Annotated in this window: 59 protein-coding genes (1 of these 59 cut by a window edge); 34 read left to right on the top strand and 25 right to left on the bottom strand. The window is 45.6% G+C overall.

Annotation, left to right across the window (positions count from 1 at the left end):
- Positions 1-36 precede the first annotated feature (36 nt).
- Positions 37-561: an adenylyl-sulfate kinase gene (cysC, locus tag QUA25_RS01010; protein ID WP_333034878.1), complete on the bottom strand. Its 525-nt coding sequence runs from the start codon at positions 559-561 to the stop codon at positions 37-39.
- Between the two features lie 320 nt (positions 562-881).
- Here cysC and QUA25_RS01015 point away from each other — a divergent pair, with 320 nt between their 5' ends.
- From QUA25_RS01015 to hetR, 4 genes are all read left to right on the top strand, one after another.
- A complete protein-coding gene (locus QUA25_RS01015; protein ID WP_333034879.1) occupies positions 882-2,684 on the top strand; it encodes an FAD-dependent oxidoreductase in 1,803 nt (600 codons plus the stop codon).
- Positions 2,685-2,782: 98 nt separating this feature from the next.
- A complete protein-coding gene (patX, locus tag QUA25_RS01020) occupies positions 2,783-3,010 on the top strand; it encodes a heterocyst-inhibiting protein PatX (protein WP_333034880.1) in 228 nt (75 codons plus the stop codon).
- Positions 3,011-3,606: 596 nt separating this feature from the next.
- Positions 3,607-3,834, top strand: a complete 228-nt coding sequence (gene patX / locus QUA25_RS01025) for a heterocyst-inhibiting protein PatX (protein ID WP_333034881.1) — start codon at positions 3,607-3,609, stop codon at positions 3,832-3,834.
- Between the two features lie 852 nt (positions 3,835-4,686).
- Positions 4,687-5,592, top strand: coding sequence for a heterocyst differentiation master regulator HetR (gene hetR, locus QUA25_RS01030; protein ID WP_333034952.1), 906 nt, complete (start codon positions 4,687-4,689; stop codon positions 5,590-5,592).
- Positions 5,593-5,767: 175 nt separating this feature from the next.
- Here the strand turns inward: hetR and QUA25_RS01035 are convergent, their stop codons facing one another.
- A complete protein-coding gene (locus QUA25_RS01035) occupies positions 5,768-6,580 on the bottom strand; it encodes a TIGR00297 family protein (protein ID WP_333034883.1) in 813 nt (270 codons plus the stop codon).
- Between the two features lie 11 nt (positions 6,581-6,591).
- Between QUA25_RS01035 and QUA25_RS01040 the strand changes: the two genes are divergently transcribed.
- The gene (locus tag QUA25_RS01040; protein WP_333034884.1) at positions 6,592-7,023 is read left to right on the top strand and encodes a VOC family protein; all 432 of its coding nucleotides are present in this window, start codon (positions 6,592-6,594) and stop codon (positions 7,021-7,023) included.
- Positions 7,024-7,148: 125 nt separating this feature from the next.
- Here the strand turns inward: QUA25_RS01040 and QUA25_RS01045 are convergent, their stop codons facing one another.
- Positions 7,149-7,760 carry an alpha/beta fold hydrolase gene (locus QUA25_RS01045; protein ID WP_333034885.1) on the bottom strand — a complete coding sequence of 204 codons (612 nt, stop codon included), beginning with the start codon at positions 7,758-7,760 and terminating at the stop codon, positions 7,149-7,151.
- Between the two features lie 2 nt (positions 7,761-7,762).
- On the bottom strand, positions 7,763-8,380 hold the full coding sequence (locus QUA25_RS01050; RefSeq protein ID WP_333034887.1) for an alpha/beta fold hydrolase: 618 nt from the start codon (positions 8,378-8,380) through the stop codon (positions 7,763-7,765).
- A 316-nt stretch (positions 8,381-8,696) separates the two neighbouring features.
- Between QUA25_RS01050 and QUA25_RS01055 the strand changes: the two genes are divergently transcribed.
- Entirely contained in the window at positions 8,697-9,158 is a 462-nt protein-coding gene (locus QUA25_RS01055) for a hypothetical protein (RefSeq protein ID WP_333034888.1), read from the top strand.
- Positions 9,159-9,262: 104 nt separating this feature from the next.
- Here QUA25_RS01055 and QUA25_RS01060 read toward each other — a convergent pair whose 3' ends face one another.
- Positions 9,263-10,420 (bottom strand): tetratricopeptide repeat protein, encoded by a 1,158-nt coding sequence (locus QUA25_RS01060; RefSeq protein WP_333034889.1) that lies wholly within the window; start codon positions 10,418-10,420, stop codon positions 9,263-9,265.
- 108 nt (positions 10,421-10,528) lie between these two features.
- Between QUA25_RS01060 and QUA25_RS01065 the strand changes: the two genes are divergently transcribed.
- Together QUA25_RS01065 and QUA25_RS01070 are read left to right on the top strand one after the other, a co-directional pair.
- Positions 10,529-10,852 (top strand): DUF4258 domain-containing protein, encoded by a 324-nt coding sequence (locus QUA25_RS01065; RefSeq protein ID WP_333034890.1) that lies wholly within the window; start codon positions 10,529-10,531, stop codon positions 10,850-10,852.
- Positions 10,842-11,066 carry a YgiT-type zinc finger protein gene (locus tag QUA25_RS01070; protein ID WP_190735510.1) on the top strand — a complete coding sequence of 75 codons (225 nt, stop codon included), beginning with the start codon at positions 10,842-10,844 and terminating at the stop codon, positions 11,064-11,066. Before QUA25_RS01065 ends, QUA25_RS01070 begins: the two co-directional genes overlap by 11 nt.
- 18 nt (positions 11,067-11,084) lie before the next feature.
- Here QUA25_RS01070 and QUA25_RS01075 read toward each other — a convergent pair whose 3' ends face one another.
- From QUA25_RS01075 to sir, 6 genes are all read right to left on the bottom strand, one after another.
- Positions 11,085-11,837, bottom strand: coding sequence for a PPC domain-containing protein (locus QUA25_RS01075; RefSeq protein WP_333034891.1), 753 nt, complete (start codon positions 11,835-11,837; stop codon positions 11,085-11,087).
- Between the two features lie 53 nt (positions 11,838-11,890).
- Entirely contained in the window at positions 11,891-12,331 is a 441-nt protein-coding gene (locus tag QUA25_RS01080) for a lysozyme inhibitor LprI family protein (RefSeq protein ID WP_333034893.1), read from the bottom strand.
- A gap of 231 nt (positions 12,332-12,562) precedes the next feature.
- A complete protein-coding gene (locus tag QUA25_RS01085; RefSeq protein ID WP_333034895.1) occupies positions 12,563-12,784 on the bottom strand; it encodes a type II toxin-antitoxin system PemK/MazF family toxin in 222 nt (73 codons plus the stop codon).
- Positions 12,774-13,004, bottom strand: a complete 231-nt coding sequence (locus QUA25_RS01090; RefSeq protein WP_333034897.1) for a hypothetical protein — start codon at positions 13,002-13,004, stop codon at positions 12,774-12,776. The genes QUA25_RS01085 and QUA25_RS01090 overlap by 11 nt, the downstream gene beginning before the upstream one ends.
- Positions 13,005-13,084: 80 nt before the next feature.
- The gene (locus QUA25_RS01095; RefSeq protein WP_333034899.1) at positions 13,085-13,858 is read right to left on the bottom strand and encodes a 16S rRNA (uracil(1498)-N(3))-methyltransferase; all 774 of its coding nucleotides are present in this window, start codon (positions 13,856-13,858) and stop codon (positions 13,085-13,087) included.
- 253 nt (positions 13,859-14,111) lie between these two features.
- Complete coding sequence (gene sir, locus QUA25_RS01100; protein WP_333034901.1) at positions 14,112-16,100, bottom strand: sulfite reductase, ferredoxin dependent; 1,989 nt, start codon at positions 16,098-16,100, stop codon at positions 14,112-14,114.
- A gap of 286 nt (positions 16,101-16,386) precedes the next feature.
- Here sir and QUA25_RS01105 point away from each other — a divergent pair, with 286 nt between their 5' ends.
- Positions 16,387-16,635 carry a chlororespiratory reduction protein 7 gene (locus tag QUA25_RS01105; protein ID WP_333034902.1) on the top strand — a complete coding sequence of 83 codons (249 nt, stop codon included), beginning with the start codon at positions 16,387-16,389 and terminating at the stop codon, positions 16,633-16,635.
- A 138-nt stretch (positions 16,636-16,773) separates the two neighbouring features.
- Here QUA25_RS01105 and QUA25_RS01110 read toward each other — a convergent pair whose 3' ends face one another.
- Both QUA25_RS01110 and QUA25_RS01115 read right to left on the bottom strand, forming a co-directional pair.
- Entirely contained in the window at positions 16,774-17,154 is a 381-nt protein-coding gene (locus QUA25_RS01110) for a hypothetical protein (protein ID WP_190737398.1), read from the bottom strand.
- Between the two features lie 106 nt (positions 17,155-17,260).
- Positions 17,261-18,427 carry a glycosyltransferase family 4 protein gene (locus QUA25_RS01115; protein ID WP_333034904.1) on the bottom strand — a complete coding sequence of 389 codons (1,167 nt, stop codon included), beginning with the start codon at positions 18,425-18,427 and terminating at the stop codon, positions 17,261-17,263.
- Between the two features lie 829 nt (positions 18,428-19,256).
- On the opposite strand from QUA25_RS01115, the gene QUA25_RS01120 reads away from it, so the two are divergent.
- From QUA25_RS01120 to serS, 5 genes are all read left to right on the top strand, one after another.
- On the top strand, positions 19,257-20,237 hold the full coding sequence (locus QUA25_RS01120) for an ABC transporter substrate-binding protein (protein WP_333034905.1): 981 nt from the start codon (positions 19,257-19,259) through the stop codon (positions 20,235-20,237).
- Between the two features lie 181 nt (positions 20,238-20,418).
- Positions 20,419-21,963, top strand: a complete 1,545-nt coding sequence (locus QUA25_RS01125; RefSeq protein ID WP_333034907.1) for a sugar ABC transporter ATP-binding protein — start codon at positions 20,419-20,421, stop codon at positions 21,961-21,963.
- Positions 21,960-22,964, top strand: a complete 1,005-nt coding sequence (locus QUA25_RS01130; RefSeq protein ID WP_333034908.1) for an ABC transporter permease subunit — start codon at positions 21,960-21,962, stop codon at positions 22,962-22,964. The genes QUA25_RS01125 and QUA25_RS01130 overlap by 4 nt, the downstream gene beginning before the upstream one ends.
- 48 nt (positions 22,965-23,012) lie before the next feature.
- Positions 23,013-24,644 (top strand): iron uptake porin, encoded by a 1,632-nt coding sequence (locus QUA25_RS01135; RefSeq protein ID WP_333034910.1) that lies wholly within the window; start codon positions 23,013-23,015, stop codon positions 24,642-24,644.
- 368 nt (positions 24,645-25,012) lie between these two features.
- On the top strand, positions 25,013-26,293 hold the full coding sequence (serS, locus tag QUA25_RS01140; protein WP_333034911.1) for a serine--tRNA ligase: 1,281 nt from the start codon (positions 25,013-25,015) through the stop codon (positions 26,291-26,293).
- A gap of 485 nt (positions 26,294-26,778) precedes the next feature.
- On the opposite strand, the gene QUA25_RS01145 is transcribed toward serS, so the two are convergent.
- The gene (locus QUA25_RS01145; protein WP_333034912.1) at positions 26,779-27,795 is read right to left on the bottom strand and encodes a hypothetical protein; all 1,017 of its coding nucleotides are present in this window, start codon (positions 27,793-27,795) and stop codon (positions 26,779-26,781) included.
- Positions 27,796-28,041: 246 nt separating this feature from the next.
- Here QUA25_RS01145 and QUA25_RS01150 point away from each other — a divergent pair, with 246 nt between their 5' ends.
- Entirely contained in the window at positions 28,042-29,907 is a 1,866-nt protein-coding gene (locus QUA25_RS01150) for a 3-oxoacyl-[acyl-carrier-protein] synthase III C-terminal domain-containing protein (protein WP_333034914.1), read from the top strand.
- The gene (locus QUA25_RS01155) at positions 29,907-30,833 is read left to right on the top strand and encodes a DUF6999 family protein (RefSeq protein WP_333034915.1); all 927 of its coding nucleotides are present in this window, start codon (positions 29,907-29,909) and stop codon (positions 30,831-30,833) included. The genes QUA25_RS01150 and QUA25_RS01155 overlap by 1 nt, the downstream gene beginning before the upstream one ends.
- A gap of 123 nt (positions 30,834-30,956) precedes the next feature.
- Here the strand turns inward: QUA25_RS01155 and QUA25_RS01160 are convergent, their stop codons facing one another.
- Positions 30,957-31,094: a hypothetical protein gene (locus QUA25_RS01160; RefSeq protein WP_265236679.1), complete on the bottom strand. Its 138-nt coding sequence runs from the start codon at positions 31,092-31,094 to the stop codon at positions 30,957-30,959.
- Between the two features lie 317 nt (positions 31,095-31,411).
- Between QUA25_RS01160 and msrA the strand changes: the two genes are divergently transcribed.
- From msrA to QUA25_RS01180, 4 genes are all read left to right on the top strand, one after another.
- Positions 31,412-32,065, top strand: coding sequence for a peptide-methionine (S)-S-oxide reductase MsrA (gene msrA, locus QUA25_RS01165; protein WP_333034916.1), 654 nt, complete (start codon positions 31,412-31,414; stop codon positions 32,063-32,065).
- Between the two features lie 173 nt (positions 32,066-32,238).
- On the top strand, positions 32,239-32,544 hold the full coding sequence (locus QUA25_RS01170) for a hypothetical protein (RefSeq protein ID WP_333034917.1): 306 nt from the start codon (positions 32,239-32,241) through the stop codon (positions 32,542-32,544).
- A 121-nt stretch (positions 32,545-32,665) separates the two neighbouring features.
- Positions 32,666-33,007 carry a YtxH domain-containing protein gene (locus QUA25_RS01175; RefSeq protein WP_006632275.1) on the top strand — a complete coding sequence of 114 codons (342 nt, stop codon included), beginning with the start codon at positions 32,666-32,668 and terminating at the stop codon, positions 33,005-33,007.
- A 37-nt stretch (positions 33,008-33,044) separates the two neighbouring features.
- Positions 33,045-33,623 carry a DUF948 domain-containing protein gene (locus tag QUA25_RS01180; RefSeq protein ID WP_333034919.1) on the top strand — a complete coding sequence of 193 codons (579 nt, stop codon included), beginning with the start codon at positions 33,045-33,047 and terminating at the stop codon, positions 33,621-33,623.
- Positions 33,624-33,640: 17 nt separating this feature from the next.
- On the opposite strand, the gene QUA25_RS01185 is transcribed toward QUA25_RS01180, so the two are convergent.
- The 3 genes from QUA25_RS01185 to argB form a co-directional block, all read right to left on the bottom strand.
- Positions 33,641-35,428, bottom strand: coding sequence for a cellulose-binding protein (locus QUA25_RS01185; protein WP_333034921.1), 1,788 nt, complete (start codon positions 35,426-35,428; stop codon positions 33,641-33,643).
- Positions 35,429-35,626: 198 nt separating this feature from the next.
- Positions 35,627-35,890, bottom strand: a complete 264-nt coding sequence (locus QUA25_RS01190; RefSeq protein ID WP_333034923.1) for a DUF4926 domain-containing protein — start codon at positions 35,888-35,890, stop codon at positions 35,627-35,629.
- A 163-nt stretch (positions 35,891-36,053) separates the two neighbouring features.
- Positions 36,054-36,965 carry an acetylglutamate kinase gene (argB, locus tag QUA25_RS01195; protein WP_333034924.1) on the bottom strand — a complete coding sequence of 304 codons (912 nt, stop codon included), beginning with the start codon at positions 36,963-36,965 and terminating at the stop codon, positions 36,054-36,056.
- A 246-nt stretch (positions 36,966-37,211) separates the two neighbouring features.
- Here argB and QUA25_RS01200 point away from each other — a divergent pair, with 246 nt between their 5' ends.
- Positions 37,212-38,003 carry an HAD family hydrolase gene (locus tag QUA25_RS01200; protein ID WP_333034925.1) on the top strand — a complete coding sequence of 264 codons (792 nt, stop codon included), beginning with the start codon at positions 37,212-37,214 and terminating at the stop codon, positions 38,001-38,003.
- A 70-nt stretch (positions 38,004-38,073) separates the two neighbouring features.
- Here QUA25_RS01200 and mreD read toward each other — a convergent pair whose 3' ends face one another.
- The 3 genes from mreD to QUA25_RS01215 form a co-directional block, all read right to left on the bottom strand.
- Positions 38,074-38,643 (bottom strand): rod shape-determining protein MreD, encoded by a 570-nt coding sequence (mreD, locus tag QUA25_RS01205; protein ID WP_333034926.1) that lies wholly within the window; start codon positions 38,641-38,643, stop codon positions 38,074-38,076.
- Positions 38,640-39,446 (bottom strand): rod shape-determining protein MreC, encoded by an 807-nt coding sequence (gene mreC, locus QUA25_RS01210; RefSeq protein WP_333034928.1) that lies wholly within the window; start codon positions 39,444-39,446, stop codon positions 38,640-38,642. Before mreC ends, mreD begins: the two co-directional genes overlap by 4 nt.
- An 87-nt stretch (positions 39,447-39,533) precedes the next feature.
- Positions 39,534-40,541 (bottom strand): rod shape-determining protein, encoded by a 1,008-nt coding sequence (locus tag QUA25_RS01215; RefSeq protein WP_006632285.1) that lies wholly within the window; start codon positions 40,539-40,541, stop codon positions 39,534-39,536.
- Between the two features lie 330 nt (positions 40,542-40,871).
- On the opposite strand from QUA25_RS01215, the gene QUA25_RS01220 reads away from it, so the two are divergent.
- The 8 genes from QUA25_RS01220 to QUA25_RS01255 all read left to right on the top strand — a co-directional run bounded on the left by QUA25_RS01220 (position 40,872) and on the right by QUA25_RS01255 (position 47,969).
- The gene (locus tag QUA25_RS01220; RefSeq protein ID WP_190663675.1) at positions 40,872-41,231 is read left to right on the top strand and encodes a single-stranded DNA-binding protein; all 360 of its coding nucleotides are present in this window, start codon (positions 40,872-40,874) and stop codon (positions 41,229-41,231) included.
- A gap of 47 nt (positions 41,232-41,278) precedes the next feature.
- On the top strand, positions 41,279-41,800 hold the full coding sequence (locus tag QUA25_RS01225) for a tetratricopeptide repeat protein (protein ID WP_333034929.1): 522 nt from the start codon (positions 41,279-41,281) through the stop codon (positions 41,798-41,800).
- 83 nt (positions 41,801-41,883) lie between these two features.
- Entirely contained in the window at positions 41,884-42,555 is a 672-nt protein-coding gene (locus QUA25_RS01230; protein WP_333034930.1) for a hypothetical protein, read from the top strand.
- 71 nt (positions 42,556-42,626) lie between these two features.
- On the top strand, positions 42,627-43,931 hold the full coding sequence (locus tag QUA25_RS01235; protein ID WP_333034932.1) for a metallopeptidase TldD-related protein: 1,305 nt from the start codon (positions 42,627-42,629) through the stop codon (positions 43,929-43,931).
- A 242-nt stretch (positions 43,932-44,173) separates the two neighbouring features.
- Complete coding sequence (locus tag QUA25_RS01240; protein ID WP_333034934.1) at positions 44,174-44,998, top strand: DUF3153 domain-containing protein; 825 nt, start codon at positions 44,174-44,176, stop codon at positions 44,996-44,998.
- Positions 44,999-45,199: 201 nt separating this feature from the next.
- Positions 45,200-45,589 carry a LapA family protein gene (locus tag QUA25_RS01245; protein ID WP_333034937.1) on the top strand — a complete coding sequence of 130 codons (390 nt, stop codon included), beginning with the start codon at positions 45,200-45,202 and terminating at the stop codon, positions 45,587-45,589.
- 80 nt (positions 45,590-45,669) lie between these two features.
- Entirely contained in the window at positions 45,670-46,488 is an 819-nt protein-coding gene (locus QUA25_RS01250) for a ScpA family protein (protein WP_333034938.1), read from the top strand.
- A 317-nt stretch (positions 46,489-46,805) separates the two neighbouring features.
- The gene (locus tag QUA25_RS01255) at positions 46,806-47,969 is read left to right on the top strand and encodes an NDP-sugar synthase (RefSeq protein WP_333034939.1); all 1,164 of its coding nucleotides are present in this window, start codon (positions 46,806-46,808) and stop codon (positions 47,967-47,969) included.
- Between the two features lie 122 nt (positions 47,970-48,091).
- On the opposite strand, the gene speA is transcribed toward QUA25_RS01255, so the two are convergent.
- The 3 genes from speA to QUA25_RS01270 all read right to left on the bottom strand — a co-directional run bounded on the left by speA (position 48,092) and on the right by QUA25_RS01270 (position 52,316).
- Positions 48,092-50,101: a biosynthetic arginine decarboxylase gene (gene speA / locus QUA25_RS01260; RefSeq protein ID WP_333034940.1), complete on the bottom strand. Its 2,010-nt coding sequence runs from the start codon at positions 50,099-50,101 to the stop codon at positions 48,092-48,094.
- A 317-nt stretch (positions 50,102-50,418) separates the two neighbouring features.
- Positions 50,419-51,567, bottom strand: coding sequence for a helix-turn-helix domain-containing protein (locus QUA25_RS01265; protein ID WP_333034941.1), 1,149 nt, complete (start codon positions 51,565-51,567; stop codon positions 50,419-50,421).
- A 158-nt stretch (positions 51,568-51,725) separates the two neighbouring features.
- A complete protein-coding gene (locus QUA25_RS01270; RefSeq protein WP_333034942.1) occupies positions 51,726-52,316 on the bottom strand; it encodes a DUF3611 family protein in 591 nt (196 codons plus the stop codon).
- Positions 52,317-52,483: 167 nt separating this feature from the next.
- Here QUA25_RS01270 and QUA25_RS01275 point away from each other — a divergent pair, with 167 nt between their 5' ends.
- The 3 genes from QUA25_RS01275 (at position 52,484) to QUA25_RS01285 (ending at position 53,834) form a co-directional block, all read left to right on the top strand.
- Complete coding sequence (locus tag QUA25_RS01275; RefSeq protein WP_172186391.1) at positions 52,484-52,654, top strand: hypothetical protein; 171 nt, start codon at positions 52,484-52,486, stop codon at positions 52,652-52,654.
- 354 nt (positions 52,655-53,008) lie between these two features.
- Positions 53,009-53,302 carry a hypothetical protein gene (locus QUA25_RS01280; protein WP_333034943.1) on the top strand — a complete coding sequence of 98 codons (294 nt, stop codon included), beginning with the start codon at positions 53,009-53,011 and terminating at the stop codon, positions 53,300-53,302.
- A gap of 103 nt (positions 53,303-53,405) precedes the next feature.
- Positions 53,406-53,834: a heavy metal-responsive transcriptional regulator gene (locus tag QUA25_RS01285; protein WP_006632299.1), complete on the top strand. Its 429-nt coding sequence runs from the start codon at positions 53,406-53,408 to the stop codon at positions 53,832-53,834.
- Positions 53,835-54,267: 433 nt separating this feature from the next.
- On the opposite strand, the gene QUA25_RS01290 is transcribed toward QUA25_RS01285, so the two are convergent.
- Entirely contained in the window at positions 54,268-55,191 is a 924-nt protein-coding gene (locus QUA25_RS01290) for a fused MFS/spermidine synthase (protein ID WP_333034944.1), read from the bottom strand.
- 192 nt (positions 55,192-55,383) lie between these two features.
- Between QUA25_RS01290 and QUA25_RS01295 the strand changes: the two genes are divergently transcribed.
- A complete protein-coding gene (locus QUA25_RS01295) occupies positions 55,384-55,578 on the top strand; it encodes a transposase family protein (protein ID WP_333034945.1) in 195 nt (64 codons plus the stop codon).
- Positions 55,579-55,600: 22 nt separating this feature from the next.
- Positions 55,601-55,771 carry the 5' portion of an ISAs1 family transposase gene (locus QUA25_RS01300; protein WP_333034946.1) on the top strand. 75 nt of this gene lie beyond the right edge of the window, so the window shows 171 of its 246 coding nt (coding positions 1-171); its start codon is at positions 55,601-55,603; its stop codon lies beyond the right edge, outside the window.

The raw sequence follows: 55,771 nt of genomic DNA on the forward strand, positions 1-55,771 counted from the left end.
GCTTTTTGCCCCTATCCTCATCCAACCCCGCCAACATCAAATGTAACCCAACTCTTCTAACTTGCTGAGAACTTTTTTAGCACTCTCTTCCACACTTTCTCGCTCTGTGTAACAAATAATCTCAGGATTGAGCGGTTCTTCATAAGGATCGTCAATTCCCGTAAAACCCTTAATTTCTCCTGCTCTCGCCTTAGCGTATAGCCCCTTGACATCGCGACCTTCGCACACTTCTAACGGCGCTGTGATATATACTTCAACAAAATTGGGCTCCATTGCTCTAATTTCGTCGCGAATTGCTCTGTAGGGGCTAATAGCTGCGGTCATTACGGCTACTCCATTGCGGCTCAGCAGGTGAGCTACAAATCCAATCCGCCGAATATTAGTATCTCTGTCTTCTTGGCTAAATCCCAAACCTTTTGACAAGTTGGTGCGAACGACATCTCCATCCAATATTTCAACTTTGCAACCTCTGGCCTTCAATTCGGGTTCGAGAGCTTTGGTGATAGTTGTCTTGCCGGAACCGCTCAGCCCGGTAAACCACAAAATAAAACCTTTTTCCATTTTCAGCCGTTAATTAGTAACTGGGAAATTATTAAGACGTAAAACTTTATAGATGCTGTTCCCTTTTTTCTATTATCGTTATTCGCGGTGTCATCTTGCCAATATTGGCGCGCCAAAAATGAGAAATCAAAAGTTGCGATCGCTCCTGCGGTCATTTAGTAACAAAATTGTGCGAGCGCTGCATAATTCCCGATTTATTATTTGTCAAGTCTTTAGACAGTAAAATTCAATTCGCAGTCGCCAACGCCGAATATCTATCCGTAGCGCACTCATCACCTTACTGAGCCTTTCGCCATCTAAAATCTAAAATGGTATTGCCTATGTCTTCGGTCTTAAAAGCAGATGTTTTGGTAGTCGGTGGCGGCACCGGCGGCACTGCCGCAGCCGTGCAAGCAGCCCGCCGAGGTGCCAAAACTATTTTAGTAAGCGAATTCCCCTGGCTGGGAGGAATGCTAACTGCTGCAGGCGTTTCGGCCCCTGATGGCAATGAATTAGCAGCTTTTCAAACCGGTTTGTGGGGCGCGTTTTTGCGGGAACTTCAGCAGCGACAGCCGGGAGGTTTGGATTGGGGCTGGGTAAGTTTTTTTACTTACGATCCCCGCACCGGTGCTGAAATTTTCGCTGATTGGGTTAAATGTTTGCCGAACTTACAGTGGATTTGTGGACAAACAGCTCAAGATGTGCTAACAGAAGGCTCTCGCATTTCTGGCGTCCGGTTTGCAGATTTTACGGTTTCGGCCAAAATCACTTTGGATGCCACGGAATTGGGAGATTTGCTGGCTTTAGCCGAAGTTGGGCACCGCTGGGGTTGGGAATTCCAAGCCGAGTGGGGAGAACCCAGCGCGCCGATCGCCTCTAATGATCTCACAGAGAGCTATTCGGTGCAAGCTCCGACTTGGGTGGCAATCATGCAGGATTTTGGTAAAGGTGCGGCCGGGCCAGAAATTCCCGCGCCGCCTGTTGAAAATCCCGATCGATTTATCGGTGCTTGGGACGGTTACACTCCCGAACAATTTCTCAATTACGGCAGGCTGCCAGGGGGATTGTTGATGATTAATTGGCCGATTCGAGGTAATGATTATGGTGAAGGAGTCGATCGACTCATTAAATCTGAAGCATCTCGACAAGAATTCCTGCAAGAAAGTCTCTGGCATACTCAAAGTTTCGCCCGCTTCATTCAAACGCAACTCGGCCACCGCTACGGCTTAGCACAGAATATTTTCCCGATTTCAACGATCGACAATCAACAAAATTCTTCCCTTCTTTCTTCCTTTGCCTTACATCCTTACTACCGAGAAAGTCGGCGCTTGCGAGGGATAAGTACAGTCAGAGAACAAGATATTTTGCCTATTGTCGGTGGAAGAGTCGCGAAGTTGCCGATAAATTCTGAGGGCATTTGTGAAACAATTGCGATCGGCAACTATGCCAACGACCACCACTACACCAGTGGCGACATTCGCTTGCAGCCCAAATCGATCCGGTGGGGCGGCCGCTGGACGGGAACTCCGTTTACCATTCCTTACAGCGCGCTAATTCCTGCGATTACAGACGGTTTGCTAGTGTGCGAAAAAAATATTTCCGTCTCTCACATCGCCAACGGTGCAACTCGCTTGCAACCGACGGTAATGAATATTGGACAGGCTGCGGGGATGGCGGCGGCTTTGTGCGCGCAATCTGGATGTCAGCCGCGGGAGTTGCCGGTGAGAGTTTTGCAGGAAGCTTTGCTGCAAGATTCCGAGGCTAGTGCGGCGGTTATTCCTTTATTTAATTTGACACGGGGGCGATCGGACTGGCTGGATTGGCAACGCTATTATCTCGATCGACCTGAAGCATATCCCGCCAGCGGCGAATGTCAGGAGTCAGGAGAGAAACAAAGCAGTCAAACAGCAAATACCCACAGCCCATTTTCTGGCATTTTCCGTCGCCTCGGCGAACAAGACTGGACACTAACGCTGACAAGCCCCGCATCCTTAACCGGTCAAACTTGGCAACTCGTGACTTTGGACTCGGAAACCGACCGATTTTTACAGAATTGCGAAACCGAAAAGCCTCTGACAGTATGGGGTAGGCTGAATTCGGCAGGTGCTTGGCTGCTGGCGGAATCAGTAGAATTGAAGAGGTAAGGTTTTTTGCAGAGATCCGAAAATTTCACAGAAATTTATCCTGATCGATCGGGGAGAGTCCGTATCAGTTAATAGACAATGACACGGATACTAACCCCATGCAAACTTACACACCAATTGCTTTACACAGTCTTTTGGGCGTTACTTTGAGCGCCACTGTCGTTCGAGCCTTTGAATCCCTCGTCGGACTGCTCGAAGTTGCCACCGCTTCATACATTTTATCCGCCCAAACCGAACAAAGGGGCGATCGTTCTCCAGAAAGAGGCAGCGGACGCCGAGAGTTCATGGAGTCTAATCTTTACACTCATCAACTACAAGCATTTTAATGACATTGGACGAAAGCGATTTCCGTTATTGAGTTAGTTTCAGCAGCCCGTGTCGAGCGCTCAATCTGATTTCCGGGGATGCTAGTTTTTCAGGTTTCCAAGGCAACTGCATTTCTTGTTTACAGTCATTAGGCTCTTCTTTTATGTGAGTGATGATAGCATATAAACCTTAAACCGCCATCTATCGAGAGATTGAATCTCGTATGTGGCGGTTTTGTATATTATTGCAACCGTCTGGGTAGTGCAATTAGGAATTTTTTTATTAGTGAATCCAGAGATTTTATTTATTCTCTTTTACATCGACTTCTGACTGCTCTCATAGATCAGATGCTACGCATAGTGTCTGTTGCTTCGGGAGGGGAAGAGGGTGAGAAAGGGAGAGGGAAAGATAATTATCCGCTTTTTATACAAGGATTTTAGGATACAATTTAAAGGCGCGATAGCTTAACTAAAGCCTGATTCCTTCTTCTTTTTTCCTTCTGATTCGTGATTCCTGATTGCTGATTCTAGAGTTTGATAATTTCAGGGAAATTCATCCTGATCAGCCTGGGTAATGTCGTATCTCTAAATAGATACTGACAGGACGAATACTACCCATGAAAACCTACACTGCAATTGCTTTACTGAGCCTGTTGGGCATTACCTTGAGTGCCAGCGCCGCTCAAGCTTTTGAATCTTCACTCCCCATGCTCGAAACTGCCACCGCCCAATATATGTTGTCAGCCCAAACTCAACAAAAGGGCAATCGCCCTCCTCAGAGGGGCGGCGGACGCAGGCATTTTACTGAGCCTAATGTTTACACTCATCCGCTACAAGATTTCTAATCGCACTGGACGCAAGTGATAACCACAACTGAGTTGCTTCGGGCAGTTCATTCGATCGCTCGATCGGATTTTCTGGGATTCTAGTTTTTCAGCTTAAGCGACAACTTCACTTTTTGTGGACAGTTCTGAAGAGATTATTTTTTTGTGATAAATGATAGCATATAAACGGGGAACCGCCATCTACCTAGAGATAGATTCTAGTATGTGGCGGTTTTGTTTTGAAAACGCTTCAATTAAACAGGAATTACCCACAGACCTGGGATAATCTGGGTTTTTCAACCGATATCCCCCGTCTTCCACGCCTTATTTTGGCGTTACACAATTTGAGGAGGATGCTTGTAGGGTGTCCCGCCTGCTGTGAAAATACAGCGGACGGGCTACGAGATCCCATCCCACAAAACCATCAAAATCTTCCCGCAATTATGCAACACCCTTATTTTATTTGATCGAACCGGGTTTCGGCATCCATGACTCTTCAAGAATTAGGGGCTCGGAGTCGCCTCAAATTCCTGGGAGCGCAACAGTTATTTACCTTCTCCCCCCCACAGGTAGGGTTTAATTTTCAACCGCTGCACTATAATTAACTTGCGATAACTAACTTATATATAGGTAAACTGTCAGCGCAGAGGGTGCAGCAATCTACTTAAATTGGCCACCAATAAGAACCACTTATGCGGTGTGGATAGCCTTTAAGCCCATGCCCCTGTTACCTCAGGGAAATTAACTAACCTGAATATTAGGGTAGCTGGCAAGCTTTCCGGCGACAGTCGGCTATGCTTGATTCGGCGCTCTCGCAATAATTTAATGGAGGATGACAAAATGCCTCCTAATTTGGCTATTTCGGGGATAGTGATGAAAAATGACTCTTTGGATCTGGTCAAAAGCCTCAGCCCTAGTGCAATGGATCAGATCATGCTATATCTGGCGTTTAGCGCCATGAGAACCAGTGGGCACAGGCACGGGGCGTTTCTAGACGCGGCCGCAACGGCGGCTAAGTGTGCCATTTATATGACTTATATGGAGCAGGACAACAACCTGCGGATGACCGGACACTTGCATCACATTGAGCCTAAACGAGTGAAGGTGATTGTTGAAGAAGTCCGGGAAGCTCTGACTCAGGGAAAACTGCTGAAAATGTTGGGTTCGCAAGAACCTAGGTATTTGATTCAGTTTCCTTATGTCTGGCTGGAACAGTATGGTTGGATGCCGGGACGCCCTCGCATTCCGGGAAACAATTTGACTGTAGATGAAAAAAAATATCTCGAAGGCAAGATTCCTCCGAATCCGCCAGACGCTCAACTGATCAATTCTTTTCAGTTTATGGAGTTGATCGAGTTTCTGCACAGGCGATCGCAAGAAGATATGTCTCCAGAAAGGCGAATGCCTTTGAGCGAAGCTCTAGCAGAACACATTAAGCGGCGCTTGATCTATTCTGGGACAGTGACTCGCATTGATTCTCCTTGGGGAATGCCGTTTTATGCCCTCACCCGCGCTACTTACTCTCCCGCAGAGCAGGAAGAGCGGACATTTACTATGGTTGAGGATACGGCTAGATATTTCCGGCTGATGAAGGATTGGGCGGAAAAACAACCGAAGGTGATGCGAATTATGGAGACTTTGGATATTCCGCCGGAACGGCTCGACCAAGCCCTTGAGGAATTAGATGAAATTATTCGCAATTGGGCCGATCGCTATCACAAGCGGGGCGAACCGACGATGATTTTACAAATGGTTTTTGGGCCGCAAGACGACGCTTAGTTTGATTAACTATTAATCATTAGTCATGAGTTGATTGCTTGAGACTAATGACTAATGATTAATAGCTAATAGCCCTAGACGGCGCAACAGGCTTTTTTTGCAAAAATACTGCGTTAATCGTTTGAATTATCGTAAAAAACCAGGTTGATTGGGTCGAGAATGCGTCCAAGATTAACTAAGCTAAAAAAGCTCTCCAGGTCGCCGCTAAAATAATCGCTGCGATCGCTCCTATGAGCGTATTAAAAAAATTTACCACCTCGTTCGTCAGCCACTCAAACTTTGATTGCACCGTCGCCCCAATCACGCTCTCAATGTTCGTGGCAATAAAAGCTGCAATAACACAAAAAACAATTCCTGTCAAATCAATTAAACCGACGGCCCAACTCAACAGCGCAATCAGAATTGAACCGACAATACCCGCGATCGTTCCTTCCAAACTTACGGCCCCTTCCGTACCTCTAGGCACAGGCTGCAAGCTGGTAATCAAAAAAGTCCGCTTCCCGTAAGCTTTGCCGATTTCGCTGGCGCTGGTATCGGAAAGTTTGGTGCAAAAACTCGCCGCGTAACCCAGCAATAACAGGGAAATAGCATCTTGCGGCACAGGCATCTTGTCTGTATTGCCTAAAATAGATAATGCCAAAACTCCCACAGCACAAAGAGTAGCGGTTAAAGCAGAACCCCAGACATTTTCAGGGCCTCGTGCGCCTGAACGCTTTTCGGCTATGCCTTCTGCTTCTTTTTGCGCTTTGCCGATGCGGGTAACTCCCGATCCGACAAGAAAGTAAAACATCACCACAGCATAGCCTTGCCATCCCAAACAGCCCCAGATGAGGACGCCCAATACCCAGCCGTGAAATTGGCCAGCGGGAGTGAGCAATTTTTTAGGAGCAATGGTGGCGATCGCGAGTAAAACTGTATTTAGGGCGATCGCCACCAACCAAGGATTAGACCAAGATAAATAATTAAAGAACAATTCTGAATTCTGCATTTAGTACCTCCATGAACCAAGTTTTATTTCATCTTGCCTTCCCCGTGACCGATATTGCCCAAACAAAAGCGTTCTATGTAGACGGGCTCGGCTGCGAACTAGGTCGCGAATCGCCTAATTCTGCGATTATGGGTCTGTGTGGTCATCAAATAGTCGCCCACGTCAGCCGCGAACCTTTGACGCCTCAGCTAGGCATTTATCCCCGGCATTTTGGGTTAATTTTTACTTCCGAAGCTGACTGGGAAGCGTTGCTAGAAAAAGCCCAGCAAAATAACTTAAATTTCTATCAAGAACCGAGACGGCGATTTGTTGGTTTGCCTACAGAACACCGTACTTTCTTCTTAGAAGACCCTTTCCACAATATACTTGAGTTCAAGTATTATTGTGAAGCTGAAGCAATTTTTGGTCGCAGCGAATACGCTGAAGTTGGCGATGCTGTTTGATATTTAGTCCGGTAGCGATTTGCCGCCTGTGGGGGCGGGTTTAGGAAATTGTTGGTTTTAGGCAATTACTGTAGGTGAAACCTGCCCCTACAAAATTTGACATTATACAAGAATGAATAAAACGGTTAATCATGAACTTTCAATGGTTCGGAAAGTGCTTCAGCCACCGCTTTTAAACTGCTTGAATGCCTCGCCATCATGGCATGGGCGAAAACAGACAATTTTACTTCTTTGGCAGCAGATATTTGGGAACTAGAAGCGGGTACGATGATGAAATCCCAATCTGTCCAAATCGAAGTAAAATTGAGCTTTTCCAACAAGGCAGCATCTCGATTTAAATCTTCCAGAAAAGCACTGCCAGGACGCATTTGGATGCAGCCTTTTCCCCAGAGAGTGTAAGCCATCCAAGTACCGCTGTGAGGAGAAGATATGGCAATAAAGCGCTGCACTCGGTTAATGCCGCCTAACCTTTGCAGGTAGTAGCGAGTTACTAAACCGCCCATGCTCAATCCTACTATATCTAGATGCTGTTCTGGCGCAAAGGTTTTGTCTATATAATCTGCTATTTGTTGGGCTAATTCGTCTATGCTGGCGTTGCCCCAATGGGGCGAGAGATTGAGGGTGTAGACTGACCATCCCTGTTGGGTCAGGTAGGCAGACATTTTGTGAAAAATTCCCGATTTTCTGAAGATTCCGTGAATCAGCAAGACTGGGTTGCGGCTGAAATTGCTATTCATTTTTAAGTGGGAATTGTATTTTCAATAGGTGCTTTGAGTTCTTCAACTATTGCGTTAATACTTAGGGGCTCGGTCACCATTTGGCGGTGCAGCAAAACGTTGACTTTAACTTCTTTACCTACTGGCATTTGGGAGCTGTTTGCCGGTACAATCATTATGTCAAATGGCGTCCACATTGATGTAAAGTTTATGCGTTTGAGCATTGTCACATCTTGATTTAAATCGCGCAGCAAGCCACTATCGGGGCGCATATCCAGGTATCCTGGTAGGCGTAGGGAATAGGCGGTGAGGGTGCCGTGGTGGGGGGAAGATAGGGTGATGAAACGCTGTACTCGGTTGATTCCTCCGAGTCGCTGGACGTAGTAGCGGCTGACGATGCCGCCCATGCTGTAGCCTACTATGTCTAAAGATTGTTCTGGCTCGAAGGTTTCAGAGATGTAGTCTGCGAGTTGCTTTGCCAGTAAGTCGAGCCCGAGGCTGCCGTCGTTGGGGGTGAGGTTGAGGCTGTGGACTGACCATCCGAGTTCGGTGAGGCGGGCGGACATTTTGCTGAAAATCATCTTTGTGTCCCAGATGCCGTGTATGAGGATGACGGGATTGCGATCGAGCGAACTGTTCATTTGAAAAGAAAATTGCTTGCTAATTACAGCATAAATCACTCCCCTAGGGAGTTTTACCCCTACTAGGACAGCTAGGGAATCGGATCGAGGTACGATCGGCAATTAGTGGGAATCGGTAAAAAATTCTGAGATACTTGTAAATAAGTGCAAAGCAGCCTGGTATTTATACCTAAAAGTTGCTTTGATGAGCTAGCTTAGATACAGCAAAATGTAAATTTTGATTAAGAAATGTAGACTAAAGTTGCCTTACCTCGTAATCTAACTTTGTTGACAAGCTTGTACAAATTTCTCTAAAAGAACAAAAGGAGTAAGTCTAATGTTTGGTTTTATCAAAAATTTCTTCGGCGGTATTTTCGGCTTTTTCGGCAGACTGTTGGGCTTGAAAAAGTCTGAATATTTCCTAGATTTGGGCGAATCGGGAGCAAAGGAACCAGCAAAAGTTGCCCCTGCGAAGGCTGAGCCTGTTGCGATCGCACCGGCAAAAGTTGAGTCTGAAAAGTCTGTTAAGTCTGAGAAGTCTGAACCAGCTAAAAAGGCTAAGGTAGAGAAAAAGTCTCAGAAAGAAAAGGAACCAGTTGCTAGCGTTCCTGCTAATACTGCGGAACCCGCAAAAGTACCTGCAGTTGCAGCAACTAACGGCAAAGTGCCGAGTCAAGCTGAACCGAATCGGACTTTTGCTCCTAATAATTTAATGCCGACATCAAATGCAACTCGTCGTGGCCCTGGCCCCAGCATGAACAATTTCCGGGAAATGGCTCGTCAGGTGAAAACGAAGTAGGAAATTGGGAATTGATAATAGGGAATTGGGCATTGGATAATTCCCAATGCTGACGTTAACAAATTAAAAATGGGATTCCTCATTTTTAATTTTAACTATTTGTTCTATTCCCTATTTTCTTGGTTTCTGAGGAAAGCTAATCCGCTGTATAGCTGAAAAGCTGAGTCCCAAGGAGTTTCGGATTTGCGCTCGACTTCTATATGAGATTCGATCTTGCTCAACATATTAGTGTAATCGAGCACTGTCTCGGCAAAGGGCGTAAATTCTGACCAAACTGTAACGTCAATCTGGCGATCGAATATTTCCAATAAGTGATTCCAGTTAATTCGGGTGGTACTTTGAGGAATTTGTTGAGAGTTTTTGACTCTCGATGTTTTGTTTTTATGATTGGGTGAAGTGGGGAGTTCGGCTGAAGCTTTGGTGAAGTCAACTCCTTGTTGAAATTCGTAACTTTGGTCGCAAATTCGCAGAATGCAGTTTCTGCTGGGAATGTGCAAGTCACAGATTTGAGCGTAATCTTGCCTGATTTCTCTGTGGCGAAATTGCTCCTTTCTTCGGTTGGGGGAGTAGTCCATGACTTCGATGAACATCGGCAACAGGCCTTCTACTCTTTGGGTAACTTCTGACCAGCTAAATTCGATCGCACCGAGTCGATCGAGTTTATCTTTACAAACAACGGCTGGGGAAGAAAGAGACTGGAAGTGTTGCACTCGGAAGATTTGGATTTTTTGAATATCGCTTAGGCTTGCCCAAAATACGGGAATGCCGACTTTGAGGAGTTCTTGACCGTAAATTCGGAGTTCGGCGATGGGGCCAGTTTTGTAGAGTCTCCAGCCGCGGCTTTGGATTTGCATCCGGGTTGTGTAGGCGTCGATTTTAAAGATTCTGCTGATATTTTGTACGGCTGCGGCTTTGTTTTCGGGACTCACGGGTTCGAGGATGAGGAGTCCGGGTTCGAGGTTGCTAGGGTCGTTTTTGGCGGTTTCTATGGCTTGTTGGCGGAGGTTTTGTTGGGCGGTTTCAATCCGTTGAATAGCTTGGCGGGTCTGGGAGAGGATTTTGGGGTTGGTGATGTCGCGGAGTATTTGTTTGTAGCTTGTTTGGGCTTTTTCGAGATTGTTGGTGAGTTCGTAGTAGCGGGCAATATAGTATTGTACCCACGGATTTTCGGGAGATTCTTTTTGTAGTTGTTTGATGAGTTGGGCAGCTTGTTTGTAGTCTTTACCCTCAAGGGCTGCGGCTATTTGGTTGATGTCTGTCATGGCGGTTGCGGAAATGGCGTTGTTTCTATCTTGGCTGATGTTTGGTTGGTTCCGCCACTGGTTAACAATTTTTGCTGTTGTGTTAACTTATAGATACGATATGAAACTATGACAATCATTGAAAAAATACGTGTCAAAATTGTCAAAAATGATTTTGAGCTTTCACAACACGCAGTAAACCAAAGCATAGTTCGCCGTATCAGAGTACAAGAACTCCGGGAAGCAATAATGGCTGGTGAAGTTATCGAAGAGTATCCCGATGACAAATATGGCCCAAGCTGTTTGATTTTCGGCTTCACCCTTGCCAATAGACCTCTGCACGTTCAGTGCAGTTATCCATCTAGTCCTTTGGTAAAAATCATTACTTTATACGAACCAGATCCGAAAATTTGGATTGATTTTAAGTTAAGGATAAATCAAAATGAACAATGATATTTGGCAAGAAACAATGGTGGAACAAAAAGTAAATTATACCCTTGAAATCAATGGTAAGTTTATTATTATTGAAAATGTTCCTGCTAGAGTGTGTTTGGAAACGGGAGAGCGATTTTTTTCACCTGAAACTGTGGAACAGTTGCAGAAGATGATTTGGGAAGATAGAAAGCCTATTAGGGTGATTGAAACACCTGTTTTCGAGTTTGCCTAGCGGTTGGTTTAGATTTAGTTATAAGTGGTTGGAATTAATGCTTAAGCTGTAGGAACCTTTGCTTGTGCGATCGCCTCCTTTAACAACTATTTTATAAGTGCCGTTACTAGGTAATTTTACGATGATTTGAGACTCTCGGAGATTCTGGGAGTTGCCTGGTGTTTGGGCAATATTTTTGCCGCTGGTGTCCAACAGTGCTATGTTGTGGTCGAATGCTCTGCTTTTGAGGTCGATCGTAATAGATTGACCGGCCCGTCCTTGAAATGTGTGTTCGCTGGGGTCGCCGTCTTTTAGGGTTCCCCGCTGCTGTAGGATGGAAAGGGAGGTGAGTTTTGGGCGATCGACATTGCTCAATTCTAAGCCGTAATTGGTCACGGGTGCTTCGGAGCCATTTCCTTCTCGGACTGCGATGATAAAGGCTGTTTTGTTGTTGGGGTCTGGGACTATTTTGTCAATAAATTGGGATTGTATTTGTTTTGCAGTTAGAGGTTTAGGTTGGTTGAAGTTGGGTTTTGAGGTACAGAAAAGCACGGCTCCGTCTAGATAGCGGGCGGCGTAGAACCAGTAGTTTTGACCGTTAGTTGTAAATTCGTTTCTGCTAAAAATAGTGAATCTTTCAAGTTGCGGTAGTTGCTGATTGCGCTGGCAATTTTTATCGATGTATATTTCGTTGGCTGATGGCTGTCGCTGGGCGAAAACTGCTGGGACGATGGTGGTTACAATTGCTGAGATGATGGTGAGGGTGAGGGTGAAGGGCGATCGGCTTTTCATAAATACTTGTTTATCTTTATTATTGTCAGGTGTTGTACGGTGTACTTACTATTTTATCTTTGTTTTAAATAGTTTTCTAATTCCGCAGTGCGCTGTTTAGTCATGCGAGCCAAACATTCACTGAGGAAACCTCCATAACCCGTACCGCCCCGATTTTTATAAACTTCAAATTCACAGGTTTTATCTCTTAACTTAATCCACCCTAATTGTGCTTCGGAAAGTAGCGATCGCTCTTCGCCACTCAATTGGGAAATTAGTTGTTTGTAAACCTCGTTTAGTCGTTTATCCGAGGCTTCGTAATTCAACCGAATACAAGTTCTGACTTGTGCATCTCCTTGCGGGCGATCGCAATTAATCTGTTGAGCAATGGGAAAAATCGGAGATTGTGCAGAAACTGATTGTGTACCGAAAATTGCCAAAAGCGTGTGAAGCGAAGCTATCCCGTAGGGAATCGACCAAAAGGGCGATCGACCTTTTCTCAACTCTATTTTCATGACTCGTCAACTCATTTATCTGATAATTCCTCTTAACACCAGACAGAGTTGATTTGATTAATTTAAGTATTTTTTTATATTTACTGAATTAAAACGCCTTTTTTTATCAGATTCCCAAAGTGTGCTTGAGTGCTGCGTCCACTGCTGCCATATCTGACCAAGTACCAATTTTGCGATCGATTTCAACTTCTAGAAGCGTCACAAGATTGTCTGTCATAATTACCGAGTCAGCTAGCAATCCCGTTTGCTGCCCTTCCGGTGTTGCAGGGAAACAAAAACCCGGCTTTGGTGTCCTGAACGGGCTAAGTTGCTAGTAATCATTGCCGTAATTGTTTGCCCTAAACCAGTCCCCAGATTATTAGCTTGAACTATCAAAGCTGGACGGCGTTTCGCAGTACGCAAATTCGAGCTGGGGAACAAAACCAAAACCACATCACCGCGACTATAAGGCATCGTAAGCATCCATCTCCGGTAGTTCCCAATCAGGAGCAAATCTACTTAACCGAACCCGTAAATCTGCTGCTTGTTCCTGGTTGATACCGCGAGATTGCAAGTTTACTAACCCTCCTTGTGGCATAAAAGTAACAATAACTTGCGCTTCTTCTATGTTGGCGGGCATTTCCAATAACTCAATTTTGCCATTTCGGTATATCCCCTCTACTGACTGTAACATATTACTTCTCTGATACTTATCTATTTACATTTTAGCTGCGATCGCCAAACCCAGCAAGTCTCGGTACTTTTGTGTGGATATTAACACTTCTCAAAAGCAGCGCCCACCAACGATAAAGCAGCTATCGGCGCAGTCACAGCCCTGAGAATTCTACTACCCAAAGAAACAGCTTCAAAACCAAATTCGATCGCTCTTTTCACCTCAGCCTCAGTCCATCCACCCTCCGGCCCAACAGCAATCACAATCGATTCTCCCCCAGTCGGGGGCGGGCACGGGGGCACCGCCCCTACAAAGGGGGGATCGAAACTACCAATCAAACAATCCCACAAATGCCGATTGTCCCCGCGAGCCACACAAATATATCGATATTTTTGACCGCAATCTTTGACAGCAACATCAAGCGAAACAGGCTCTAAAATGGTCGGCACAATTTGCCGTTCCGACTGTTCCGCCGCCTCCGCAGCAATTCTTCTCCACCGCTCAACTTTTTGATCACTTGGTTTGAGCAAAGTTCGATCGCTCGTTACCGGCACAATACTTGCCACACCCAACTCCGTCGCCTGTCTCACAACCTCGTCAAAGCCGTTTCCCTTGGGCAATGCCGCCATCAAAGTAACTTCCACGGGTAGCTCCCTGTTAACAGCAATTTCCTCTGCTATGGAGGCAAATAACCCGGTTTCCCGTACTTCTAGGACTGCTAACCACCAATGTCCCCGTCCGTCCATCGCAATAAATCGATCGCCCGCTTGCAAACGTAGCACTCGATTTAAATAATGTTGCTGTTCTCTAGTTAGGTCGATTTTGCGCTCGCAAATTTGAGCTGCTGTAATTGCTAATCTTTGTAATTGAGGCATTGAATTTGGGATTGTTCGTTTTCTATTAGAGATTTTTTTATTTAACCGCAGAGAACGCAGAGAACGCAGAGAAAGAGAGAAAGAGAGGACATAGGCAGACGGGGTTTCAAGGGCTAATAAATAATAAAGGCAAAGCATTTACAACCAGATTTATGTTAAAAATCCAAGTTTTTTTCTGCAAATGCTCTGCCTTTATATTATTTTTGCGTGAGTTTTATTTGATGCTAGCAAAAATCGAAAATTTCAAATCGGCTTATGCTTCCTCCTTAATCTTCTTTAAATAAGTGGAAATCGCTTCTGTAGCTAGCTGTGTAATCGGCTTGCCCTGACGGGCTGCTTCTTCCTTGAGCTCGTTGTAGATTTCATCGCGGACGCTAATTCGACGGCGGACTTTGCCACCGCTAGCAGTGGCAGTCTCGTTTCCGTCATCGTTACTAGACGTAACTTCTAATTCATTTATCTCAGTTGTCATCGAGTCAGCAGATTGGTAGTTGGTTACAAATTGACGGATAGATTCTAACCCGACGCGATCGCAAAAATTGCCAAAACTCTCGCTCAGTTGCCGTTTTTGCTTGAAATAAACAAAAATCGGCTCCAGAAAAGCTTCAAAATCCTTGACGTGCAGCTTTTCCTCAATTGGTTTTGCTAGCCGCGTTTGTTCGGGAGAACCGCCCAGCCAAATCTGGTAGGATTCCGGCGAACTCCCGACAAACCCCAATTCTGCCATATAAGGGCGGGCGCATCCATTTGGGCAACCAGTCATCCGCACCACCAAATGCTCGTCTTGCAAGCCAACTTTGGTTAAAAGCGCCCGAATCCGCTCTAAAATGCTCGGCATCACGCGCTCAGATTCGGTAATCGCTAACCCGCAAGTCGGCATTGCTGGACACGCCATCCCATAGCGCACCAAGGGGTCGATCGCAGTTTCCGGCTGAATGCCACATCGATCGAGTATTCCCTGAATTTCTTCTTTAATATCCGGCGAAATATCGTAAATCAGCACGTTTTGGTGTGGCGTCGCCAATATCGGCAAGTTGTACTTCTGCACAATTTCCCGCAAAGCTGTTTTTAGCTGAAATGAACCTTCATCCTTAATCCGGCCATTATCCACAGAAATGCCGACAAACAGCTTTCCGTCTCCTTGGTCATTCCAGCCCAAGAAATCAAAATACTTCCATTCAGGCAGCGGTTTAAACGCTTCTAGGGGTTTGCCAAAATATTCTGCTACTTTTTCGCGGAACCACTGTACGCCTTTGTCGTTAATCAGGTACTTCAGCCGCGCGTGCCGTCTGTCTGTGCGATCGCCGTAATCTCTTTGGGTTGCTACAATTGCCTTGACCAAATCGTAAACATCATCCTTGGCAACATAGCAAATCTCATCCGCAACCCGCGCAAAAGTCTCTTCTTTGTTGTGAGTGCGGCCCAAACCACCACCAGCAAACACGTCAAAACCTTGCAACTCGCCAGCTTTATTGGTAATTACCACCAAGCTCAAATCCTGAGAGTACAAGTCAATTGAATTGTCTCCCGGCACGGTAACGGAACACTTGAACTTGCGCGGCATATAATGCTGCCCGTAAATCGGTTCTTCTTTGTCGTCAAATGTTGTGCCGTTGCGGTTGGACTGTCTGGCAGCTTTCACTGCGGGGTCTTCTTCCGCCGAAACAGCCTTTTCCCCATCCAGCCAAATTTCGTAATAAGCCCCCGTTTGCGGAGTCAGCAAATCCGCTACATTATTGGCGTATTGGAGCGCATACTTGTATTCTGGGCGATTTTTGTACGGTGCTGGCGGTGCCATGACGTTGCGGTTCAAGTCGCCGCAAGCTCCCAAGGTTGACCCCATATTTTTAATAATTGAGGAAAACACTGCTTTAAGATTTTTTTTCAACACGCCGTGCAGTTGGAAACCTTGGCGCGTTGTAACGCGGATCGTGTGGTTGCCGTATTCTTCAGATAGCTTGTCTAAGGCTAAGTATAATTGCGGCGGAGTGAACCCGCCGGGATTGCGGGTGCGGAGCATGAACTGATAGTCTTTTTCTTGTCCTTTAACTCGATTGTCGCGGTTGTCTTGCTGGTACGAGCCGTGAAATTTGAGAATCTGAATCCCGTCTTCGGTGAAGTGGGTAGTTTCTTGTAACAGTTCAGTCGCAACGGGTTCTCGTAAATAGTTGCTGCGTTCTTTAAGACCTTCTGATTTAGATGGTTTGCGCGCAACAGGGGTTGAAGTGGAAGATGTGATCATGGGAATGTATAGTGCCAGTTATAATTAGATACAGCCGATCGAATATTTCTTGACAATTTGACACTTGACAAATTTGCACTTGACAAATCTCCTCAGAAATGCTGTGTCGGATCTGTTGACAACTCGGTTAACAACTAAGTTAATAACGGTAATCCGCTAGGAATTCTGATGGTGCTTAATTGTAACACGATCGACCCGGGGCTGAAAAATTGTAATTAAGAGTTTATACTTTCGATCGCTTAAGTGTACGAAACTTTAGAAATAATTAACCTCAACCATTGAAACTATGTCACTGTATGACGAAGACACCTTTGTGGTGTTAGAAACAAACCAGTCAGAGCAGTTTTTGACTGCGGCGGAACTGTTAGAAAAGCTGAAAGCCGTGTTAACAGAGGAACACGAAGATTTGCCGCAGGACGTTGATAAAATATCTGGCGTGGAAGCTCAAGCCAAGTATTTGATTGATACTTATTGTGAATTAGATGTCGGGGCTGGAAAATTTTTACAGTGGTATGCTGTGCGCTTGGAAAAGTAATTTGGGAAATAGGGCATCGCGCATAGGGCATTGGTTATGAGAACCAACAAGTAACAAGTAACAAATAAAAAATAACAGGTAACAAGTAACAAATAACCAATAACAACCAACTAATGCCCAATGCCCTATGCTTTCTAATTAATCTTCCAACTGTTGAACCGATGATACTTCAACTGCGGTAACATCGATCGTACCGGGCGGTGTCAAGCGACTAAAATGACCTTCCTCTATTTTCAGAGGTTCGCCACAGTTGGCACACTGAAACTGAGTTTGATTTAAAGCTGTAAATTCGTATTGACAAACGGGACAATTGTCCTCAATTAAATTGCGTTTCAGCCACCACTGAAGCGCGAAAAATGCGACCACAGGCGTCAACAACAAAAAAGCTACTAAAATCAACACTGATTTAACTATCCACCCCAAACCAATAGACACCAACAAATACGCGATGCCCAGCAGTATCAACCAATTGCTAATACGGGGTAGCTTGAAAGATATTTTGGGGGTGCCTTGGTTCACTGTGGTCTCCTTTGGTGTCTTTGCAGGTAGGCATAACTCTATCCTACTCAGAAATTCAGGCGGTCGATCGAGTTAATTTTCCCATTGTACACCCAGAAACCGCTCTCTACGGCATAAGTTTATCTGAGTCAGAGGGTTGAAAAATTCCTTGTAAGGATTGACAAAGGGATTCAAAACTAAATCTTGCCAGGGTTTGTTCCCTCAACCAGTGGCGATCGCACCTTTTATCCTCTCCTCGCAGCATTTCCACACAAGCAAGCGCTACTGCTGCTGAATCTCGGTGGGGAACTCGCCATCCCAGTTTACCATCTTGCAGCGGATCTGCTGACCCGTCCGCGTCTCCCGCGAGTACGGGTACTCCGCAAGCCAGCGCTTCCAAATAAACTATACCGAAGCCTTCCTGGGAGGGCATTACATAAGCATCGGCCAACTGGTAATGTGATCCTAAATTATCTGTCGTTACAAAACCCGCAAATATTACTCTTTCGGTAACTCCCAAATCATCAGCAAGTTTGACTAATCTCGATTGATCGTCTCCTCTGCCAATAACTAAGTATTTCACAGTCGGAAAAGTTTGGGCTATTTGCGGCAAAGCTTGAATTGTGACATCGACCCCTTTGTAAATATCCGTCGATCGCAATCTGGCCACGGTCATCAATATTTTAGCACCAACCAAATTGTACTGCTCTAATAAATTCTGTGGCTTCGGCCCAGTCGTAAATATATTTTCATCTACCGTACAAGGCACTATGTGGAATTTTTCGGGATTTAATTGGTTAATTTCGCAAGTGCGATCGCGCGTGTACCTGCTAATAGTCCAAATACTGTCAGCTTTACTCATTGCTGTTTGATATTTGGGCGGAAGCGTTTCCCAAACTTCCTTGCCGTAAGTTAAAATTGTGTAGGGAATTCCCAAGGGTTGGCAGAGAATTTGAATTAGCGGTGCGAGTTTGATGTGACCGCAAAAAACCCGCTGCGGTCGTTTTTGCAGCAAGCGAGTTAGTAATACTGTAGCAAACTTAAGACGACCAAACCAGGGATTCTCGGTTTTGAGGTAATAAAATTTCAGATTTTTTGACTCGTAAGGATTGTTGCAGTCTGGGGAATCTCGCAACAGCAAAACTTCAGCTTGCGGCGCTGAGTTTGTCCCTGCGGTTATGGACAGGTAAGCTTTCAAAATGTCTTGAACGTAGGATTGAATGCCGCCTTCGCTGGCAAATATTTCTAGGAAACAGAATAGGTGATTTGTCGATCGCATCTCTGGTTTAGGCATTGACAGCGCAGACAATTATTGCTGTAGAGTAACTTTTCAAAAAAGGGCGATCGCCATTATCCAGAGCTTTTAAACCATGTCAAGATGACTGTAGTTGCAGGTTTTACAGGCAAATATTTGACTCGCTTAATCTCACCGTTGGTTTTGAGCGACGATCTGCTTTTTTATTAGGGCTTTTTAACTAGCTGCATGGGTGAGTGCGAGGCTGTGGTTGAAGTTTACTATAATCTACCGTAATTTACTGTAAACTTAATGATTTTTTACAAAATTATGCACCAAACAAAAATTAAGATTTATTGAGTTGGTACTGCGCGTCCGACCAGACTGCGGATCAGCAGACCGATGCCGATCGAGGCGATCGCATCTTTACTTTTTGGTAAAAGTATTGTATATCTAAAGATAGATATCGCTCCTGTGTTTAACTGTTATCATCAGCCAAGATAGAGAGTTAAATTGAATATGACTCTGCCAGCTTTTAAAAGCAGTTTCTGAAATATTTGGTCAAAAATATTCTCATAAAATTTTCTCAAAAAGTGAAATAAAATAATGCTCATAAAGCATTGAAAAAAATCCAGATTGTTGATTGTTTGGGCAGCCAGAAGAGAGATTGAATATTCATATCCTTTCCGTTTGTAAAAGCAGTCTAACGAGCCGATAGAGAAAGTTTTACGAGCAGAAAAAACTAGGTTCCGTACAATTATGTACGCAGAAAAGCCGCTCACCTACAACATTAGGTATTCGAGCTTAAACCTGACAAAAGCTAATGTTAGGTTGGCAACTTCATATGTACAAGTGACTCTTTCCAAAAGAGAATTCATTGGAGTTTGAGGTGAAACGAGTAACCATCGCACTCAGTCTTTTTAGTCTACTCAGCAGCACTCTGGCAAGTTGCACAGCGGCTTCCCGGAACGCTCAAAACAGCATACAAACCAGCAACTCCGAACTTTCATCAGTTGCTGTAGCAGTCCGCGACCTCGGTAATCCATTCTTCGTACAAGTTGGCAAGGGCGCTGAGGCCGAAGCCAAGAAAATAGGCGGTGCAAACGTGAGGACAACTCTCGTTTCCAGCGGCGACGATTTAAATCAGCAATTTAATCAAATCGAAAACTTTATTGCCTCTAATGTCAGCATGATTGTACTCAATGCTGCTGACACCAAAGGCATTGCCCCCGCTGTCGAAAAAGCCAAGCAAGCCGGAATTCCGATAATTGCAGTTGATACCGCCGCCGAGGGAGGCGTGGATGCCACAGTTACTTCCAATAACGTGCAAGCTGGCGAAGTAAGCTGTCAATATATAGCCGATCGCTTGAAAGGAAAAGGCAGCGTTGTGATTATCAACGGGCCTCCCGTCGCTTCAGTCGTCGAGCGAGTTCAGGGGTGCCAAAGTGTCTTCTCCAAATATCCCGATCTCAAAGTTCTTTCCAAAGATCAGAACGCAGAAGGTAGTCGCGATGGCGGGTTAAGAGTGATGAGCGATTTGCTTACTTCCTTCCCAAAAATTGATGCTGTTTTTGCAATTAATGACCCCTGTGCCATTGGTGCAGAATTAGCAGCCAAGCAAGCACAAAGGAGCGAGTTCTTTATTGTTGGAGTTGATGGTGCACCTGAAGCTTTAGATGCGCTCAAGCAGAACAACAGTTTATTTGTGGCTACAGCAGCTCAAGATCCATTTCGCATGGCAGCCAAGGCAGTTGAAGTCGGGAACGACATTCGGAAAGGAAACAAGCCAGCCAATCCAAACATTCTGATTCCAGTAGCGCTGATTACTCGCGAAAACGTTAATCAACATAAAGGCTGGACTAGCGAGTGACCTTCTTCGTGTCAAGTTAAGACTAAAACCCTTGAGGAATCCCGTTTTTCCCCGAGTCTAGATACCCCTAAATCCCCCTTAAGAAGGGGGACTTTGAGAAGAATCTTCTCCCCCTCTTCTTAAGGGGGGCTAGGGGGTATCTAAGTTTAATAGTCAAGCAGATTTCCTTACGGTATTTACAATGGTAAATAGCACTCAAAATTCAATTAAAACTAAGCCCGTCCTCGAAATGCAAGGTATTACAAAAACCTTTCATGGTTTTACAGCGTTGCACGATGTAAATATCACCGTTTACCCAGGTGAAGTCCACGCCCTGATGGGGGAAAACGGTGCGGGCAAAAGTACGCTGATGAAAATTCTGGCGGGAGCCTACATAGCTGATGGAGGCGAAATCAGAATTGACGGTCAAGCTGTTAAGATGACAGACCCCGGTCAAGCCAGAAATTTAGGGATAGCGATTATTTATCAAGAACTCAATCTCGCCCCCAATCTGACAGTTGCTGAAAACATTTTTATGGGCAGCGAGCTGAAGAAAGGAGGTACATTTTTAGACCAAGATGAAATGCGGCGTAGGGCCGCTGAGGTATTAAAAAACCTCGATGCAAGTTTTGATGCTGGCGACCGAGTTTCCACACTTTCAATTGCCGAACAGCAGCAAGTGGAAATAGCTAGGGCGCTCAAAGATAAAAGCAGAATTTTAGTGATGGACGAGCCGACAGCAGCACTTTCAGACCGCGAAACAGATAAGCTTTTTGAAGTGGTTCGCCGTTTGCGGAATGAGGGCATTGCTATTATTTATATCAGCCACCGGATGGAAGAGATTTATGCTCTTGCCGATCGCGTGAGTGTCATCCGAGATGGCGGGTATATTGGCTCTCTGGAAAAGCACGAAATTTCTGCCAATCGCTTGGTGGAAATGATGGTGGGTCGTTCTTTACAGGATTTGTACGAAAACAAGCATCAAATAACACCGGGTGCTGTTGTTCTTGAGGTAACAAATTTAAGCGACGGCCGCAAAGTAAAGCCTGCCACTTTTCAACTTCATGCGGGCGAAATTCTGGGTTTAGCTGGTTTAGTTGGCGCTGGCAGAACAGAACTTGCCCGCCTGATTTTTGGTGCCGATCGAAAGACAAGCGGTGAAATAAAACTGGAAGGCCGTCATCTCAATGTCTCGACACCCAATGAAGCAATGGCAGCCGGAATTGCTTACGTGCCAGAAGATCGCAAGGCTCTCGGACTATTTTTGGAGGCAAGTTCGGGTGAAAATATCACCATGAATGTCCTCGATCGAGAAGCAAAGGCTGGCATTATTAACTCAAATCTTTTGTTAAAAATTGTCAATGATGCTATTAATAATTTGCAGATTCGCCTTGCAAGCCCGAGCATCAGGGCAATGGATCTTTCTGGGGGGAATCAGCAGAAGTTGCTGCTAGCGCGTTGGTTGGCTATCAACCCAAAGGTACTTTTGCTAGATGAACCGACGCGGGGTGTGGACATTGGCGCCAAAAGCGAAATTTATCGAATTATTAGCGATTTGGCAGCCAAGGGTGTAGGTATTTTAATGATTTCCAGCGAGTTGCCGGAAATTGTCGGAATGAGCGATCGCGTCTTAGTGATGCGAGCAGGAAGCCTCGTCGGTGAAGTAGGCGGATCGACTGGGGAAGCAATTACGCAAGAGAACATTATGGCTTATGCCACCGGGGCAACAGAGGTAAAAAAATCATGAGTCAAACAGAAGTAAAAAACACCAGAAATCAATCAAGCGATCGCCAAAAAGCCAGTAAAGCTCAAGCTTGGAGAAATTTTATCCAAGTGGCCGGTATCCTGCCGATTTTGGTTGGCATCTGTATCATTTTTTCGCTGGTAACGCCCAACTTTCTTTCAGTAGGAAATTTGATCAATGTCATCCGGCAAGCATCGATCAATATTGTCCTTGCTACAGGCATGACTTTTGTGATTTTGACGGGGGGAATTGACCTTTCAGTCGGGTCAATTTTGGGCGTGACGGCAGTTGTGGGGGTGCTGGTTTCCTTAGTTCCAGGTCTCGGTTGGTTTGCCGTACCCGCTGCCTTAATAGCGGGAGTCTTTTTGGGATTGCTTAACGGCTCGCTAATTGCCTATTTAGGTTTGCCTCCGTTCATCGTAACCCTTGGTTCTTACACTGCTTTGCGGGGAGTTGCTTATTTAGTAGCTAACGGCACTACAGTTATCAATAGAAATTTGAATTTTGCTTGGGTAGGTAACAGCTATGTTGGCCCTATTCCCTGGTTAGTTATTATCGCTTTTTTCGCAGTTTTAGCGAGTTGGTTTGTCTTGCGGCGGACTGTTCTAGGGAGGCATATTTATGCCGTGGGAGGTAACATTCGGGCAGCACGATTGACAGGTATTAAGGTGAGTCGGGTGCTGTTATTTGTCTATGGCGTGAGTGGGTTGCTTTCTGGTTTAGGTGGAATTATGAGCGCCTCGCGCCTCTACAGTGCGACGGGGATGTTGGGGCAAGGCTACGAATTAGATGCGATCGCTGCTGTAATTTTGGGAGGAACGAGTTTCACAGGTGGAATTGGCACTATTTGGGGTACTTTGCTGGGGGCTTTAATTATTGCCCTGCTCAACAATGGACTAACTCTCATGAATGTGTCTTTCTTCTGGCAGTTAGTTGTCAAAGGTCTGGTGATAATTATCGCAGTGACGATTGACAAAGTTCGCACCGGTTCAAGCGCAGCGTAAAGGTATTGCTAATTCGGTGTATCGGTTCCTTATTCGGAGCTTTTTCCTATGCACATCCCGCATTTTTATCGCCTGATTACTGCTTTTATCCTGGGATCGCCTGCTGTATTTCTACTAACATCATCCCCAAGTTTTGCTGCACCAATTGATAGATTAGTTGCTCCTGAACCGTTAAATCCCTTGGCAGAAGACCCGTTCGCCCAGGTGAATTCTGTCTCTCAACTCTCGGATGTAAAACCGACTGACTGGGCTTTTCAGGCGCTGCAATCTCTAGTAGAACGCTACGGCTGCATTGCCGGTTATCCCGACGGAACTTACAGAGGAAACCGCGCGCTGACGCGGTACGAATTTGCTGCAGGATTGAATAGCTGTCTCGATCGCATCAGCGAACTAATTGCCGCAGGAACAACCAACCTGATTACTGGGGAAGATTTAGCGATCGTCCAAAAACTGCAAGCAGAATTTGCCACTGAATTATCGGTGTTGCGGGGTCGAGTCGATACCCTAGATGCACGCACCGCAGAACTAGAAGCTAATCAGTTCTCGACTACGACGAAGCTGAATGCGGAAATTATCGTGGTGGTAACAGATACCTCCGGTAACAGTGTTGGGGATTCGCGCGATCGCACCAACACGATTCTTGCCAACCGGGGGCGATTAAATTTTGAAACCAGTTTCACAGGTCGCGATATGCTGAGAACCCGTTTGGAATTCGGCAACTTGGGCAGGATTGCCGATGAGACGGGTACAAATATGACGGCCTTGAACTTTGATGGCAATGTTGACAACACAATCACCGTCCCTCACGTATTGTATGTCACCCCGCTGACCTCTAATCTCTCGCTGACCGTGGGCCCGACAGGTGTTGGGTATTCCGATATTACCGATTTGCTGACTCCTCCAACGATCGCCAGCGATAGTGAGGGAATTCCCTCGAAGTTCGGACAATACAGTCCTCTCTACCGCCGGGGAGGTGGGGGTGCTGCTGTCAACTGGACGATCGTCAAAAACCTCACCCTGACTGTGGGCTATATCGCAGGAAATCCCAATCTCTCGCAGCAAAGTAACGGTTTATTCAACGGTTCGTACAACGCTCTGGTTCAGCTTGCCTACCGGGGCGATCGCGGAGCCATTGGCGTAGCCTATTCTCGTACCTTTGCACCAAGCGGTAAAGCCGACCTCACAGGCGGTACGGGCAGTTTTCTGGCTGCGCGACCGTTTGGGGACAATATTGCTACATCCAGCGATTCTGTAGCCGTACAAGGATTCTACCGCCTTGCTCCCCGCTTCCAAGTTCACGGTTGGGGCGTTTATACTCGCGCCAATGCAGAAAATTCCGGTGTTAGCAGCGTTTCTGATGGTAGAGGTGGCGTGGTTTTGTTAAATGTTGACGGCGACGATCGCGCTGATATTGTGTATGCAGCGATCGGGATCAGTTTCCCAGATGTGGGAGGTGAAGGCAACCTACCGGGGATTTTAGTGGGTTTGCCAGGTCGCGTGACGAGCAGTAATGTGCGCCGCGAGCGAGATACTTCCTATCACATTGAAGCGTTCTATCGCTTTCAGGTCAACGACAACATTTCGATCACCCCTGGTGTTTGGGCCGTTGTTAATCCTGAGAATGACAGCCGCAACGACACTCAATGGGTTTGGTTGCTTCGCACTGGCTTTAACTTTTAAGCGGAAAGATATTTTAGTAACCTAGTCCAGGACGCAAAAACCCAGTTTCTTGACGTAATTGCCTCATTTGAGACGATAATCGCGAGAAACCGGGTTTTTTAGACTGATAGTGCATCCAGGGCTTCAATTCCATGCCACACAACAAAAAACCCCTACCATCGCTGGCTGGGGTAGAAAATTATCAGGGTGCATCTACTAATATTTGCAACTATAACATACATTTGTGGGGTGTCACCCTCCATGGGTGACACCCAACGAAGATTTTGAGTCAGAATAAATTATGATTCAATATGCCAATGATTAACAAAGCTGCTATATCATCTCGTTCTGTCCCAGCCGATCTAAAATTTAAGATTTAGAATAAATCTGTGCTAGACCTCAAATTAATCCGAGAAAACCCGCAAGCCGTGCAAGAAAGCCTCAACCTGCGCGGAGGTAACTATGAAATCGAGCCGATTTTGCAATTAGACAAACAGCAGCGGGAGTTGGAAGGCAAGCGATCGCAACTGCAAGCCCGCAGCAACGAAATTGCCAAACTCATCGGTCAAAAAAGAAAATCGGGTTTACCCCTCGAATCTCCCGAAATTCAGGAACTGCAGGCAGAAGGCAACGCAGTCGGCACCGAGTCGAACGAACTGCAAGCACAGGAAAAAGACCTAAAAGCTCAAATAGAAGCTTTATTGCTACCGCTGCCCAACTTACCGAGTTCCTCAACGCCGATCGGCAAAAATGAAGAGGAAAACGTCGAAATCCGGCGCTGGGGAGACGAATACATACCCCAAAATTCCGGTATTTTACCGCACTGGGAAATAGGGGAAAAGTTAGGAATTCTCAACTTTGAACGCGCTGTAAAAATTTCTCAGCCCCGCTTTGTCGCCTTAATCGGAGCTGGTGCAGCCCTGGAAAGAGCGATTATTCAATTCATGCTCGATCGCCACACAAAAGCTGGTTATGTAGAAGTAATTCCCCCATTTTTAGTTAACACTGAATCCCTCACCGCTACGGGTCAATTACCCAAATTTGCTGAAGAAAGTTTCAAGTGCGACCAAGATGATTTGTGGTTAATTCCTACTTCCGAAGTTCCGGTTGTCAATTTGTACAGAGGTGAAATTTTGACAGCAGAACAGTTGCCAATTTATCACTGTTCTTATACTCCTTGTTTTCGGCGCGAAGCTGGCAGTTACGGCAAAGATACGAGGGGATTAATTCGATTGCACCAATTTAATAAAGTTGAATTGGTGAAACTCGTGCATCCGAGTACCTCCGAGGCAGAGCACGAAAAATTAGTGCAGGATGCCGAGGGAGTTTTGCAGGCGCTGAAATTGCCTTATCGGACGATCGCACTGTGTACGGGCGATTTAGGTTTCGCTGCAGCCAAAACCTACGATTTAGAGGTGTGGCTGCCATCTGCGGGCAAATACCGCGAGATTTCCAGTTGTTCCAACGTCGCAGATTTTCAGGCGCGGCGGGCAAATATTCGCTTTAAAGAAGCGGGTAAAAAAGGCACTCAATTCGTTCACGCCCTGAACGGTTCCGGTTTAGCTGTGGGCCGCACAATGGCAGCAATTTTGGAGAATTACCAGCAGCCGGATGGAACTGTAAAAGTGCCGGAAGCCTTACAACCCTATTTGGGACGGGAAGTTTTATAAACAAGTTTGTAGTTATATCAAATCTGTTAGCATCGGAATTATTCCTCTCTCTATTCTCGACCTCTGCGTGAATCTGCGTCAATCCATTGTTATCTGCGGTTCCGAAATTATCTTTTTTTTACCGCAGATGAGGGCAGATAAACACAGATTAACGCAGATGAATTAGATCGAGTCCGGTTGCACCGTTCGTGGTTGAATGTTGACTGGATTTGACGCCCGACGATGCTACCGGATTTGATATTACTGGGCGATTGAAATCGATCCTAGACAAACTTTCGTCCCAGCAGAAGGGGACTAAAAAATAACGTAAAACACGAATGCTGTTAGATACCAGACAACTTCGGCAAAGTCGGGTATCTGGGCGTTCTATTTTTTATCGATTTCTTCCTTCTTCGTTCTTCCTGATATCCGTTACATCCGTTACATCCGTTACATCCGTTACATCCGTTACACAATCCGTTGCCGAACTTCCTTCTTCCTTCTACTTACAATTGGCTCAACGCTTCTTTGATATTTAATGCTAAAAATCTATCCAATGCTAGATACATCCAATAAACAGATAACTGACTATCACTGCTAGTCTTCTGAAATCCCAAGGCCAGGCACAGTTTTTCGTACATGGGGTGAATCATCAGGGTGTACAAGTCGCAAAGATTGGGAAAATCTGTTTGCATTTCGCCTAAAACTTTTTGTGTGTCTTCGAGAAAAGCAATGCGGTATTCTGACAAATACTGCGGCTCGATCATCCAACTGCGGACAAATACTGACTGGCAATTTATATCTCCTGGTAGCGCCATCTTGAAAGGATCGATATCGGAAATAGAACTTAAATGAAGCCCTTTACTAGCAGCATTAAAAAAATTTACTTCAGATTCGCTAGCTGTGGGATAAAGTAAGTAAAAGCCGACTGGATTGAGATTATCTGAGCGGCGCAAAACTCGCATTCCCTTTGAGTATTGACTGGCAAAAAACCGGAGTATTTTAGCAATTTTGTGGGGAACGGCGTTAGTGTTTCGGTTCATCCAGTTGTAATTGGTGGCTAATAAATTGGCAACCGGAATCGCGTCGCACCGGGGGTCAAAATTATCTAATTGGAGTTGTACAGGCTTTTGAGGTTCGGCGGCCTCTAAAATTTCTGAAACTGGTTGAATTTGAATTGCCGTAGCGTTACCATCAAAGTGTTTTGCGATTAATCCGAGTGCTGCTAATTTATCTAACATCATTCCGGCGGCCCGATCGCTTCCGCGATCGGAATCGCAGTAAAATAGTTCGGCGGCTTCCCGGTGAGTGCACTGCACTTCTGTTGCTGGCACTTCCAGTTTCGCCAGCGGTGGTTTGAGACGGGGCTGGCTTTCCTGAAGCTGTTTCACCGATAAGTAAACCCAAAGCCTGATAAAGCATTCAGCCCTAGTGCGAGTTACGCCTACTCGTTTCATCAACAGCGAAACAGCCGTGCGGCGTTGAGAAGGAGAATACCAAGTATCTAGTTTTGCAATATCCATTTGAGTCGGGAAGCTGCGAAGGAACTCTAGTTACATATTGGCTCAATTACAATAAACTTCACCCCGCTTCAGATTACTTGTTGCCGCTGTTGCTCAACTTGCCTGATTTCCGGCGACTCTACAAGATAGCTGCTTGCTCCTTGCAAGTTCACTGCTTCACAAAGCATTATCAATTTTAGATATTTTCTCGCTTGATTTAACAAACGAACGAACCCGAGTAAATTAGCAACTTTAGAGGTGTACGCCATGTACAGTGCTTATATCAATCGGATGGGAAAATTTTTGCCGGGAGAACCAATTAATAATGATGAGATGGAAGAATATCTCGGCAAAGTTGCCTCGCGCCCTTCGAGAGTCAGGCAGCGAATTCTCAATAGCAACGGCATTCAACAGCGCTACTACGCGATCGACAAACAGCAGCAAACACTATATTCTAACAGTCAAATGGCAGCGTTTGCCGTCCGTGACGCGATCGCCCAGGCAAATTTGGAACCAGGGGCGATCGACTTATTGGCCTGCGCTACCACTTTACCAGACTTATTAGTACCGGGATTTGCCAGCACAGTACACGGGGAACTTTCCGAATTATCCCCCCTAGAAATAGTGTCAACTCAAGGAGTTTGCTGTGCCGGAGTTAGTGCTTTAAATTACGCCGCCTCTCAAATCGAACTCGGCAAGAAACAAGCCGCCATTGCCGTCGCTTCCGAATTTCCCTCGCGCCTGTTTAAAAACACCAAATTTGAAGTAAAGACTTCAGTGCAAGCGGGAAAACCCCTGCCTTTCGATACAGAATTTCTGCGCTGGATGCTCTCCGACGGTGCGGGAGCATTGTTGCTCCAAAACCATCCTAATGCGACAGGAATTAGTTTAAAAATAGAATGGATTGAACTCGTTTCTCACGCCAATGCTTATCCTGTTTGTATGTATTCAGGATTAGCCGACGAAACATCCACTAAAAGCTGGTTGGATTATTCCTCCTACCTCGATGCCGCCACAGCGGGAGCTTTTGACTTGCGGCAAAATATTCGCTTGCTGGAAAATGTAATGAAATTAGGCGTTGAAGGTTGGCTGCGGTTGATTAAAGCCGGGAGAGTTTGTCCGCAGGAAATCGACTGGCTGCTGTGCCACTATTCGTCTCACTTTTTCCGGGGGCAAATTGTAGAACTTCTGGAACAAGCAGGCTGCATGATTCCTGAAGAAAAATGGTTTACCAACTTATACACACGCGGAAATACAGGCTGCGCTGCGATTTATTTAATGTTAGAGGAATTGTTCAATTCTGGCAAGTTGCAGCCGGGACAGAAAATCTTTTGTTTTGTCCCGGAAAGCGGGCGCTTTACCACGGCATATATGATGTTAACTGTGGAAAATACCCATAAGCCTATGAGTTCTCAAATTTCTAACTTTCATGAGGTTCCCGAAGCTTCGCCTCTCGAAAGTGTGAAACCTGCACACCCCAACTCTCCGCAAGCTTATTTGTTGCGGGAGTTAGCATGGATTTGGCTGAAGTTCGATCGCGAAATTCGTTCTGTTCCTATTGTCCGCAAATTGTACCGAGGAGAGTTTACAATAGAAGATTATCAAGCTTTGCTGTGCAATCTCCGGCCGCAAGTTGTAGAGGGAGCTCGCTGGATTGCTCGCGCTGCTTCTAACATGAGTGACTTTCGCCTGCGATCGACTTTTATCGGCCATGCCCAAGACGAACACCGCGACTATCAAATGCTAGAACAAAATTATGTTTCTGTGGGCGGTGAATTGGCAAAAATTGTGGAATATGATAAGAATATTGGCAGTGAAGCACTATCAGCTTTTATCTTCCACCAAGCATCGCGGGAAAATCCGGTCGATTTAATTGGCAGTATGTTTATTATCGAAGGATTGGGCAATCGGTTGGCGGGAAAGTGGGCAAAACAAATTAAAGAAAGTCTCGGTTTGCAAGACGAACAAGTATCGTTTTTAGCGTATCACGGATCTAATGACGAGTCGCATTTAGCCAAACTAGAAAATTTGATTAATGCCGAATGGATGACAGATGATATTGCCCGCCGCATTGTCAAAACCGCTCGCGTCACTGCTCGTTTATATTTGCTGCAATTGGAGGAAATTCGTTAATGCAAAAGCTGCAAAAACAAGATACCGAAAATCTCCCCGATGAGCGAAAAATCCCTTACGCTACCAAACCCTACAACCGCCGAGATCCGAATGTTTGGGATGTGCTTTTTTGCGATCGATCTATTCCCGTGGATTTAGTGGCAAAAGCTTACATGATCCGGGATTTGCAAAACTGGACTCGCAGTTATTTGCTGATTCCGATCAAAGTAATTGCTAACTTGTTGCTGGCGGTAATTATGACAACAAAGCGCCTGTTGCCATTTCAATTCCGCGCTTACACTTTAATGCACAAATCGGCTGCATTTTTCCTAAATAACTTTGTCTCGCCAGAAGCTTGTTATTTAATTGTCCGACACATCTGCATCGGCTCCAACATTATTAACTTCTTGATTGACAACGGCCCTGACACCCAGATAGAAAAGTCAAAGCTTTATCCGCGCACTGTTAACGATTTAGCTGACAATGCGTTTCTCGAACACGACTTAATTCTCTATAACTTTGTCTGGGATTACAACCAGGCAATGCTGACAAATCCTAACTGGTTGCAAGTGGTCAAAAAACGGGGAATAAATTATGATAGCATTCAACCAGTAGAAGTTGCCATAGATTTTGAAAAACGCAGATTGCTAAACATTCTGGATTTAGAATCGGCGATCGAATTGTTTAAAGTTTTTTATTCTTTGTGTTTGACTAGCGACGAATTTGCGCGAGCAGTGATGTCGCTTCAGTTAGATGAAAACTTCGGAGTGTACGTCAGCGAGATTACGGGAAATTGCGACTGGAATCATGTAATTGTCAATCGCCATCCGCTAGCCCCAAACAGTCCGTTTAATGCGGCACGCGACTTGTTTTTGCACGGGATAGTTTCGGAATATCTCTATCGGTATTTGGAACTGCAAAAAGAGATGAGAAATGTTTCAAAGTAAGGTGCTTAGGTATGTGTAACGTAAGCACCTTACGAATATAAATAGCGCGTCCAATAACTTTTTGCGTAAGTCCTAAAGTTTGAAAGAATGGTTAATTTTTAGGTCAAAAATCAATAGGAAAACTCAAGCTGCTGCTAGCTGTGCTTGTTCTGCTGCTTTGGGCAAAGTCTGATTTACCACAATCCACTTGCCTGTAATTGGGTCGCGGTAAGTAATAAACGGATTAGATTTTAAAGGTTGACTACAAGGTTTAGCGCCCATTTCTACACACTCCCAATAAATGGTATTGAATAACTACTACAACACCATACCTTTAATAATCGGCTATTTTGCCTAAAATCCGCGTGATTTACAACTCAACAATAGGTGATATTTTAGGTGTGTTTTGGTGACATAGAACACTACCTAATGTGATTTAAAACTGCGTTGGCAGTGAGCAGTATCACCAAAAACCTTCCGTAAAAAAAATCGGCCTTCTGGTTTTTACCTTCTACCTTTAAGAGGGCCACTACTTTCAGTATACATCTGATATTATTAAGTAAGGTAAAGACGTTTATCAGAGATCCCCTCACAAACTTATGGTGCTATTTGGATTTGGCAAAAAGTCGAGCCTGCCCTCTCCCCAAGAGGCCTTGCCGGGGCGGGCAGAGTCGATGTCGGTACCGGCAACTCACTTTGTTAACGGCAATCCGCTCAAACCTCCCTTTCCAAACGGCATGGAGACTGCCTTGTTTGGCCTGGGCTGTTTTTGGGGAGCAGAACGCAAATTTTGGCAACAAAATGGAGTTTTTTCGACCGCTGTTGGCTACGCGGCCGGGATTACTCCGAATCCTACTTACAATGAAGTTTGCAGCGGGATGACGGGACATAATGAAGTAGTTCTGGTTGTGTTCGATCCCAAAGTAATTAGTTACGAAATGCTGCTCAAAGTTTTTTGGGAAAGTCACAATCCTACTCAAGGAATGCGTCAGGGCAATGATTCTGGTACTCAGTATCGATCGGGAATTTACACGTATTCAGCCAGCCAAAAGCAGCTAGCTGAAGCTTCGCGCGATGCTTACCAGCAGGCTTTGACTGCGGCAGGTTACGGCAAGATTACCACTGAAATTATTGATGCTCCTGAGTTTTATTACGCAGAAAGCTATCATCAGCAGTATCTTGCTAAAGAGCCGAACGGTTATTGCGGTTTGGGCGGTACTAAGGTTTGTTTGCCTGCTATGTCTCAGGCTTAAAAATTGACCCCGCTTAGGGAGAGGGACACATAGTTCAGGACAAAACATTGTTGTGTCCTTAAAACAGAGCTCAGGACGCAACAATGTTGTCTCCCTACAATATATCTGGTAGGCCGTTGCTCATAGCCCGCCACAAAAAGCGGAATATGTTAGTAGTTGAAAATAAGTAATAAATGCTGAATGCTGTTGTAATTATCAATATACTAATATCTGTAGTCTGTTTTTATATCGCTGCGAGAGTGTGGAAAATCAGGCGGACGATCGCACGTTTGGAACTTCGGATCGCAGCAATCGAACGCTGTAGCAGCAATATCCTCAGTACGACGCCCGGTTTCCTTGGTAAAAGGCAGCAAGGTACCCGCCAACTGCGACTACGTTATCAACAACTGGAATTGCAACTGCAACAGGTTCAGCAACTTTTGGGATTGCTGGGTTTGGGACGGATGCTTTGGCCCAGGCGCGATCGACGTTTGAGGTAAGCTATCCTAAAATTGCTGCCCGTGCTGACTCAGTAGGATTTTCAACAATATTTCTACCTTTGTAAAGGGCTGCGATCGGGCAAACGTGCCTAAAATTGGTGTATGGAGAGAAGTTATAAAAATGTCAACTAAACGTTCAGGATTATTTATTGGCGGTTTGCTTGTTGGTTCTGCGATCGGGGCCGTGACTGGGTTGCTGATAGCACCGCGACCAGGCAAGGAGACGCGGCAGATATTGAAAAAATCGGCCGATGCTTTGCCGGAGTTGGCGGAGGATTTATCGACTAGCGTGCAGTTGCAGGCCGATCGACTTTCTGAAACTGCAATCCGAAATTGGGACGAAACTTTGATTAGACTCAAAGAGGCGATCGCGGCAGGTTTGGAAGCAACTCAGCGGGAACGCCAAACCCTGTCGGAAGCTGAAGCTGAAGTGAGTCCCCCGTCGCGCCCTCCCATCCGCTAAATGGCATGAAATTCTCAACCCCCAATCCCAGATTCAAGTGAGCGATCCCATATTTTGGCTAGGACTTTCGATTTTGCTAGTGGCAGTTAGCCTGACTGCTGTTTTAGTGACTTTAATACCTGCGGTGCAAGCGCTGGCCAGGGCGGCCCGCAGCGTGGAAAAGCTCGCTGACACACTTTCTCGCGAATTTCCGCCCACTTTGGAGGCGATTCGGTTGACGGGGCTGGAAATTAGCGAGTTGACGGATGATGTCAGCGAGGGAGTACAAAGTGCGGGCGAGGTTGTCAAACAGGTCGATCGAAGTATTGGTAGCGCCAAAAAGCAGGCGCAAAACGTCCAGGTAACTACTCGCAGCGTGGTGACTGGGATTAAGGCTGCTTGGAAAACTTTAACTCGGAAGCCGCCGATTTCTGGGACAAATCGCCGGTCAACAGAGAGATTGTCGCCGAGTCAAAGAAGTGCGATTTCGCTAAGGGATTCGGGTTTAGAGGACAGGTATTCTGGGGTTTACGGTGCGAGTGCGAGTAATGGGGAATCGCCCAGGTTGAGGAGTAGCGAGGGTTCTGGTTTACCGGGGGATGCTGAAGAGTTTGAGGAAGTGTCGAAGGATTCTTGATTGCCCCCAATTTCTGATCATCCCTCAACAGCACACCCATCCCACCAGCAAGGATTCTTATCAATAAAATCCATCAAAGCATCATACTTAGGCGAACCCTTTTGTTCCACATACTCCAAAGCCCCCCAACTTCCCCACTTACTAAATGAACTCACATCCACAAAGTGCATGAAAAGACTGCCTCCAGCCTGTTTCCAACTATTCAGTAATTGGGTGTACATATCATACATTTCTGGGCGCCTATTTAATTCCATAAAAAACTTGGTCAGTTTTTCGTTATTCTCAACTCCTTGAATACCTACAATATGTTGACCCCCCTCGTAAACAAATAACTTGAGTCCTTTTTTTTGAGCCACACCTAAGTAATACCTAAAGTCATTATCAACATCGGGCAAACTATCTTTGAATCCCGGAAGTAACCCACCCTCTCTTAATTGCTTAAAAGCTTTGCCAAACCCGCCATCTGCGTCATTCAACCAAGACTCTACTGTGCTGACACTTTCTTTCCCGCCCAAGTTTCCGCTAAAATATCCACCTATGGCTAAGGCATCAATACCGTGTTGATAACAAGGTTTATTGCCCTCAGCTACCCAATAGGGACAATCTAAAGCATAATTGCCTAACTCTCTCCAAGCTCTTTGAGTTCCTAACACGCAGACAACTCGATTCTTTTGATCCCCAAAGACGCCTTTCCAGATATCGCACATTTGAGCACTACGCATTCCGTGCCATTGCATAAAAGCATCGCCTTTATCTCCCCACCTCGCTTTACCTTGTTCCAAGGCATAATTCGATTGTCGAAATGACCAATTCCAAACCTCATTAGAATACTCTACATTAACTTTCAGCTTTGGATCTAAACTATCTTTGACCATTTTAGCAAAGTTAGTCATATAGTCATCCGTAGCCTGATGCGGCATATTAAACCAGGGTTCTGCTTGGACTTTGTTAGCTAAATTCACCATAACTTCTATGGGAACATTTCCTCTGTAAGCATAGGATACACTCTCTGGTTTTGGTCGGTTTGACCATTCTTTTTGTTCAGAACCATTTGTATCCATCCAGTCCATAAAACGCAAGGTTCTAAATTTTTTAATCTTTTCTATAAACAGCGGATTAAATATTTCACCACTTTGAAAAAGCTCTTCATCTTGGGAGCGAACCACTTTAATATTGCGGATATAGTTCCCTGTTTTATTGGGATCGGTAGCAGTAATTGTAATCATTATGCCTCCCCCTTGTGTGGCATCCACATTAATGATATCCCTGCCGGGTTTCGACGCAGCCTCATCTTTTTTGCCATCAAATTGATATTCGATCGCACCTTCACCCTCATAAGTAACAATATATTGCCCTGAAGGATAGCGATTGGGGATTTCCCTAAGTAATAGCGTACTTACCCTAGTATATTTAGGAGCTTCTTCGGGCGATGGCAGAGACTTCACCCATCCATTTTTATCAAGATTTAAAAGATTATACTCCTCTGTATCCCATTCACCTTTACAGTTTGGTTGTCCGCTAACGCATTGAGTTATCCATTGCCTAGAAGATTTGAAAGCATCTAAAAAGGGTAATTGTGTGGAGTAGTCAGCAATACCATTAAGCCCAACTCCTAAAGAAGAGCGAGAATTTGACGTATTTTGTACATTGGCACGCACCGCTACTGTGTTATCTACTTGCCGTACTGGTGTGGGATCGATATTAGTTGTTAAAGCCCAACATCCGGGAATGAAAATGACAAAAATTAATAAACCCAGCACAAAGCCCAGAGCTTTTTTGTTCGATCTGATACTTAATCGAGACATAAATTTGACTAATTTGATTTTTTTAGGTAAAATAGAAGGGGGTGCGGCCAGTTTTAATTTTGATATTTTATCAAAAAGTTCCTTCTCAAACTATCAGCTACAAGATTATTAACATTTTTGTCTCTCAATGGAGGGGCGATCGCCCTTACTGTGCCCAAGTGCGATCGTCCTTATCTAACTTCTATTCTCCTCACATTACTAAGCAACTGCAAGTTCATATTGCAGAACTAAAATTTCATCAGCTTTCAACATAGCCATAGCATATTCACTCCCTTGACTATCAGCAAACTCCACTAAATACTGACATTCTTTTCCCGTCTCATACAGTTCAACAATAGTTCCCACAAGTCCAACTGGCAAACTAGAAATAGATGCATATTCTGGTTCCACTAGCGCTAATCGCGTATTTGAAATCGGCTTGAGAATCGCAACAGAATCCAAAACTCTAAAGTGTTTAATCATAGTTTAAGAAAAGCTGAAATTCAACAACGGTTAGAATTAGTTGAAGTAATTTCCCAGAAGTACCTTTTCAAGGTTTTTAGGGGCAGGTTTAGTTAGGATATACGCAATCGCAGCGAGTTTACCCCTTTCACGCGCCCGCCCTCCCCACGCTAGGATTTACACCTTATTTAGGCCTTAAGTTCGCGCTGCTAAACTCAGAAGCCACAATCATCGACCCAATCCCCGCATCCGTAAATATTTCTTGTAGCAAAGCATGAGGAATTCGACCGTCAATAATGTGAGCACCCTTCACACCCTGAGCCAAACTCCGCACACAACAATTAACTTTCGGAATCATCCCCCCAGACACAACTCCAGACTCAACCAACTCTCTTGCTTCTTGAATATCTAACTTAGCAATCAAACTATCCGGCTTGTGATAATCCTCTAAAATTCCCGCAGTATCGGTCATCAAAATCAACTTTTCCGCTCCCAAACCAGCCGCAATTTCCCCAGCCACCGTGTCAGCATTAATGTTGTAAGATTGACCGTTTTCATCGGCTGCCACACTCGACACCACCGGAATATAACCGCTGTTCACCAAAGACTCCAAAATCTGGATTTTCACGCCGCTGACTTCACCCACAAACCCAATTCCTTCCCGGCCATCTGGACGAGCTTGAATCAGATTGGCATCCTTGCCGCACAATCCCACTGCTTTGCCGCCAGCTTGGTTAATTAACGAAACAATTTCTTTATTTACTTTACCTACCAAAACCATTTCTACAACTTCCATTGTCGCCGCATCAGTCACCCGCAAACCATCCTTGAATTGCGGCTCAATTCCCAATTTTTCCAGCCAAATATTAATTTCCGGGCCACCGCCGTGAACCACAACCGGACGCATCCCCACGCAAGCTAGCAGCACAATATCCCGAACCACCTTGTCTTTGAGATTGCTATCTTTCATCGCCGCACCGCCATATTTGACCACAATGGTGCGACCGGCAAAGTGTTGAATGTAAGGCAGTGCTTCGGACAGCACCTCTACTCGATTAGTGTCCGAATTCCTAACAAAATCGCTTTGTTTGAGCATGGGTAAATTACAGAAGACTAAAAACTTAATTCTAAACTTTAATGGCTAAAGCACATATTAACAGCCACAAAAATCACTTTTTCGCTTAAAGTTATGGACGCACAGGCTCGATCGCCTTTATTGAACCCCATCCTCAACAAATTCATAGGTTTTTTTAATAAAAGCATTAAAATATATGTATTATAACTTATACATTTTTTGCTACAGTCAAGAAATGTATAACTCCCTAGATTTACTTAACGTTTTATGTTAACTGCTGTCGCCCAAGACTCCGAAAACCTTCACTACAAGCTACCATCAGAGGCTGAGTCGTCCCCCCGGATGACGGTATTTTGCGATTTAGACGGGCCCATCGTCGATGTGTCCGATCGCTACTACGCCACCTATCAACAGGGATTAGCCGATACTCAAGCAGTATATCTTGCTCGGGGAATCAACCTCAACCTTCAAATCCTCAGCAAACAGCAGTTTTGGCAAATGAAACAAAACCGAGTGCCCGATGGTGAAATAGCCAAAAGTTCCGGCTTGTCGGGAGAAGAAATTAACGTTTTTCTCGGATGCGTCAGTCAGATTGTCAATCAGCCAGACTTGTTGCACTTAGATCGCATCCAGCCGGGAGTACAATGGGCGATCGGACTTCTGCACTCCCGCGGCGTGCGGCTGATTTTAGTCACCCTGCGGCCGAGAAATCAAGCCGTTCAACTGTTACAAAATTACGGTTTAGCCAGACTGTTTACCAGCATTCGCGGAACTCAGATGGCGGATGCCGCCTATCACAACTATACAGCCTTAAAAACTGAATTGTTGGCTGAAGTTGCAGAAGAATTTGAGTCATCACTGGGTTCGGCTTGGATGATCGGAGATACAGAAGCAGACATCCTCGCAGGAAAAGCATTGGGAATACCTACAATTGCCGTTACCTGCGGAATTCGCAGTCGCTATCAACTCCAAAAGCACCAGCCTAATTTCATTCTCAGCAACTTGATTATTGCCGTTCATCACTTATTAGGTTCCGGTCAACAACTAATAGTAGAATGACTACAGTTAACAATAATTAGTGAACACTTAACTGTTGACTAAGGACTCATGACTGCTGACTAATCGCTGACTAAGGTTTTTCTACATTCCTGGTCATTTCCCACAAGCGATTGAGCGGAAAATAAATCACCGGAGCCCAAAGACTGCTAAGAATAGCAGAACACAAAGCCACTCGCTGGTGATAGCTCCAAATTTCCAGTAAAGCCCGATCGCCCATAGAAAAAAATTGCAGCCCCATCACCGTTTCCGCTACCACCGCCATCCCAAACACAATTAACGCGATCGGAATCGGATCTCTCTCAACAATATCTACCGGAATCGACCAGGTTTTCTGCAAAACAACTGTTAAGACTCCTACAACAACTAAACTGACAGCATGGGTGGGATGAGGAGCCGTCATCGCATCTTGAAGAAACCCCAAAACCAAGCCCATGCTAGCAGCTCCCCAAACTGTACGTTTCCGCTTAATACTCCAAGCTACCAACCAAATTAACAGCCAGTTCGGTCCAATTCCCAGCAATTCCATTCCCGGCATCCGAGTGGGCAATATCAGTATGCACAGCATCACAGATAGAAATGTAACTGCGAAGTTGAGAAATTGGCGCGATCGCGGCGAAGACATCCGAGATAAAGCTTTCATTGTTGCTGTTCTCCATCAGATGGTGCAGAAGATTGACTCTGCGAATCCTTTGGTTCGACTTGCTTAGAGTGGGGGTAAACCACTGCCCACTCCAGAGCATTCATCGGTGCAGAAAACTCAACCACAGCTTCTGGAGCCGGAGTTTTATTCATATCCACCGAAACCACTTTTCCCACAGGCAAACCAGCAGGGAACAACTGACTGTAAGAAGAAGTTGAAACCACATCCCCAGGCTTGACATTGGGAACATTCTCAAAAAACTCCATCACAGCCTGATTTCCGCCTTTCCCGCGCATAAAACCCATGTGGCGACTGCGGGTAATTCCCACACCCAATTGACTCGTAGCGTCGCTGACTAACAGCACCAAGCTAGTATTAGGAGTAACGCTGACAACCCTGCCTACTAAACCGCCGGGGCCCATCACAGTAAAATCTGTTTTGATGCCATCGTTACTGCCGCGCCCCAAGGTTACTTGCTGCCACCAGTGGTCGGCGCTGCGACCGACAATAGGAGCTACAATTCCTGCTGGTTTCTTAGCCGAAACGTAACCTAAAAGCTCTTTTAGCTTCTGATTTTGATTTTCTAATTCTAATAGCTGCGCTTGCAATTCTTGAGTGCGCGCCGAGATAAGTTCCTCTTGCCCAGAGCCGTTGGCGTGAAACGGACGAGTCACCCAATTGTAAACTTCAAATACTGCCGCACCTTGTGTTTGCCGAACTCCCCAAGCGGCAGTTACAGCTAAACCTAGAAGAGCAATTTGCAGCCGCAGATCCCACCACTTTCGGAATGTATTTTTTAGCATAATTTCACTAATCTAAAATTGTTAAGTCAGGATTTTAGATTTGAGATTGCAGCCGTATTTCTAAATCCACAATCCCAAATTTTTTAACTACATATTACGCGACGACTGCCCGCTGAAAACCCGTTCCAACTGTTTGTTTTCCAATACCCTACCAGTTCCCAAAACCACGCAGCACAGCGGATCTGCTGCCACGTGAGTGACAATTCCTGTTTCGTGACTGATCAGAGTATCTAAACCTTTCATCAGTGCGCCACCACCAGCCAGCATAATTCCCCTGTCAATAATATCTGCTGCTAATTCCGGGGGGGTGCGTTCCAAAGTACGCTTGACAGCTTCCACAATTACTGAAAGCGGTTCCGACATACTTTCGCGAATTTCTGGGCCTTTGATAGTAACAGTTCGCGGCAAACCAGACAGTAAGTGCAAGCCCCGCACTTCCATCATTACATCGTCATCCTCTGGAGTTGGATATGCAGAACCAACCTGAATCTTAATTTCTTCAGCAGTGCGTTCGCCGATGACCAAATTGTGAACTTTTTTCATGTATTGGACGATCGCCTCATTGAGTTCGTCGCCGGCTACCCGCACAGACTCACTGATCACCGTACCTTGCAAACTCAAAACCGCAACTTCCGTCGTACCTCCGCCTATATCTATAATCATATTGCCAGTCGCCTCAGCAACAGGCAGTCCAGCTCCGATCGCCGCAGCGATGGGTTCATCAATTAACCGTACTTCTCTAGCACCGGCCTGAGTCGCCGCCTCAATGACAGCACGCCTCTCAACTCCGGTGACACCACTGGGGATGCCAATAATTATCCGCGGCGAAACTAAGCTTCGGCCTTCGTGAACTCTGCGGATAAAAGTCTTAAGCATCAGTTCTGCCGTATCGAAGTCTGCAATTACCCCGTCACGAAGCGGGCGCAGTGCTATGACATTCCCTGGCGTGCGGCCGAGCATTTTTTTTGCTTCTTCTCCAACAGCCAGCGGTATTTTTAAATCTTGGTCGATCGCCACTACAGAAGGTTCCTGCAGAACAATACCTTTGCCCGATACATAAACGAGCGTGTTAGCAGTACCGAGGTCGATACCCATATCTCTAGATAACGAAAATCGATTGAGAAGACCCACTGATTTGTACCCCCCCCAAAAACTAAAATACTATTGTGTGCAATAATGTTGTTACAAAAGTGTAACCGAGGTGGATTCTATTACGTTTTTCATCCTGAGTCTAGTCAGAAATGTACATTGTCGAGCTCAGGTTGAGCGCAGACTTGCCAATCATCCACCATCAATATGTTCTGCTAACTGGGTGTACAATCAGGATGAAGCCTCACAAGCGTTGTTCCAAGTTCAGTTTGGAGGCTAATGCGCGTGTGGACTGTTTAACTACATCACCGATCGACCACATTCCCAAAAAAGTTTATGAGTCTTAATGTTGTGACTTTAGTAGGCCGCGTCGGCGGCGACCCGGACGTTAAGTATTTTGAGTCGGGTACAGTTAAGTGTAGTTTGACGCTGGCAGTGAATCGCAGAACCAAGAACAGCGATCAACCAGACTGGTTTAATCTGGAAATCTGGGGCAAAACAGCGCAGATTGCGGCTGACTACGTTCGCAAAGGCTCTCTAATTGGCGTAACAGGCTCTTTGAAGTTCGATCGCTGGCAAGACCGCAATACGGGTTCAAATCGCTCGAAGCCGGTAATTAAGGTAGACCATTTAGACTTGCTGGGTTCCAAACGCGACAACGAGTCGGGTATGTCGCAACACAACAGCGAATTCTAGCGTTTGGGGAATTTGGGAAGTAATATTTGTGAATTGGGTGGGTGCTTGTGACTTCAGAAAAGTTAGAAATTGTTCAAACTGAGTACCAAGCTGGGCAAGTAGCTTTTGAGAGTGGCCGGTATGCTCAAGCTGTGCAGAGTTTAGAAACAGCTACCGGTTTAGTCGATCGAAATTCCCGGTTGGGCGGTGAGGTGCAGATGTGGCTAGTGACAGCCTACGAAGCCTCTGGCAATACAGAAAGGGCGATCGAGCTTTGCCGCAAGCTCACCCGCCATCCCCGCCAAGAAACCCGCCAGCAAGCAAAGCGCTTGCTGTTCATTCTCGAAGCTCCCAAACTCACTATCCCTCCTGAATGGATGGTGAAAATCCCTGATTTGGCAGCTTTAGATGAAAATCAATCAATCAGTTTTCAAGCCAATCCGAACGCTGATATCAAGTACGCTAAACCCAAGCCAGTCGTACCAGAGCCTGTAGATTTGAGTCAGGTTAATACGAAAGATAATAGGTTTATCTGGGTGGCGTTAATTGCGATCGGGCTAATTTTAGGCGGATTATTTCTTAGTTATTAAGCAGATGACCAATACACATTTCCAATAATTATTGTGGAACAGGCATCTTGCCTGTTCAATACAGGCTTTTCTGGATAGAAACAATGCCTTTTAGCAATTATAAAAGTATCAGCGCGGTCGCCAAAGAATTCCAAATTAATTACCTACGGGATAATTTCATTGTCGAAACAGAATTTGCAGTCAGCGAAGTTTTTCGGAATGAATTAGAATTGATTTTCAATGACGGAGTATTTGACAACTCGGAAATCGCCATTTGTGAAAATATCATTTATCCTGTATTAAAAGAAGTTTGGAAAAATTATCGAAGTAATTTTCTCCTCTGGAGTCACCAAACCTTAGTCTATAATGAGAATCTGTCAGGAATTCCAGATTATATATTGGCGAAGCGCTCCCCGCTCGGCACAGTAGTTTTTGACAAGCCCTATTTCATATTAGTTGAAGCCAAGAAAGAGAGCGCATTTGATGAAGGATGGGGGCAGTGTTTGGCAGAAATGATCGCCGTGCAGCGGCTTAACAATGAACCCGAACAAACTATCTTTGGGATTGTTTCTAATGGGGCAATGTGGCAGTTTGGCAAGCTGAAATTAGAAATGTTTACTCAAAATAAATTTTTCTATACAATTCAGGACTTAGAGCGACTGTTTGCAGCCGTTAACTATGTTTTTAAACAGTGTGAATTACAATTAGAGGAGAAGGAACAAGTAGAAAACGACACTGATTTTGACACGGATACACGGATTAATTATCGAGCATGAGGCAGGAATCAGAAGTTGAATAGCGATAATTGCTAAAATAAAAAAAAGACCCAACCAGAAAGGCTATTATTGTGAGCGATTCAACCGTAGACCAGATTTTGAAATTGGCCTCTCAGCGCGCCGATGCGGCTGAAGTCTACTACCTGTCGAGTCAAGACACGCCCATCGAATTTGAAAACAATCGCCTCAAATCCCTGCAAACCAAAGCACTGCAAGGCGTAGCACTCCGGCTGATATACCAAGGCAAAATCGGTTTTGCCAGTTCCACAGATTTAACGCGGATAGACGATTTAGTAGATGCAGCGATTCAAACAGCCGAAATCGGCGACCCCGCAGAATTTGAACTCGCCTCCAACTTTCACCTAAAAGGCCCGGAAACCACCTACACTCCGCCCACAACTCAAGAATTAGTAGAAAACGGCAAAAACCTGATCGAGCAAGTTCACGCCTACAATCCCGATATTATGGTAGATGTCGGCTTCCACGTCCGCAGCGGCCGCGTGAAAATTGCCACCACGCAAGACCTGTATGCCGAAAGAAGCAGCCAAATAATCAGCGGGACGATCGCGGGAAATTTGGTAAAGGGAGAAGACTTTATGCAAGCATACAGTTACGACGTAGCGTGCGATCGTCCCCTGGACACCGACAGCATCCTCCAATCACTCCTCGAAAAATACCGCCTCGCCGAACATTCAGCCACCATCACCAGCGGTTCCTACCCAGTATTATTTACCCCCAGAGCCGCCGCTAGCACCCTCGGCGGCTTGTTTGATACCATCCTTTCAGGTCAAGCAGTAGTTCAAAAAGCCTCTCCCCTAGCCGACAAAATCGGCGAAACCTTATTTGACGAACGCTTTACCTTTTTTGAAGACCCCACTTTAGGCCCTTCTGCTTGTCCCTTTGACGACGAAGGTACACCCACCAGCCGCAAAGTCTTGATAGACAAAGGTACTGTCACGGGATTTTATTGGGATCGCAGGTGGGCCGCTCGCGCCGGGGTAGAATCAACCGGCAACGGTTTTCGTGGCGGATTGTCTCGCCCAGGCCCTGATTTGACTAACTTTTGCATTTCCCCAGGAAATACCGCCACTCAAGACTTGATTGCTAGCATGGACGAAGGTCTAATAGTAGAGCAGGTTTTAGGAGCCGGTCAGTCCAATCAGTTAGCTGGCGAATTTTCTGTCAATTTGGACTTAGGCTATAAAGTAGAAAAAGGCAAAATTGTGGGTCGCGTCAAGAATACAATGGTGGCAGGCAGCATTTTTGAAGCATTTAAAAATTTGGCAGATTTGAGTAGCGAAGCCGAATGGGTAGGCGGTGCAGCCTATTTGCCGAGTATGCTGTTTCAACAGTTGGGTGTAGCTTCTAGGCAATAAGTTCAGTGCGGTTAATTCCAGGTGACGCTGATACTGTTGCTAGAAAAATCTTAGCACTCACCTCAAAAAGACCCGGTTTCTGCCACGCAGCATCTGTGAAATTGCCCTTCGGTAGCCCATAAACCGCGTTTATGGTATGCGGTTCGCAAGTCCAGACGTGGAAATAGAAACACAGAAACAGTGCCGCGAATTCAACGCTTTGCTAATTCATGCAAATAGGGAAAAACAGGGAAAAAGGTACAATGAAAGAGCAAAATGTCAAGGATGGAACTCGGAAGAAGAAAAAGCACTTTTTCTTTTTTTTACCTTTGGTTTTTTGCCTTTTAACTCTAGTTACTGGATGCGTTCAGTACGATGTCGGGGTTAACTTTGAGAGTCAAACTCGTGGCGAAATCGTGCAGCACATTAAACTGGGGGAAAGGTTGACGAGCTTCAGCAGCGAAACTGTTGCAGAATGGTTGAAAAGCGTAGAACGCCGGGTGAGGTTGCTGGACGGAAAAACTAAACGGGTTTCCCCCACAGAAGTTCTAGTGAGGATTCCTTTCAATAATGGAGCCGAGTTGCAAGACAAGTTCAACCAATTTTACAATCCGATCGCACCAACCACAAAATATCGGACCGCAAGTCCGCTAGAAACAGATTTGCCGAAGTTTGAATCTCACCTGAATATCAAGCAGAATAATTTGTTATTGGTGCTGCGAAATCGGTTGAGTTTGGAATTGGATTTGCGCTCTCTTTCACTGCTTTCTTCTAACGGCAGTCTGCTGCTGAGTCCGGGGGGACTTTTGGAGCTAGACTTTAGCTTGAACACGCCTTGGGGCGCCGAAAGTATTGAAACTGTCGCCGGTGCGCTGGTTCCCGAAAGCTATCAGCAAGGAAAACAGTTAGTTTGGAAGCTCAAACCCGGAGAAGTTAACTATTTGGAGGCGATATTCTGGATTCCCAGCCCGGTAGGAATTGGGGCGCTGATTATTGCCTTATTTGTAGCCGCGGGCATTGCTTTGAAATATCAAATATTGCCAGCACTCGGAATCGGCAAGAAACCACAAAACATCGGTCATACCTAAAGAGGATATGTCTTGGAGGGGCGGGTTAACCAATATCTTCACTCAGCTCTCAGAACTCCAATAAACCCGCCCCTCCCCGGATATTATGGTTAATTGACCAGATTTGATCTTATCAAAAAAGACTGAGAACATCTGTCAAAAAACAGTTGACAAATAGTAAATAATTTGATTGACCTGAATTAAGAATTAGGAACAGAGAAAATGCGATCGCTAAATTTCTTCTTCATCTTTCTGATCTGCTTGGCTCTAGTATTATTCAGCATCGAAAATACACAGCCAGTCGCGATTCAAGTTATCCAAGGCGTCCAAGTTAAAGCTCCGCTGTGCGTAGAACTAATTGTAGCGACCGGATTAGGGGCTACACTAGCGTGGCTGTTCAGTCTGTGGTCGAGAATGCAGCGAACCCTCGCGTTGCGCCAAGAGATTCGCCAAGTTCGCGAAAAAGAGCAGCGGATTCAGGAATTAGAACAAAATCTTGAACGCTATAAAGCCGAAGTAGAAGGTCAACAACCTTTGTTAGAAAGTGGAGAACCGATAAGTTTAGAAATAGCAGCCATTGAGGGCAAAGCTGCTGAAATAACCGCCAATTAACTTGATATGCTCTCTCGTTTTCCCAGAGGCAAAATCTAAAATCTAAAATCTAAAATCTAAAATCTAAAATCTAAAATCGAATGGCCGTTTCCCGAGACCAAGATGGCTTAGAAACGATTTCCGAGGGGATCGCAATTTTAATTGACCTAGCGGAACGGGGAGAAATTGATCCTTGGGACGTTAAGGTAGTTGAAGTGTTCGATCGATGTCTGAGCAAGCTTACGAACGCCTCCGATGCAGATCAGAGTAAGGATTTCTCCGATTTGTCCCACTCCGGCCAAGCGTTTTTGTACGCTTCAATGCTGGTGTTGCTCAAAGCAGAAAGTATCGTGCTTTCAGAACCCCCCGCGAATCCCGACTCGGCCGACGAGCCGGCAATAGAAGACGCAGAGCACTCAGGCGGGCGACACTTGCCGCAGCATTTAGAGCGGCAATTGCGCCGTCGCGGTGTAGCTCAACTACCGCAAAAACGACCGGTGACTCTCCCAGAACTGATTGAGCAGTTGCAGCTAATGAAAGCAGCAATGGAGCAGCAGACAGTTACACCCCGGCGTCGCCCTACCTCAAAAATGCGATCGCAAGCGGCCCAAGCTATCTTTGAGCTAGCTCACCAAGAAAATCTCGTAGAAACTGCTAGTGAACTCGAACGGTTTCTGGCTCAGCGGGGCGCGGAAATTGACGAGGGTTGGCTGGACTTGGACACATTGCTAGAGCTCTGGCACCATAACGATTTGCACTCTCCTGTCAACCCAGAACTCCCGGTATCGACTGCGGAAGTTCACTTGCCAAATCATGACCGCGTGGGTATTTTTTGGGCGTTGTTGCTCCTATCGGCTCAGTCTAAAGTAGAGTTGCTTCAAGAGGAGTTTTACCAAGACCTGAAAATCCGCGCGCTTTGAGCTTGCACGGTATTAGGTTCTCGGGGGAAACTAATAACTATGCCACTGCGTCGGTTAAGATTCTAGGCAGAATCTCGCTCTATGGCATTCTGTTGCTGAGTCTGGGATGCGGAGAGCGGGAGCGTGAAGTTATTGCTGGTTCCCGATACCTGGTTTCTTAAATCCAGGTAAATTCGGAATAAATGATTGATAGCCTGGTACGATGTCGCCTATAAAGAGGTCAGGATTTTGCTGTGCTCGATCGATTCGACGATCGCAACCGCTAGCATCTAATTGTTCAGTTGATATCAGTTAACAGAGGGTTGAGGAAGTTAAGAATGAAAGCGATGATTCTGGCGGCCGGTAAAGGCACTCGCGTCCGTCCTATTACTCAGACAATACCCAAACCGATGATTCCCATCCTGCAAAAGCCAGTGATGGAGTTTTTGGTTGAATTGCTCCGCCAGCATGGATTTGACCAGATTATGGTCAATGTTTCCCACCTGGCAGACGTGATTGAAAACTACTTCCGTGACGGTCAAAAGTTTGGGGTACAAATTGCCTATTCTTTTGAAGGGCGAATTGAGGACGGAGAAATGATTGGAGAGGCTGTCGGTTCGGCTGGTGGCATGAAACGAATTCAGGACTTCTCGCCGTTTTTTGACGATACTTTTGTGGTGCTGTGCGGCGACGCTTTGATTGACTTGGACTTGACTGCTGCTGTGAAGTGGCACCGGGAAAAAGGGGCGATCGCTACTATTGTTATGAAATCGGTTCCCCGCGAGGAAGTTCCTAGTTATGGAGTGGTGGTAACAGACGAGTCTGGCAAAATTAAAGATTTCCAAGAAAAACCTTCTGTAGAGGAAGCTCTGAGTACCGATATCAACACTGGCATTTACATTTTTGAACCAGAAATATTCAATTATATTCCCTCTGATACAGAGTACGATATCGGTTCGCAATTATTTCCCCACCTTGTAAAAATAGGCGCGCCTTTTTACGGGATTAGCATGGACTTTGAGTGGGTAGATATCGGCAAAGTTCCTGACTATTGGCGGGCAATTCAGAGCGTACTCCTGGGACAAGTTAAAAATGTTTCGATTCCGGGAATTGAAGTGCGCCCCGGCATTTACGCTGGTTTGAATGTAGCTGTCAACTGGGATAAGGTTGATATTACAGGGCCTGTTTACATTGGGGGGATGACGATCATTGAGGATGGAGCAAAAATTGTCGGCCCGACAATGATTGGCCCAAATTGTTGGCTTTGCAGTGGCGCTACTGTGGAAAACAGCGTGATTTTTGAGTATTCTCGTTTGGGCCCGGAGGTGCGGTTGGTTGACAAACTGGTGTTTGGGCGCTACTGCGTTGATAAAACCGGGGCTGCGATCGATTTGCAAGCGGCTGCTCTCGATTGGCTGATTACTGACGCTCGCCAAGTTTTACCAACTCAACACGGAGAAGAGCGGCGGGCGATATCTGAAATTCTCGGTCATGGTGCATAATTGTTAATTGCTAAGTGGCAATTGCTAATTGCTCAAGGTAAGGTGCGCTAGGCGCACCCTACTTTTACGTTTATGATCTCAGCTTTCAATTATGGTAATGTGCTTAAGTTGCACCCTACATTTTAAGACTGAAGATAAGTATATTTGCTGAGACTCCGCTCGTAATTTTGCAGCAAAAGTTGGGCCTCGGAAAGAGTAATTTTATTTTGCTGCAAAGCTGCTTCTGTCTGACGGCGGATGCTTTCAACCAAATTTTCTGAATCGTACTGTACGTAGCTAAGGACTTCTTTCATAGTGTCTCCTTTCACAACGTGTTCGATATGATAGCCAGAAGGTGTTAGCTGAATATGAACTGCATTAGCATCGCCGAATAAGTTGTGAAGGTTGCCCATAATTTCTTGATAAGCACCTCCCAAAAATAGCGCCAAATAGTAAGGTTCTCCAGGTTTGAGAGTATGCAGTTCCAAAACAGACTTCACATCTCGCAAATCGATAAATTGGTCGATTTTGCCGTCGCTGTCGCAGGTAATATCGGCTAAAATACCGCGTTGAGTTGGTTCTTCGTCGAGTCGGTTAATCGGCATAATTGGGAACAATTGGTTAATTGCCCAACTATCCGGTACAGACTGGAAAACAGATAAGTTGATGTAATAAATAGACGCCATCACCTTTTCTAAGTCTTCCAAATCCTCCGATACATATTTTTTTTGCCGCGCGATCGTCTGTATTTTATCGCAGCAAGCCCAGTACAACTGTTCGGTTTTCGCCCGTTCCGCAATTCCCAAATAGCCTAAGTTAAATAAACTGACTGCTTCTTCCTTGAATTGGATGGCATCGTGATAAACTTCTTGGTAATTTTCGGGACTGATAGATTGGTAAATTTCGTAGAGATTGCGCGGAATTTGGTGCGCGTTTTCGTCTACTGGTTCTGCTACTTCTCTGGGGACATCGCTAGTACCGAGTACGTCAAAAACTAACACTGATTGGTGAGAAGCGATCGCCCGCCCGCTTTCGCTAATGATAATTGGAACCGGGATTTTGCGCTCGTCGCAGGCATCTTTCACTCCCGCTACTACGTCGTTAGCGTAGTTTTGCATATTGTAGTTTTTGGAAGCGTGGAAGTTTGTTTTAGACCCGTCGTAGTCAACGCCGAGTCCGCCGCCTACGTCCAAGTAGTTCATATTAGCTCCCAATTTAGCTAATTCTACATAAATGTGGCTGGCTTCTCGAATGGCGTCTTTGATGACACTAATTGACGAAATTTGAGAGCCGATGTGGAAGTGCAGTAACTGCAAACAATCGAGCATTCCAGCTTTTTCTAGTTCGCCGACTGCACGCATAATTTCTGGAATTGTTAAGCCAAATTTTGCCCGATCGCCCGTGGAACCTCCCCAGCGGCCAACCCCTTTGGTAGTGAGTTTTGCTCGCACTCCCAAAATCGGTTTAATTCCTAATGCTTTGCTCGCGGCGATTGCGAGTTCTACTTCCTCTATTTGCTCTAGCACAATTACGGAAGTTTGCCCTAGCCGCTGCGCCAAAATAGCAGTTTCGATGTATTCGCGGTCTTTGTAACCGTTACAAATTAATAAAGCGCCTGGGTTTTTTAAGGTCGCCAAAGCTATCATTAATTCCGGTTTCGAGCCGGCTTCGAGCCCGAAGTGATGGGGTTGACCGAAACGCACCAAATCTTCAATTAATTGTCGGTGCTGGTTGCATTTTACTGGAAAGACACCGCGATAAACATTTTTGTAATTGTACCGAGCTATCGCTCTGGCAAAACACGAATTTAAGCGCTCGATCCGGTCTTCCAAAATATCAGAAAATCGAATCAGCAGCGGCAAAGCCAAATTTCGCTGTTTCAGGGATTCTACCAGTTCGCATAAGTCCAGGGAACCGCCGCGATCGCCCTTGGGAGAGACTGTAACGTGACCGGCTGCATTGATCGAAAAATACGGTTCGCCCCAACCTTGAATTCGGTAGAGTTTCTCACTATCTTCTATTGTCCAAGATGCTTGTGGCAGTTGAGCTGCCGTTACCAAAGCACTGTCGGGTGTCGCCAAACTCGTGGCTGTTGGCGAGTGAGTCGATAGCGGATCGAGATCGGAGAAAGCAGCGGTGGCTGGGGAACTCATCTTATCGGAAACCTCTTTGAGGAGTGGTCAAATAGATAGTTTATCGCACATATCGGGTTTCCTGATGCAGTTGAAAAATCACTTTGGGTACACGGGCTGGCGATTTTAGATTTTAGATTTTAGATTTTAGATTTTAGATTTTAGAATTGACTCGACAGATGGATGAATGTGGGGGATTTAACTAAAATCTCAACCATAATTGCTCTCCCGGACTCCTTTCTTCAAACAAATATCCGTATGGAGGTGAATTCGGAAACCCGGTTTCCGAGTTCACCTGCGCCAAGAGAGTGGTCGGACGATTGATCGCCCGACACACACTAACCAAAAATCACCTCCGGCGGCGCCATGTCAGCCCCCATAATCAATCCCCCGTTATTAGACTTCTTCAAGCCCGGTTGAGGTGCTTTTTCTGGGGTCTTCTGAGCCGGTGCAACTGAGGCTGGCGGTTTCACCTGCGTTGGAGGTACTGCCTGTGCTCCTGGCACCACGGGTTGCTGCGACAGCCAACCCAAGCCCCCTACAGCCCCAGCCATCAAAGCGGTGTAGCCGATGTACAAATGCACCGGACGCATTTGAAAGCCTTCGCCTGAGTCGGAATCGGAAACAGACACATACATACTGGGAATTGGAGTCGGAGCGGGTTTGGGCAAAGCATTCGCCATAGCGCTGCCGTCTAATCCTAAGGCGTCGCCGAGTCTGCGGATAAAACCTCTAACGTAAATATCTTGGGGCAGTTTGTCGATTTCCCCATTTTCGATCGATTCGATGTGGTGCAACGGCACGAGAGTTTGACTGTGGAGTTGCTGCAGGGATAAGGAGCGAACTTGCCGTCCCTTACGCAATTCTCTACCCAACTCCTGCAAGCACTCTTCTCGCTGTTGAACGGCTAAAGCTGCTTCTTCTTCCTTGGTGAGTTTTTTTGGCTTCTTGGGAAAACCGAACCCTGGGAAGGATTTTCCGGGCACTGTGACAGGTGCAGGTGCAGCCGACTCGACTTTATTTTCGTCTTGGGGCGCTTGTTTGCTGTCTTCAGAAGTATTGCTGTCTCGATCGGAATTTTCAGTTTCGGACTCGGTTTGGGGCGGCGCTTCCACACTAGCGCTGCGCCAATAGAAGACAGGAGCAGTGACTGGTGGCTCCAATTCTTGAATTTCTGTCACCGTCTCAATGACGGGACTTACAGTAGTAAAACTCTCTTGGGTTACTTGCGGTTCAATTTTGTTTTGTTTGGGAAATCGATCGAATGCGAGTTTGACGGCTTCTCTGCTAACTGCTCTAATTAAAATTTCGGCAGCGGAGGCTGCTTCGCCCAACATTGTTTGCAGGCTAGCTAGAGCGTGGCTATAGGTGTCGCTACAGAGGAGTTCAGTTTCTATTTGACCTAGGACAGAACGAAAACTTTCTTGAGAAATTTCAATAGTTGGGTGATCTGTCACCCCAAAATAAGCCTCGGGTTTCAGTGCCATGATATTCATGTTGTCTTAGTAGAAGGTATCTGAGTACGTTCTTCGACAGGTTGGCAGTGATTCCGGATGTCGGTTGGGGGAGAGTGGGAGAGTGAGGGAGATTGAGAGAAAGAGAGAGTGGGAGAGTGGGAGAGGCGCAATTCCCACTTATTGATCGTCTATTGCTTGTGGATGCGATCGAGCAAAAAAAGAGCCCCGAAAATCCCGACAAAATGGGCAACAGTGGCGTGAGTATTGGCGAGTACCACAAATATATCTAGCGGCTGAATAAATCGACCCAAATCAACTGCGGCACCGAACAAGGCTTGCGGCTGAGCTAGAGATTTGGCTAAAAGCGTACCGCTGATGGCTTCTGCACCGATCAGCGTCAGCACCATACCCGATAAGTTGCTCCAAAGTGCCAGCCGCACTTCTTTGATGGTGTCTGCTTTTTTGGGGCGGACAGCGTTAGCGGGCGATCGCAGTTGTCTCGACAAGCGGGTGAAGCGGAAAGAGCGATATACGCTGTAAGCGAGTACGGCCAGCCCGCAAATGGCAAAAAATACGCCGCCGCCGGTGCCGGCACTGGTTGAACCCGCAGCGGCGCTAGCCCTGGGGATGGCGAAGGGGATGGCAAAGAGCAAAATGATCGCCGCTACCACCCCCAGCACTACCTGTACCCAAAAGCAAACCCAGCCTGTTGTACGAAGGGCAAAGGCTACTCGCTGTACGGCGACAGGAAGCTTATCGTTATCTAACTGATTAGTCATATTTTGAGCGGGTATAATTAATTGGCATTAGTTGGCGGCAGTTTTTTCTCTTCGGGGACGGTTGACGGCGGTTAAGCCTCTTTATAATAGAAGTAGCAATGTTTAAGATTTGTAACTAACATTGGATTTCACATTTGAATAGCGTCGATCGCCAGGTACCCAAAGCAATGACACAACTACAACCCACCGTCACTCCCAAACTGGAACAGCCAAAGTTTGGCTTCAACAGCTACGCGGAACGCCTTAACGGTCGAGCCGCGATGATCGGTTTTTCTCTAACTTTAATTATCGAGTATGTCACAGGCCAGGGCTTGCTGTCCTGGTTAGGTCTCAACTAATTTTAGCAATGGCGCGGTCAGCCTTACACTTTGTCTTGACTCGAACAGCAGCGGGTGTGACTTCTGCTGACCGCGACAAATTCGGGAATTGATTAAAATATTAATTAGAAACAAGCCCAGCGACTTCTCTGTCGAGAGAGATCTGTTCCCGAATGCAATAGCTGGCTTTTGGAGGTGTATATGGGGTGGAATTTTGATTTGACTAGCTTGGCAATTTTGCCTCGCTCCCGTACAATTCCCCACAGGCGAGAAGATTAATTTAGGTAAAGCTAGTCTTTGAGCTAGAAATCCCGATCGTTCCGCCAACTCTAAGTTTTAGAGCTTGTAAATAAATATAGAACAGAGTAAAACCAAATGAATGCTTCGTGGACGCGACTTTTGAGGTCAGCTTACCGTAGAGAACCAATTACCAGCTTTGTTGTGACAGTGGGCGTTGTCGATGCAGCCATCGGCAGCATGGGTGCGAGTGGCTCTTTATTGGCTTTTGGGCTGGGTACCGCTGGGGTGGCGATGGCTCTCCGCTGGTGGCAATTTTACCGCTCTGCAGCCGAACAACCCGCACCTGCTCCCGAATACTATCTTCCTCCTCAGTCTTCTAGACCTCAGTTGCCCGTGCTTAACGTCTCTAAAAAAAATCCTCCTTATTAAGATTACCGGGCAATGGTGACTGGGCGAGGTGCCGATCGACTCCCTGGATCTGAGGCACTAAAAGATAGGGCAAGAAAGTCTTTCGATCTTGGATGCTTGGTGTATGAATATTTCTGTTGCCGAGAAACTGTACAAAATTGGCTCTGTAGCTGCCTGTAGTGGTTTGTCGGTGAAAACTGTTCGTTACTATGAGGAGATGGGCTTGCTGTCTCCTGCAGTAAAGCGATCGCCCGCTGGTTATCGCTTGTTTGGCGAAACGGTATTTAACAGGTTGGCGTTTATTAAACGATCTCAGACTCTGGGTTTGAGCCTTCAGGAGATTAAGGATATTTTACAAGTTCGCGATCGGGGGGAGTTGCCTTGCTCTGAAGCGAAGCAGCATCTCACGGCTAAGGTAGAGGAAATTTCCGTGCAAATTGCAGCCTTAGAAACTTTGAAGAGGGAGTTGCAAGGCATTCTCAACTGCTGGCAAGAGCAACCCTCGCAGGCGAGCATTACTCGCACGATTTGTCCGAACATTCAGCGGGATTGAGCGGCAGAAAGATACAAAAAAAGGGAAGGAATTATCGGTTTCCTTCCCTTGATGGTTTTGTTGGTGGTTTTGTTGGTGGTTTTGAGCTTTTAACTGTTTTCGCAGAGTTTGCTGTTGCTTTTTGAGTTGCCGAGCCCTGGCTGAGCCGCCTTTACCTTTGGAGTTTCTACCCTCGCTGCGAGGAGACTCCCAACTTTTTAGTCTCATGTTTTTCATTCTATGCACTACTTCTATACTACACCGCCCGATTTTCACTGTCAAGTATTTTTTAGACTGATGTTTTCTAGTATCAACTTTTGACTGATGGGGATTTGCTACAGACATACGGATTGTGCGCCCATAAGCACCCTACAGCCCGATGGTACCCCCATAAGCACCCTACAATTAGAGTTTTTTGTCGGATTCCGTTAACAGCCCTAATTGTGTATATTTATCAGTCCAAATATCCGGCGGGTATTTCAGCATCTGTAAAAATTGGCAGCGTTTCCCAAATTTTCACCCATTCCGGCAATTGGGCTACTTTTTTTAGCTGGAGCGACATTTCTATTAAGGAAAATCCTAAATTGTGGAAATCTTGAATAAGTTCGGCTTTCAAGAAAATTTCATTTTTAGCTAAATCGGGAGCATTAGTCGCAATGACAACGCTGTTGCCGGCTTCTAAATTGCATATATAAACTTGTGCGAACACAGTTTGAATTGTTTTCACCGCTGCCGCATTAAACTCTTGTTTGTGGAACAGGTGGACAACTAGAACACCTGCGCTTGACAAGCGAGTTTTGCACAGTTGGTAAAATTCTTGTGTCACCAATCTATAGGGCATATAGCCGCTGCCAAAACCAGCATCCACGATAATTATATCGTTTTTTACTGTGGAATCTTGTTCGGCTAGATATTCGCGCCCGTCTTGAATGACTACTTTGAGTCTGTCGTCTAATTGAATGCCAAAAAATTTTTGAGCTACTGCGACTACTTTTTGGTCAATATCTGTACATTCGACTATCGCGTTAGGGAAATAGTGGTGGAAAATTCTGGGGAGGGTGCCGCCACCAAATCCGATTACATAGATTTTTTTTGGGTGAGTTTTCCAGACTAATGCTAGCAACACGGATCGGGAATAGGGAAAGATTAAATTTAGTGGATTGTTGAGGTCTAGGATTGATTGAGCTACATTTGTGATTAAGGTTTCTCTGTCTGCTAAAAGCAGTAGTAGCACTGAGTTTATTTTTTTTACGGCGATGCAGTTGTCGCCGGAGTTTTGTTGAAATAGGATGCCGTCTGGCTGTTGCTGAAGCCAATTGATTTGTTGGTGAATAGCTGCTAAATTGCTAGGTTGTCGATCGCCTTTATAATCAGTCATACGATTTTAGATTTTAGATTTTAGATTTTAGATTCAGGGTAAACGCATCTTAACTTTAACCCAAAATATGCTACAGTTATATCCGACTAATTTTTTATGTAGTTTATGGTAGCTCATGAGTGTGATCAAGGGCAAGAGGTTTTAGTAAAACTGTAACTTCGCAACAAAAACAAATAGATTCATTGCCAAAGAGTGAATATTTTAAAGGCGAGTTGTTTAAAACATTTGGCTACCTTGAACGACCCCAGAATAGAAAGAAGTAAAGAACATTTGCTCAAAGATATTAGATCGATCGCTATTCTAGCTATCATCAGCAGTGCGGACGGATGGGTGGCAATAAAAGCCTATGGTAACGCCAAATATGAATGGTTAAAAAGCTTTCTATAATTACCGAATGGTATACTATCTCATGACAGGTTTAGTCTCCTTATTTGCCGGAATTGAACCGCAGCAGTTTCAAGAATGTTTTTTGAGTTGGGTAAATGCGATAGTCGGGGAATTAGAACGAAACGTGATTGCCATTGATGGCAAAACACTGAAACTATCTTATGACCGAAATGAGCAGAAAAAAGCGCTACAT

It is taken from the genome of Microcoleus sp. Pol17C6, from assembly GCF_036701145.1.
GTDB lineage: Bacteria > Cyanobacteriota > Cyanobacteriia > Cyanobacteriales > Microcoleaceae > Microcoleus.

What these genes read in the sequence shown, in the direction of transcription:
- cysC (WP_333034878.1), bottom strand. Translation starts at nt 561, where the DNA reads ATGGAAAAAGGTTTTATTTTGTGGTTTACCGGGCTGAGCGGTTCCGGC.
- QUA25_RS01015 (WP_333034879.1), top strand. Translation starts at nt 882, where the DNA reads ATGTCTTCGGTCTTAAAAGCAGATGTTTTGGTAGTCGGTGGCGGCACC.
- patX (WP_333034880.1), top strand. Translation starts at nt 2,783, where the DNA reads ATGCAAACTTACACACCAATTGCTTTACACAGTCTTTTGGGCGTTACT.
- patX (WP_333034881.1), top strand. Translation starts at nt 3,607, where the DNA reads ATGAAAACCTACACTGCAATTGCTTTACTGAGCCTGTTGGGCATTACC.
- hetR (WP_333034952.1), top strand. Translation starts at nt 4,687, where the DNA reads ATGAAAAATGACTCTTTGGATCTGGTCAAAAGCCTCAGCCCTAGTGCA.
- QUA25_RS01035 (WP_333034883.1), bottom strand. Translation starts at nt 6,580, where the DNA reads ATGCAGAATTCAGAATTGTTCTTTAATTATTTATCTTGGTCTAATCCT.
- QUA25_RS01040 (WP_333034884.1), top strand. Translation starts at nt 6,592, where the DNA reads ATGAACCAAGTTTTATTTCATCTTGCCTTCCCCGTGACCGATATTGCC.
- QUA25_RS01045 (WP_333034885.1), bottom strand. Translation starts at nt 7,760, where the DNA reads ATGAATAGCAATTTCAGCCGCAACCCAGTCTTGCTGATTCACGGAATC.
- QUA25_RS01050 (WP_333034887.1), bottom strand. Translation starts at nt 8,380, where the DNA reads ATGAACAGTTCGCTCGATCGCAATCCCGTCATCCTCATACACGGCATC.
- QUA25_RS01055 (WP_333034888.1), top strand. Translation starts at nt 8,697, where the DNA reads ATGTTTGGTTTTATCAAAAATTTCTTCGGCGGTATTTTCGGCTTTTTC.
- QUA25_RS01060 (WP_333034889.1), bottom strand. Translation starts at nt 10,420, where the DNA reads ATGACAGACATCAACCAAATAGCCGCAGCCCTTGAGGGTAAAGACTAC.
- QUA25_RS01065 (WP_333034890.1), top strand. Translation starts at nt 10,529, where the DNA reads ATGACAATCATTGAAAAAATACGTGTCAAAATTGTCAAAAATGATTTT.
- QUA25_RS01070 (WP_190735510.1), top strand. Translation starts at nt 10,842, where the DNA reads ATGAACAATGATATTTGGCAAGAAACAATGGTGGAACAAAAAGTAAAT.
- QUA25_RS01075 (WP_333034891.1), bottom strand. Translation starts at nt 11,837, where the DNA reads ATGAAAAGCCGATCGCCCTTCACCCTCACCCTCACCATCATCTCAGCA.
- QUA25_RS01080 (WP_333034893.1), bottom strand. Translation starts at nt 12,331, where the DNA reads ATGAAAATAGAGTTGAGAAAAGGTCGATCGCCCTTTTGGTCGATTCCC.
- QUA25_RS01085 (WP_333034895.1), bottom strand. Translation starts at nt 12,784, where the DNA reads ATGCCTTATAGTCGCGGTGATGTGGTTTTGGTTTTGTTCCCCAGCTCG.
- QUA25_RS01090 (WP_333034897.1), bottom strand. Translation starts at nt 13,004, where the DNA reads ATGTTACAGTCAGTAGAGGGGATATACCGAAATGGCAAAATTGAGTTA.
- QUA25_RS01095 (WP_333034899.1), bottom strand. Translation starts at nt 13,858, where the DNA reads ATGCCTCAATTACAAAGATTAGCAATTACAGCAGCTCAAATTTGCGAG.
- sir (WP_333034901.1), bottom strand. Translation starts at nt 16,100, where the DNA reads ATGATCACATCTTCCACTTCAACCCCTGTTGCGCGCAAACCATCTAAA.
- QUA25_RS01105 (WP_333034902.1), top strand. Translation starts at nt 16,387, where the DNA reads ATGTCACTGTATGACGAAGACACCTTTGTGGTGTTAGAAACAAACCAG.
- QUA25_RS01115 (WP_333034904.1), bottom strand. Translation starts at nt 18,427, where the DNA reads ATGCCTAAACCAGAGATGCGATCGACAAATCACCTATTCTGTTTCCTA.
- QUA25_RS01125 (WP_333034907.1), top strand. Translation starts at nt 20,419, where the DNA reads ATGGTAAATAGCACTCAAAATTCAATTAAAACTAAGCCCGTCCTCGAA.
- QUA25_RS01130 (WP_333034908.1), top strand. Translation starts at nt 21,960, where the DNA reads ATGAGTCAAACAGAAGTAAAAAACACCAGAAATCAATCAAGCGATCGC.
- QUA25_RS01135 (WP_333034910.1), top strand. Translation starts at nt 23,013, where the DNA reads ATGCACATCCCGCATTTTTATCGCCTGATTACTGCTTTTATCCTGGGA.
- QUA25_RS01145 (WP_333034912.1), bottom strand. Translation starts at nt 27,795, where the DNA reads ATGGATATTGCAAAACTAGATACTTGGTATTCTCCTTCTCAACGCCGC.
- QUA25_RS01150 (WP_333034914.1), top strand. Translation starts at nt 28,042, where the DNA reads ATGTACAGTGCTTATATCAATCGGATGGGAAAATTTTTGCCGGGAGAA.
- QUA25_RS01155 (WP_333034915.1), top strand. Translation starts at nt 29,907, where the DNA reads ATGCAAAAGCTGCAAAAACAAGATACCGAAAATCTCCCCGATGAGCGA.
- QUA25_RS01160 (WP_265236679.1), bottom strand. Translation starts at nt 31,094, where the DNA reads ATGGGCGCTAAACCTTGTAGTCAACCTTTAAAATCTAATCCGTTTATT.
- msrA (WP_333034916.1), top strand. Translation starts at nt 31,412, where the DNA reads ATGGTGCTATTTGGATTTGGCAAAAAGTCGAGCCTGCCCTCTCCCCAA.
- QUA25_RS01170 (WP_333034917.1), top strand. Translation starts at nt 32,239, where the DNA reads ATGCTGAATGCTGTTGTAATTATCAATATACTAATATCTGTAGTCTGT.
- QUA25_RS01175 (WP_006632275.1), top strand. Translation starts at nt 32,666, where the DNA reads ATGTCAACTAAACGTTCAGGATTATTTATTGGCGGTTTGCTTGTTGGT.
- QUA25_RS01185 (WP_333034921.1), bottom strand. Translation starts at nt 35,428, where the DNA reads ATGTCTCGATTAAGTATCAGATCGAACAAAAAAGCTCTGGGCTTTGTG.
- QUA25_RS01190 (WP_333034923.1), bottom strand. Translation starts at nt 35,890, where the DNA reads ATGATTAAACACTTTAGAGTTTTGGATTCTGTTGCGATTCTCAAGCCG.
- argB (WP_333034924.1), bottom strand. Translation starts at nt 36,965, where the DNA reads ATGCTCAAACAAAGCGATTTTGTTAGGAATTCGGACACTAATCGAGTA.
- QUA25_RS01200 (WP_333034925.1), top strand. Translation starts at nt 37,212, where the DNA reads ATGTTAACTGCTGTCGCCCAAGACTCCGAAAACCTTCACTACAAGCTA.
- mreD (WP_333034926.1), bottom strand. Translation starts at nt 38,643, where the DNA reads ATGAAAGCTTTATCTCGGATGTCTTCGCCGCGATCGCGCCAATTTCTC.
- mreC (WP_333034928.1), bottom strand. Translation starts at nt 39,446, where the DNA reads ATGCTAAAAAATACATTCCGAAAGTGGTGGGATCTGCGGCTGCAAATT.
- QUA25_RS01215 (WP_006632285.1), bottom strand. Translation starts at nt 40,541, where the DNA reads ATGGGTATCGACCTCGGTACTGCTAACACGCTCGTTTATGTATCGGGC.
- QUA25_RS01220 (WP_190663675.1), top strand. Translation starts at nt 40,872, where the DNA reads ATGAGTCTTAATGTTGTGACTTTAGTAGGCCGCGTCGGCGGCGACCCG.
- QUA25_RS01230 (WP_333034930.1), top strand. Translation starts at nt 41,884, where the DNA reads ATGCCTTTTAGCAATTATAAAAGTATCAGCGCGGTCGCCAAAGAATTC.
- QUA25_RS01240 (WP_333034934.1), top strand. Translation starts at nt 44,174, where the DNA reads ATGAAAGAGCAAAATGTCAAGGATGGAACTCGGAAGAAGAAAAAGCAC.
- QUA25_RS01245 (WP_333034937.1), top strand. Translation starts at nt 45,200, where the DNA reads ATGCGATCGCTAAATTTCTTCTTCATCTTTCTGATCTGCTTGGCTCTA.
- QUA25_RS01250 (WP_333034938.1), top strand. Translation starts at nt 45,670, where the DNA reads ATGGCCGTTTCCCGAGACCAAGATGGCTTAGAAACGATTTCCGAGGGG.
- QUA25_RS01255 (WP_333034939.1), top strand. Translation starts at nt 46,806, where the DNA reads ATGAAAGCGATGATTCTGGCGGCCGGTAAAGGCACTCGCGTCCGTCCT.
- speA (WP_333034940.1), bottom strand. Translation starts at nt 50,101, where the DNA reads ATGAGTTCCCCAGCCACCGCTGCTTTCTCCGATCTCGATCCGCTATCG.
- QUA25_RS01265 (WP_333034941.1), bottom strand. Translation starts at nt 51,567, where the DNA reads ATGGCACTGAAACCCGAGGCTTATTTTGGGGTGACAGATCACCCAACT.
- QUA25_RS01270 (WP_333034942.1), bottom strand. Translation starts at nt 52,316, where the DNA reads ATGACTAATCAGTTAGATAACGATAAGCTTCCTGTCGCCGTACAGCGA.
- QUA25_RS01275 (WP_172186391.1), top strand. Translation starts at nt 52,484, where the DNA reads ATGACACAACTACAACCCACCGTCACTCCCAAACTGGAACAGCCAAAG.
- QUA25_RS01280 (WP_333034943.1), top strand. Translation starts at nt 53,009, where the DNA reads ATGAATGCTTCGTGGACGCGACTTTTGAGGTCAGCTTACCGTAGAGAA.
- QUA25_RS01285 (WP_006632299.1), top strand. Translation starts at nt 53,406, where the DNA reads ATGAATATTTCTGTTGCCGAGAAACTGTACAAAATTGGCTCTGTAGCT.
- QUA25_RS01290 (WP_333034944.1), bottom strand. Translation starts at nt 55,191, where the DNA reads ATGACTGATTATAAAGGCGATCGACAACCTAGCAATTTAGCAGCTATT.